The following is a 57,206-nucleotide window of genomic DNA, read 5'->3' as shown; positions in this document are numbered from 1 at the left end:
GACGACGTCGTAGAAGTCGCCGCCCAGCAGCGTCTGCTCGGTGCCGGGCTCGTAGCGGGCGAGGACCCGCACCTCCGGGTCCCCGATCAGCGGGGTGGGGAGCAGGCCGCGCTCCAGGCGGGCGTTCTCGTCGGCGCGCAGCCGGGCGTCGCGCAGCGCCCGGCGCACCCGGTCGGAGCGGCGGCGCTCGACGGCGTAGCGCACGGCCCGGGCCAGCGAGGGGCCGTCGACGAGGTCCTTGACCAGGTAGTCCTGCGCTCCGACCCCCACGGCGTCGGCGCCGAGCTGCTCGTCGCGCAGGCCCGTGAGCACGAGCACGGCCGGGCCGTCGGTGTAGAGCAGGCGGCGCAGGCCCTCGAAGCCGTGGGCGTCGGGCAGGGCCAGGTCGAGCAGCACGCAGTCGACGGCCTCCGGGTCGTGCAGCGCGGCCTCGGCGTCGGCGAGCGACTCGGCGCGCTGGAGGTCGACGGCGAGGTCGGCGTCGGTGAAGTGCTCGGTGACCAGGACGGCGTCGGCGTCATCGTCCTCGACGAGCAGCACCCGCAACGGGGCGGACACGTCCGGCTCCACCGGCTCCATGAGCCCCTCCTCCCCGGTCACGGCTCAGCGGGAACGGTAGCCGTTGGTGACACCGGGCCGACCGCGGGCGCGGTCCGTGCGCCGACAGGGGCCGTAGGCTCGGCCAGGTGAGTGCACCGATGGTCCCGAACGTGCTCGCCGGGCGGTACGCCTCTCCCGCGCTGACGGCGCTGTGGTCGCCCGAGCGCAAGGTCACCCTCGAGCGCGAGCTGTGGATCGCGGTGCTCGCCGCGCAGGCCGAGCTCGGGGTCGACGTCCCCGACGGTGTCCTCGACGACTACCGCGCCGTGGTCGACCACGTCGACCTCGACTCCATCGCCACCCGCGAGCGGGTCACGCGTCACGACGTCAAGGCGCGCATCGAGGAGTTCGACGCGCTCGCCGGGCACCAGCACGCGCACAAGGGCATGACCAGCCGCGACCTCACCGAGAACGTCGAGCAGCTGCAGGTCCGGGACTCGCTGCGCCTCGTCGCCGAGAAGACCGTCGCGGTCCTCGCCCGCCTCGCGCGCCGGGCCGGCGAGTACTCCGAGCTGGTCATGGCCGGGCGCAGCCACAACGTCGCCGCGCAGGCCACGACGCTCGGCAAGCGCTTCGCCTCGGCCGCCGACGAGACGCTGGTGGCGCACCGCCGGGTCACCGAGCTGATCGCCCGCTACCCGCTGCGCGGGATCAAGGGGCCGGTCGGCACCGCCCAGGACATGCTCGGGCTGCTCGGCGGGGACGCCGGGAAGCTCGCCGAGCTCGAGCGCCGGGTCGCCGAGCACCTGGGCTTCTCCGAGGTCCTCACGAGCGTCGGGCAGATCTACCCGCGCTCGCTGGACCAGGACGTGCTCACCGCGCTGGTGCAGCTCGCGGCGGGCCCGTCGTCGCTGGCCACCACGATTCGCCTCATGGCCGGGCAGGAGCTCGTGACCGAGGGGTTCCAGGCGGGCCAGGTTGGCTCGAGCGCCATGCCGCACAAGATGAACACCCGCTCCTGCGAGCGCGTCAACGGCCTGGCCGTGGTGCTGCGCGGCAACGCGGCGATGGTCTCCGAGCTGGCCGGCGGCCAGTGGAACGAGGGCGACGTCTCCGACTCCGTGGTGCGCCGCGTCGCGCTGCCCGACGCGTTCTTCGCGATCGACGGCCTGCTCGAGACGATCCTGACCGTCCTCGACGAGTTCGGCGCCTACCCCGCGGTGATCGCCCGCGAGCTCGACCGGTTCCTGCCGTTCCTCGCGACCACGGCCGTGCTGATGGGCGCGGTGCGCGCCGGGGTGGGCCGCGAGACCGGCCACGAGATCATCTCCGAGCACGCCCGCGCCGTGGCGCTGGACATGCGCGAGAAGGGCGCCGACGGCAACGACCTGCTCGCCCGGCTCGGCGGCGACGCCCGCCTCGGCCTCTCCGCCGGCGACCTCGACGCCGCCGTGGGTGACCCGCGGGCCTTCGTCGGGGCCGCGGGCGCGCAGGTCGCGGAGATCACCCGACGGGTGGACGCGCTCGTGGCGCAGCATCCCGACGCCGCGGGCTACACGCCGTCACCGATTCTCTAGGCCGATCCTCTAGCCTCCCGGCCCGTGGTCTCCCTCGCCGACTATCGGCACGTCGCCTCCGGCAAGGTCCGTGACCTCTACGAGGTCGACGACGAGACGCTGCTGCTCGTCGCGTCGGACCGGATCTCGGCGTTCGACCACGTCCTGCCGACGCCCATCCCGGACAAGGGGCGGGTGCTGACGGCGATGAGCGTGTTCTGGTTCGAGCTGCTCAGCGGCCCGGACGTCGCCGCGCCGCCGGTGGGCCACCACCTGATCGCCGCCCGCGACGACCGCATCCCCGACGAGGTCCGCGGCCGCGCGCTGCTCGTGCGCCGGCTGGAGATGATCCCGGTCGAGTGCGTCGCCCGCGGCTACCTGGCGGGCTCGGGCACGGCCGACTACCGCCGCGACGGGGCCATCTGCGGTGTCGCGCTGCCCGCGGGGCTGGAGGAGGCGAGCATGCTGCCGGCGCCGATCTTCACACCGGCGACGAAGGCCGCGCAGGGCGAGCACGACGAGAACGTCAGCTTCGAGGCCGTCGCCGCGCAGGTGGGGGCGGAACTCGCCGGCGCGCTGCGCGACCAGACCCTCGCCATCTACGCGCGCGGCTCGGCCTACGCCGCCTCGCGCGGGCTGATCCTCGCCGACACGAAGCTCGAGTTCGGCCTCTCGCCCGACGGCGCGCTGGTCCTCGGCGACGAGGTGCTCACCCCGGACTCGTCGCGCTTCTGGCCCGCCGAGGGCTACGCGCCGGGGTCGGTGCCGCCCTCGTTCGACAAGCAGTACGTCCGCGAGTGGCTGACCTCACCCGCCTCGGGCTGGGACCGCGACTCGGGCGAGGCCCCGCCGCCCCTGCCGGACGAGGTGATCGAAGCCACGCGGGCGCGCTACGTCGAGGCCTACACCCGGTTGACGGGGCGGGAGTGGCCCCCCCGCCATGTGATCGTCGCCGTGTGACTGACCTGCGTCGATGCCGGCGTGAGGCCGTCGTCCACCCGAGCCGCGGTGTTCACCCCCCGGACGCACGGGCGGCACCTCCGACTGGCCTCATGGGGGCGTGACTCCCCGCCTGATCGTCTCCGTCTCCGGCCTCGGGCCCGGTGCGCCGCTGACGGCTGCCGTCGCGCTCGCCGACGCCCTCGACGCCCGTCGCGTGCCAGCGACCTGGCTGATCGGCCCGCAGCCCCACCCCGAGGTCGCTGCCTGGGCCACCGCCCGGCGCCGGGTGGGCGACGCGGTGCTGCTGCACGGCACACGGACCGACCTCGCGGCCGGGCGTCCCTACCGTCGCCTGCCCGCGCACGAGGCCGGCCTGCGCCTCGCGGCCGCGCTCCGGAGCCGCGACGCCCTCGGCCTGGCCGTCGACGGGTTCGCCGCCCCGGGGTGGTCGACCTCGGACGGCACCCGGACCGCTCTCGCCGCCGCCGGCGTGGGCCTGGTGCTCGACGACGTCGGGGTGCACCGTCTCGCCGCCGCCGGCGCGGTCGCCACCTCGTGGCGGGGCCCCGTGACCGGCCCGGAAGCGGGCGCACCGCGTCGTGGCCGTCCGACCCGTCGGCGCACCGAGCCCGGGCTCGTCCACCTCGCGCTGCGCGCCGGCACGCCCGCGGCGACCGCCGGTGCGCTCGTCGACGACGCCCTGGCCGGGGGCGCGACGCCGCTGGGCGCGGGCGAGCTCGTCGGGCGCCGTTCACCGCGCCGCACCGGCGCCGCCGGCAACCCGGAGGACTGGTCGATCACGGCGTGAGGCGCCTCACGTGGCGAACGCCACCCCGCGCGGGGCGATCCGGACGTCGGTGCCCCGCGGTCCGAGGTTCGAGAACAGGTTGTAGTGCAGGTCCGGGTTCGCCAGCACGGCCTCGTGGATCGGCACGGCGAGCGGCGGGGCCACGGCGCGCAGGTAGTCGACGGCCTCGGAGGCCTTGAGCCACGGCGCGGCAGTGGGCAGCAGCAGGACGTCCGGGGTGCGCTCGGGGACGGTGAACACGTCGCCGGGGTGCAGCACGCTGCCGTCGATCAGGTAGCCGTTGTTGGCGATGGTCGGGATGTCGGGGTGGATCACCGCGTGCTCGCCACCGCCGACGACCTCGACCGTCGCGCCGCCCACCGTGAACGTCTCCCCGGGCTCGCGGACGGTGTGGGCGATCTCCCGCTCGCCCAGCTGCTCGGCGGTGCCGGTGTCGACGACCAGCTCCGCGCCGGGGTTCTGCGCCAGGAGGGCGGGCAGCTTGTCCAGGTCGAGGTGGTCGAAGTGCTGGTGGGTGATCAGGACGGCGTCGAGACCCTCGAGGGTCTCGTAGCCCGAGGAGAAGGCGCCCGGATCGAGCAGGATCCGGGCCGAGCCGGTGTCCGCCACGACGCAGGCGTGGCCGAGGTGCACGAGTTCCACGCCATCGCCGTTCCCCGCGCGGCGCACCGGTAACCTGGTCGGTGTGGCTCGCGTGATCGTCGACGTCCTTCCGAAGGCCGAGATCCTCGACCCCCAGGGTCAGGCGGTGGCCCGGGCGATGGGGCGTCTGGGGGTCGACGGCGTCGCCGACGTCCGCCAGGGCAAGCACTTCGAGCTGGAGGTCGACGACACCGTCGACGACGCCGCGCTCGAACGCATCGCCGGCTCGCTGCTGGCGAATCCGGTGATCGAGGAGTGGGTCGTGCGGAGGGTCCAGTGAGCCGTATCGGGGTCATCACGTTCCCGGGGACGCTCGACGACGTCGACGCCGCCCGCGCCGTGCGCTACGCGGGCGGCGAGCCCGTCGCGCTCTGGCACGACGACGCCGATCTCAAGGGTGTCGACGCCGTGGTGGTGCCGGGTGGCTTCTCCTACGGCGACTACCTGCGGGCCGGCGCCATCGCCGCGCGCTCGCCGGTGATGGGCCCCGTCGTCGAGGCGGGCCGGGCCGGGATGCCGGTGCTCGGCATCTGCAACGGGTTCCAGATCCTCTGCGAGGCGGGCCTGCTGCCGGGCGCGCTCGTGCGCAACCACGGCCTGCGGTTCGTGTGCCGCGAGGTGGGGCTGCGCGTGGAGGCCGACACCGCGTGGACATCGTCGTTCGCGGTCGGCCAGGACATCCGCGTGCCGCTGAAGTCGGGCGAGGGGCGCTACGTCGCCGACGCCGCGACCCTCGACGCCCTCGAGGGCGAGGGCCGCGTGGTGTTCCGCTACACCGAGCCCGCGCCCAACGGCGCGCTGCGCGACATCGCGGGCATCAGCTCGGCCGACGGGCGCGTGGTCGGCCTCATGCCGCACCCCGAGCACGCCATCGACGCGCTCACCGGCCCCGGCACCGACGGCCTGGGCCTGTTCACCTCCGTCTTGACGAGGCTCACGGCAGCAGCGTGACCCGGAGCTCCCAGAGGTCGGCGTAGACCATCAGCATCTGGCCGCCGAGGTGCAGCACGAGTCCGCGCATCTCGTCGGGGTGCTCGACGTGGGTGAGCAGGCGCGACACGTCCTCGATCGCCTCGCCGACCACCCCGTGGAACGGGGCCGCCGCGCTGACGTCGTGCCCCCCCGGCTCGGTGGGCTGCACGGCGGGGAGCAGCGGCACCACCGTGTCGCCGCGGGCCCCCGGGGCGAGGGCGAGGACGACGACACCCCCGGAGCCGTCGTCGACGAGGAACTCGAGCATGCCGGCGGAGGCGTCGACGTGCGGGCGGACGCTCTCGGGGACGCGCCCGGCGAGCTCGAGGTCGTGACGGCGGACCCCGATCAGCTCGCGGTCGAGCACCAGGCCGAGCCGGGCGAGCGGATCGGCGGTCGACGCGGGCGCGTCGTCCGACGTCGCACCGGCGGCCGGGGAGACGGAGGCGGTGGTCATGGCTCCATGATGTATCGAGGGTCCGACACCCCCGGGTATTGCACGACACGCCCGCACCGTGTCGCGGCGAAACGACCGTGTTGGCCCATGAACGGCCATCCGATCGAGCTAACGGCCCAGCCAACTCCACCTAGTGGCGGTGCGCACGGTGGGCGTGTGGTGGACAGCGCCGTGTGGAGTCGGTGACATCGGCGGATCACCGTTTGTCGACCGCACGTCGTGGGTAGCGGCACGCTCACCGCGGCTGGGGTCCTCGGGAGCCCTTGGTGAGGCCCTGCGCACGGGCCCGGGAGCCGGTCCGCGCGGGCGCCTACCCTCGGAGGGGTGCCCGTTCCCGCCGGTCCGGCCCCTGTGAACCCCGTCCCCGAGGCGCCCCCGGCCCTCCCGCCCGTCGACGACGTCGCGCACGCCGAGGCGACGCCCGACGAGCCCCAGCCGCACGCCGCCCTCGGCCTGCGTGACGAGGAGTACGCCCGCATCCGGGAGATCCTCGGTCGTCGGCCCACCGAGGCCGAGCTCGCCATGTACTCGGTGATGTGGTCGGAGCACTGCTCCTACAAGTCCTCGAAGGTCCACCTGCGCCGCTTCGGCGAGACGACCACCGAGGCGATGCGCGCACGCCTGCTCGCCGGCATCGGCGAGAACGCGGGCGTCGTCGACGTCGGCGACGGCTGGGCCGTCACCTTCAAGATCGAGTCGCACAACCACCCCTCGTACGTCGAGCCGCACCAGGGCGCGGCCACCGGGGTCGGCGGCATCGTGCGCGACATCATGGCGATGGGCGCGCGTCCGGTCGCCGTCATGGACGGCCTGCGCGTCGGCCCGCTCGACGCCCCCGACACCGCCCGGGTGCTGCCCGGCGTCGTCTCCGGCGTCGGCTTCTACGGCAACTGCCTCGGCCTGCCCAACATCGGCGGCGAGGTCGTCTTCGACCCGAGCTACTCGGGCAACCCGCTGGTCAACGCCCTGTGCGTCGGCGTGCTGCGCCACGAGGACCTGCACCTGGCGTTCGCCTCCGGCGCCGGCAACAAGATCGTGCTCTTCGGGGCCCGCACGGGCCTCGACGGCATCGGCGGGGTCTCGGTGCTCGCCTCGGAGACCTTCGTGGAGGGCACCGGGCGCAAGAAGCTGCCCAGCGTCCAGGTCGGCGACCCGTTCGCCGAGAAGGTCCTCATCGAGTGCTGCCTCGAGCTCTTCGGCGGCGGGCTGGTCGTCGGCATCCAGGACCTCGGCGGCGCCGGGCTGTCCTGCGCGACGAGCGAGCTCGCGAGCGCGGGCGACGGCGGCATGCACGTCGACCTCGACACCGTCCCGCTGCGCGCGGAGAACATGACCGCCGCCGAGATCCTCTCCAGCGAGTCGCAGGAGCGGATGTGTGCGGTGGTCACGCCCGAGAACGTCGACGCCTTCATGGCCGTCTGCCGGCGCTGGGACGTCACGGCGACCGTGATCGGCGAGGTCACCGACGGCGACCGCCTGCGGATCACCCACCGGGGCGAGACGGTGGTCGACGTCCCGCCGCGCACCGTCGCCCACGACGGACCGGTCTACGAGCGGCCCTACGTCCGCCCGGCCTGGCAGGACGCGCTGCAGGCGGACGGCGTCGGGGAGCGTGCCCGTCCGTCGGCGCCCGCGGAGCTGGCCGCCCAGGTCCGTGACCTCGTGGCGTCGCCTGCGCTCGCCGCGCGGACGTGGGTCACCGAGCAGTACGACCGCTACGTCCGCGGCAACACGACCTCCGCGACGCCCGCCGACGCCGGTGTGGTCCGGGTGGACGAGGCCAGCGGGCGCGGGGTCGCGGTGTCGATCGACGCCAACGCCCGCTTCTGCCAGCTCGACCCGCGCGCCGGGGCCCAGCTCGCCCTTGCGGAGTCGATGCGCAACGTCGCGTCCTCGGGCGCGGTCCCGGTCGCGGTCACCGACTGCCTGAACTTCGGCTCGCCGGAGGACCCGGCCGTCATGTGGCAGTTCGCGGAGGCCGTCGGGGGGCTCGCGGACGCCTGCGCGGCGCTGGGCCTGCCCGTCACCGGCGGGAACGTCAGCTTCTACAACCAGACCGGGAGCGCGGCGATCCTGCCGACTCCGGTGGTCGGGGTGCTCGGCATCCTCACCGACGTCACGCGGGCGGTGCGCCACGGCCTCGGCCCGGAGGGCCACGCCGTCTGGCTGCTCGGCGAGACCCGCGACGAGCTCGACGGGTCGGCGTGGGCCGGTGTCGTGCACGACCACCTCGGCGGGCGGCCCCCGCAGGTCGACCTCGCCGCCGAGTCGCGCCTCGCCGCGCTCATGGCGTCGGCGGGCGCCGACGGCCTGCTCTCGGGCGCCCACGACCTCTCCGACGGCGGGCTGGCGCAGGCCCTCGTCGAGGCGTCGCTCGCCACCGGGCGCGGTGCGCGGGTCACCCTGCCCCCGGCGCCGGGCCTGGACCCCGCCGCGGTCCTGTTCTCCGAGACCGGGGCACGGATGCTCGTCACCGTCGCCCCCGGCGACGAGGCCGAGCTCGCCCGGCGCTGCGCCGACGCCGGCCAGGCGGCCGCGCGCCTCGGCGAGGTCGGCGGCGAGGTGCTCGAGATCGAGGGCGTCGACCCGCTCCCGGTCGCCGAGCTCCGCGCGCTCTCCGAGGCGACCCTCCCGGCGGCGCTCGACTGACCCGGTGGTGCAGCGAACGCGCGGTTCGCTGCTTCTACGCGCGCGAACTCCCCGTTCGCTCGCCCAGCGCCTCGACGAACGCGCGTCCGTAGCGCCGGTAGCCGCGGCCGTTGGGGTGGGCGAGGTCGGGCCCCGCCTCCCAGACCCGGATCCGGTGCGTCGCGGCCTCGAGCGCCACGGGTCGCAGCCCGGGGTGGGCGGCGACGACCTCGCGGGCGACGGCGGACAGGCGCATCCCGCGCTCCTGCACGACGCCCCGCTGCAGGTCCGGGACGTCGGCCACGAGCGCGCCGGCGGGCAGCGCGGCGCAGAGCGCGTCGAGGTCGCGCCGGTACTCCGGCACCGGGACGTCCTGCGCGGCGTCGTTGGTGCCGACGGCGAGGGCGACGATCGCCGCGGGGTTGGTGAACGCCTCGGGCGGCACGGCCGGGAGCTGGTCGGCGAGGACATCGGCCGCCGTCGCCCCGACGACGCCCAGGTTCACCACCCGGACGCGGGCCCCGTCGCGCGCCTCGATCGCGTCGGCCAGCCGGCCCGCCCAGGACCGCTCGGGGTGCGCGGCGCCGAGCCCCTGGGCCAGCGAGTCGCCGAGCGCCACGAGCAGGAGGTCCCCGGGGCTGCGTCCGCGCCGGCGCCAGTAGGCGGCGTGATCGCGCTCCATGGTCGTGGCGAGCCACAGGCGGCGGGCCTGCACCGCGGCGAACCCGAGGAACCCGGCGAGGACGAGGGAGCGGACGCGCGGCACGGATCGGCACCGTAGCCGCGCGGGGTGCGGGCGCCGTCCCGTGGTCGACGAGCCCACACGGTCACCTCGGAGATCGACATCGACCACCTGGGCTGGTCGACCGGCAAGCCACCACAGCCGCCGCGCCGGTGCCCCCGCCGTCGCTACCCTGGACGACCGTGCCCCGACGAGCCCCCGACCCCGCGCAAGTGCGGGCCGAGCTGCTGGCCGTCGCCGGCTGGGTCCGCGACCCCGAGGGCGTCGAGCGCCCGCCACGTCCCGCGCTCGCCGCCGCGGTGCGCTCCTCGCTGCGCACGCTGGAGCACCACGCCCCCGGCCACTCGGTGGAGGTCCGCGTGCCGCCGTTCGGCGCGGTGCAGTGCGTCGAGGGCCCGCGCCACACCCGGGGCACGCCGCCCAACGTCGTCGAGACCGACCCGGCGACGTGGCTCGCCCTCGCGCTCGGGCTGACGACGTGGGACGCCGCGGCCGACCGCGTGACGGCGTCGGGGCACCGCGCGGCGGAGATCGCCCGATGGCTCCCGGTGGTGGACGTTCATCGAACGTGTGAGAACGACTGAGCCGACCCGGTAGCACCCGTACCATGCCGATGACCGGAACGTGACCGACACCGGCGGTGGCGGTCGACGGAGAGGGGACCGGGTGCAGCGGCCGAGCTGGGCTCCCGAGGAGATCGACGTCGACCGACCGAGTGCGGCCCGGGTGTACGACTTCTACCTCGGTGGCCTGCACAACTTCTCGGCCGACCGCGAGATGGCGGCCCGGGCCGTCGCCGACTGGCCCGAGCTGCCGCGCATCATGCAGGCCAACCGGGCGTTCCTGCGGCGGGCCGTGCGCCACCTCGCCGCGCAGGGCATCGACCAGTTCCTCGACATCGGGTCCGGGATCCCCACGGCCGGCAACGTCCACGAGGTCGCCCAGGCGGCGCTGGGCGAGGCCCGCGTCGTCTACGTCGACATCGACCCGATCGCCGTCGCGCACGCCCGGGCCCTGCTCGCCGACGACCCCACCACGGGCGTCGTCGAGGCCGACTTCACCGACCCCGCGTCCGTGCTCGACGACCCGGTGACGCGCTCGCTGATCGACTTCTCCCGGCCGGTCGGGGTGCTCGTCGTCGCGCTGCTGCACTTCGTCGGCGACGACCAGCGTCCGGGCGAGGTGCTGGCCCGGTACCGCGAGGTCATGGCCCCGGGCAGCTACCTGGTCCTGAGCCACGCCAGCGCCGACGGCGCCCCGGAGCGCGCGGACGAGCACCGGGCGCTCTACCGCCGCACCGCCACCCCGATGACCATGCGCTCCCGCGACGAGGTCGCCGGGCTCCTCGAGGGGTTCACCCTCGTCGAGCCGGGGATCGTGTACCTCCCGCAGTGGCGTCCCGACGACCCGTCGGCGCCGCTGGAGAACCCGGAACGGTTCACCGGCCACGCCGCCGTGGGTCGTCGTGACTGAGCGACGGGCGGCGGGGCCCGCGCCCCCGGACCGCGACACGCTCGACGTGCTCGCCGCCCGGTGGGCCGAGGAGGTCGAGGGCACGAGCTACGTGCCGATGGCCGCCGACGAGCTGCAGGAGCACCTGCTCGAGCTCGCCGGCCTCGTCGTCGAGGCCGTCCGCGCCGAGCCGCCCCGCCCCGAGGTGGGGGCCGAGGTCGGCCGGCGCCTCGTCGCGGCGCACTTCACGGGCCCCTCGACGCTGGAGCGCACGGTGGTGCTGCTCGCGGAGCGGCTGCCCCTGCTCTACGGCCCCGAGGTGCGCCCGGCCGTGCACGCGCTCACCGGGGCGCTGGCCGCCGGCTACGCCGCCACGCTGCGCGACCGCACCCTCGACGAGCAGGAGGCGATCCGGCGGGCCGTGCTCGTCGCGCGCCAGCACACCGAGCAGGCCCTGCACGCCAGCGAGGCCCGGTTCCGCGCGATGTTCCACGAGGCCGCGATCGGGATCGGCCTCGGCGACATGAAGGGGCGGATCCTCGAGGTCAACCCGGCCATGACGCGGATGTTCGGGCACACCGCCGACGAGTTCCGGGAGCTCACCGTCGGCGAGCTGGCCCACCCCGACGACGCCCCCGCCGTGTGGCGGCTCTACGAGCGCCTGCTGCGCGGCGAGCTGGACAACTTCCGCATCGAGAAGCGCTTCTTCCGCCGCGACGGCGAGGTGATCGTCGGGCACCTGACGCTCTCGCTGGTGCGCGACGAGGAGGGCAAGCCGTCCTACCAGCTGGCGATGCTCGAGGACGTCTCCGAGCGGCACCGCCTGCAGCAGCACCTGACCTACCAGGCCTACCACGACCCGCTGACCACGCTGGCCAACCGCGCGCGCTTCACCGAGCGCCTCGAGAGGGTCTTCGCCGACGCCGGGCCGCACTCCACGCGGCGGGTCGGGGTCTGCTACCTCGACCTCGACGGCTTCAAGACCATCAACGACAGCCTCGGCCACCACATCGGCGACCTCATGCTCCAGGAGGTGGCCCGCCGGCTCGGCGCCTGCGCCGGCGAGGGCGAGCTCGTGGCCCGCACCGGGGGCGACGAGTTCGTCGTGCTGGTCGAGGACTCCCAGGGTGTCGACCGCCTGGTGGGCCTCGCCGACCGCGTGCTCGCGGCCCTCGCCCCGCCGCTGCGCCTGGCCGGCCAGGAGCTCGCCGTCGGCGCGAGCATCGGCGTCGTCGAGCAGGCCGTCACCGACACCACCGCCAGCGAGCTCATGCGCGCGGCGGACATCACGCTCTACACGGCCAAGGCGGAGGGGCGCGGTCGCTGGGCGGTGCACGACCCGGACCGTGACGAGGCCGAGACCGCGCGGTTCACGCTGTCCGCGGCCCTGCCCATGGCGGTCGCCCACGACGAGTTCTTCGTGCTCTACCAGCCGCTGGTCTCGCTGTCCGACCACCGCGTCCGCGGCGTCGAGGCGCTGGTGCGCTGGCAGCACCCCCGCCTCGGGGTGCTCTCGCCCGCGCTGTTCATCGGGCCCGCCGAGGAGACCGGGGTCATCGTGCCGCTGGGGCGCTCCGTGCTCGAGACCGCCTGCCGTGACGCCCGCGACTGGCACGCCGAGTTCGGGTCGGCCGCCCCGTTCGTCAGCGTCAACGTCGCCCCGCGCCAGCTCCACGAGCCGGGCCTGGTCGCGGAGGTGGCCGCCCTGCTCGACCGCACCGGCCTGCCGCCCGACCGCCTGCAGGTGGAGCTCACCGAGCGGGCGCTCACCACCGACGAGGGCGCCCCGCTCAAGGCCCTCGACGGGCTGCGCGCGATGGGCGTCCGGATCGCCGTCGACGACTTCGGCACCGGCTACTCGAACCTCTCCTACCTGCGCAAACTGCCCGTCGACGTGATCAAGCTCGACGGGTCGTTCGGCGAGGGGCTGCGGGAGGAGGAGCTCTACGACGAGGTCGACGAGCGGATCGTGGGGACGCTGGTCGACCTCGGCCACGCGCTGGACCTGACGGTCACCGCCGAGGGTGTCGAGACCGCGGCGCAGGCCGCGCGCCTGCGCGAGCTCGGGTGCGACGAGGGCCAGGGCTGGCTGTTCGCGCCCGCGCTGCCCGCCGGGGACGTCGCCACGATGCTGCGGCGCGGGGAGCCGCTGGGCGAACTGACCACCGCCTCACCGTCGAGGCCGGCCGCGCTGAGAGCGGGATCGCGTCCCCGACGCCGCGCGGGGCCCCGCCGGGACGGTCGGGGCGCGTAGGGTTGGCAGCGGCACGACTCGTGGCATCACCGTCGACAAGGAGCCGTCCCGGTGGACCCAGCCGGACCTGATTCACGGCCCACGTCATCCACCTCGACACCTCCCGAGGCCCCCGCGTACGACGAGGGGCCCAAGGAGGAGTGCGGCGTCTTCGGCGTCTGGGCGCCCGGCGAGGAGGTCTCGAAGCTCACCTACTTCGGGCTCTTCGCCCTGCAGCACCGCGGCCAGGAGGCCGCGGGCATGGCCGTCAGCGACGGTCGCCAGATCGTCGTCTTCAAGGACCTCGGGCTGGTCAGCCAGGTCTTCGACGAGCAGACGCTCTCGTCCCTGCGCGGTCACCTCGCCGTGGGTCACACCCGGTACTCGACGACGGGCTCCCCCACCTGGGAGAACGCCCAGCCGACGTTCCGCACCACCGCGGCCGGCACCGGCCTCGCGCTGGGGCACAACGGCAACCTCGTCAACACCGCCGAGCTGGTGCGGCGTCGCGACGCCGCCCTCGCGGTGAACGGCGGCCCGCGCAACGGCCAGGGCGGCGGCAACCGGCGCTCGTCGGCCCTCGTCGGCGCCACCACCGACTCCGACGTCGTGACGGGCCTGCTCGCCGATGCGGCGGCCGACCTGGGGGTCGAGGAGGCGGCGCTGCGCCTGCTGCCCGATCTCCAGGGCGCCTTCAGCATCGCCTTCTGCGACGAGACCACGCTCTACGCCGCCCGGGACCGCCACGGCGTGCGCCCGCTCGTGCTTGGGCGTCTCGACCGCGGCTGGGTCGTCGCCTCCGAGACCGCCGCCCTCGACATCGTCGGGGCATCGTTCGTCCGCGAGGTCGAGCCCGGCGAGCTCATCGCCATCGACGCCGAGGGGCTGCGCAGCTCGCGGTTCGCCGCGCCGGAGCCCAAGGGCTGCATCTTCGAGTACGTCTACCTCGCCCGCCCGGACACCTCGATCTCCGGCCGTGGCGTGCACTCGGCGCGCGTCGAGATCGGGCGCCGCCTCGCCGCCGAGCACCCGGCAGAGGCGGACCTCGTGATCCCCGTCCCCGAGTCCGGGACGCCGGCCGCCGTCGGCTACGCCGAGGCCTCGGGCATCCCGTACGGCATGGGCCTGGTCAAGAACGCGTACGTGGGCCGCACGTTCATCCAGCCCTCGCAGACCATCCGCCAGCTGGGCATCCGGCTCAAGCTCAACCCGCTTCGCGAGGTCATCCGGGGCAAGCGTCTCGTCGTCGTCGACGACTCGATCGTTCGCGGCAACACCCAGCGCTCGCTCGTGCGGATGCTGCGCGAGGCCGGCGCGCTCGAGGTGCACGTCCGCATCGCGAGCCCGCCCGTGCGCTGGCCCTGCTTCTACGGCATCGACTTCGCGTCGCGGGCCGAGCTCATCGCCAACGGCCTCGACGACGAGGGCGTGCGCCGCTCCGTGGGCGCCGACAGCCTGGGCTACATCTCCCAGGACGGCCTCATCGCGGCCACCGACCAGCCGCGCTCGCGGCTGTGCACGGCGTGCTTCTCCGGCGAGTACCCGATCCCGCTGCCCGACGAGGCGATGGTCGGCAAGCACCTGCTCGAGGACGTCACCGGCGCGAGCTGCGGCGACGGCGGCTCGGGCGGACCCGTCGTGTTCGAGCACGGGCGCTCGAACGGCACCGGGATGCCGCTCGGGACACCGGGATACGGTGCCGAGGACGCGCTCAGCCGTCCCTGACGGCTCTCACCCCCGCCTACTCCCGGCCCTGCGAGGAACTCCACCGATGACCCACGCCCCCGACGACACGGCACCCGAGCTCGCGGGCCAGCAGGCCAGTTACGCGGCCGCCGGGGTCGACGTCGAGGCGGGGGAGCGCGCCGTCGACCGCCTCAAGCCGCTCGCGAAGTCGACCTCGCGCCCCGAGGTCCTCGGCGGCATCGGCGGCTTCGCGGGCCTGTTCGCGCTGCGCACCGGCAAGTACCGCGAGCCCGTGCTCGCCGCGTCGACCGACGGCGTCGGCACCAAGCTCGCCGTCGCCCAGGCCGCCGACCGCCACGACACCGTGGGTCGCGACCTCGTGGCCATGGTCGTCGACGACCTCGTCGTCTGCGGCGCCGAGCCGCTGTTCCTGCAGGACTACCTGGCCATCGGGAAGCTCGTCCCGGAGAAGGTCGAGAAGATCGTCTCGGGCATCGCCGAGGGGTGCCGGCTCGCCGGCTGCGCCCTGCTCGGAGGCGAGACCGCCGAGCACCCCGGCGTCATGGAGCCCCACCACTACGACCTCTCGGCCACGGGCGTCGGGATCGTCGAGGCGGACGGGATGCTCGGGCCCGACCGCGTGCGCCCCGGCGACACCGTCGTGGCCATGGGCTCGTCCGGCCTGCACTCCAACGGCTACTCGCTGGCCCGCCAGGTGCTGCTGGAGATCGGCCGGATGTCGCTCGACGGGCACGTCGAGGAGTTCGGCCGCACGCTCGGCGACGAGCTGCTCGAGCCCACCCGCATCTACGCGCGCGACTGCCTCGCCGTCGCCGCCGAGACCGACGTGCGCACGTTCGCCCACGTCACCGGCGGCGGCCTCACTGCCAACCTGGCCCGCGTGCTGCCGGCCGGCCTCACCGCCGAGCTCGACCGCTCGAGCTGGACCCCGGCCCCGGTGTTCAAGCTCATCGCCTCGCGGGGCCGCGTCTCCCGCGACGAGATGGAGCGGACCTTCAACATGGGCGTCGGCATGATCGCCGTGCTGCCGCCCGACGACGTCGACCGCGCCATGGCCGTCCTCACGGCCAAGCACGTGCCGTCGTGGGTGATCGGCGAGGTGCGGGCCACCACCGAGGCCGACGGCGCGGCCCCGGATGCCGGACATGCCCTCCTCCGGGGCGACCACCCCCGCTTCTAGCCTTCCGCGCCAAGGAGGTGCGGCAGTCAGCGCTCCCTATCGGCGTGCTGAATCGGATGTCGCGCAGTACCTACCGACCTCCGGCGCGCTCCGCCGGTCGTCCCGGTCAGTCGGGGATCAGCTCGGAGTGGAGCTTGAGGACCGTCTGGCCGTTCGACTGCTCCAGCACGTAGGCCGGGTTGTCGTCCGTGCCGTTGCGGGTCTTCTTCTTGCCGTCGATGGTGCGCTCGACGCGCTCGGTGTGGACCTCCGAGACCTTCGCCTCGGCCTGGCCCTGACCCCAGTTCCACTTGACGTCGTCGCCCTTGCTGAACGCCTTCGTCACTCCCCGCTCCTCGCACGCCGGGCCGCTCGTGGTCGAGCGGTCGATGCGCGCGGTTACCCGCCCGGGCGGCGGTGAAGCGTGCCGTCCGGAGCGGGTCGAACCGTGGTGTGGCCGTGTGTTCGGCCGACGACGATCGACGGTCCTACGGAGCCGTCAACGCTCGTCGTAGCTGTACTCGCCCCAGCGTGCGTCGACCTGCTCGTCGTCGTCGGAGCGTCGGGCGGCGAACCGGTCGTCGCCGCTGCCCAGTTCCTGCTGCAGCGCGTCGAAGTCCGTGTTCGGGGAGCTGTACTTGAGCTCTCGGGCCACCTTCGTCTGCTTGGCCTTCGCTCGTCCGCGTCCCATGTCTGGACCCCCTCGCACAGGGCGGGGGCGGCCGGAGCATCTCCGGCGGCCCCCTGAAATCTGAGGTAACTCTCGTACTCACGACAATACCGTGTGTCCGATCGGGGTCGCGACGTGACATGGCACGATCGGCGGCCGTGCCCGCCCCCTTCGTCTGCTACCTGCGCGTCTACGAGCCGTTGGGGGCGCTGAAGGCCCCGTTGGCCGCGCGGGTGCGGGCCGGACTGGCCCGCGGGGCGGTACCGGTGGTCGACGCGGGCCGCCGCGATCGCGAAGTGTGTCTCCGCGCACAGTTGGCCGTGCCGTCGCGGCTGCTGCCGGGTGAGCGTGCCGACGGCACACCCCTCGACGGCCCGGCCGACGTGCTCCTCGCCGAGGGACCGGGCGGCACGGGGGGCGAGCCGGTCGGGCCGAAGACGCTGGTCTGTCCGCTCGAGACGCGCCCGCGGGCCGCGGCGGCGCTCGTCGGGTTCCTCACCACCGAGGCGCCGATCCTGCGCTCGGCGGCGCTCGCCACCGAGGAGTCGGCGGTGCGCTCGCGCGCCGAGGCCGCCGTCGCGGAGCTCGGGGAGTCCGCGACGCACATCGTGTCGGCCAACTGGACGGTGCCGCTGCCGTGGTTCGCGCTGGTGGACCCCGCCGAGCGGATCCTCGTCCTGCCCAGCGACGACGCCGTCACCGCGCCCGAGGCGCCGGCCCGCCGCTGCTACTGGCGTGTGCCGGTCGGTGACGCCCTCACGCGGGCGGACGCGGCCGCCGACCTGCTCACCGAGACACTCGGCGACGACGGCCCCGCCGAGGTCCTGCGCGACACCGCGCGGTGGCTGCGGCACTTCGACCCGGGTTCGCTGGTCGAGCTCGACTACGGCGGCCTCGTGACGCTCATGGACGACCAGACCCTCGCCGCGGACACCTCGGCCGAGGACGTCACCGAGGCCCTCGAGGCGCTGCGGGGCGGCGACGCCGAGCGTGCGATGGCGAGCTACCGGCGCCTGCGGGACTTCTGGGCGAGCCGGGCGGCCCACCAGCGCGCCAATTAGCTACTGCATCTCCTTGCGCAACAGGTCGTCCACCGACGCCGAGCCGTCGCGGTAGCGCCGGCCCAGCTCGTCGTTGCAGGCGTCCATGACCTGCTGGACCATGCTGCGGTGCTCGGAGACCGAACGCTCCTCCTCCGCGTACGCGGTGGCGGCGGCCGTGAGGTCGTCGTCGGAGAGGGTCGCGACGTCGGACAGGCCGGTGTCGGCGAGCAGCGCCTCGACGTGCCGGCGGTGCGACTCGGCGCGCGAGGGCTGCACCGTGTGGTGGCGCCCGCGGCCCGCGGACGGGCCGAGCGCGTTGTCGGCGAGGATCCGCGGGAGCTCGTCGACGAGCGACGATCCCTCCTCGCCCTCGGCGGCGGCCGCCCGGCGTCGCTGCTCGAACCGGACGATGTCCATGCGTGCGTGCAGGAGCCGGCGCAGGTAGGACAGGTCCGTCTCCTCCTGCGCCGCGTCGTCGCGCTTGGCCCGGGCGTCGTCCATCGGGCACGTCGCCAGGTCGGCGAGGAAGGCGGGGTCGAGCACGCGGTCGAGGCGTCGGCGACCGCCCTGCCGGAACTCGATCATGGCTTCACATCGTGCGCGACCAGGGGGGCCGATGTCACGCGGCAGCCGGGTCGGCGCGTCGAGAGGTGCGTGCGGCGCGTGCGCCGGTCGGCGACGGGCACGGACCTCACCCGAACGTCGGCACCGGCGCCCGGTCGGCGAGGACCCCGGCCAGCCAGGCGGGGTCGACGTTGCCGCCGCTGACCACCGCGACCGTGCTCCGGGCGCGGGCATCGGGAGGCAGGGCGAGCCATCCCGCGGTCGCGACGGCCCCGCTCGCCTCGCAGGGCACGCCCACGGCGTGCAGCCCGCGGGTGGCGTCGGCGATGGCGTCCTCGTCGACGGTGACGACGTCGGCGACCAGGTCGCGCACGTGCGGCCAGGTCAGGTCGCCCAGCGCGGTGGAGCGCAGGCCGTCGGCGGCCGTGCGGGCCACCTGCTCGCGCGGCCAGCGCTGCCGCTCGCCGGCGTGCCAGCTGGCCGCGGCGTCGCCCGCGAGGGACGGCTCGGCGCCGATCACCCGCACCCCGGAACCGCGGAGTGCGGCGGCGATCCCGCTGATCAGCCCACCGCCGCCGATCGGCACCACGACCTGCTCCACCCCCGCGCGGTCGGCGAGGATCTCGGCGCCCGCGGTGCCCTGGCCGGCGATGATGTCGGGGTGGTCGTAGGGCGGGATCAGCGTCCCACCGGTCTCCGCGGCCGCGGCCTCGGCGGCCGACTCGCGCTCGTCGGCGGGGACGCGCACCAGCCGGGCGCCCAGCGCGGCCATCGCCTCGACCTTGGCCTCGACGGCGTCGTCCGGCACGACCACGGTGCACGGGACGCCGAGGCGCCGCGCGACCCAGGCCAGCGCGCGGCCGTGGTTGCCCGAGGAGTGGGTGACCAGGCCGGCCGCCCGGCGCTCGGGCGCGAGGCGGCTCGCGGCGTGGAAGGCGCCGCGCAGCTTGAACGCGCCGATCGGCTGGAGGTCCTCGCGCTTCACCGCGAACCCGGGCGCGAGATCCTGGACCGGCGTCCGCACCGCGACGCCCTCGAGCACCGCGGCGGCCGCGGCGACGTCGGACGGACCGAGCAGGGTCACCCCTGCAGGCGGCGCATCGCCGCGCGGCCGGGAGGCTCGCCGGTGTCCGGCGGGATCGAGTCCGGGTCGACGGCGGCGGGGCCGGGCACCTGCTGCTCGCCCTCGGCCGCGACCCACAGTGGCGTCTCGGCCGACGCGGCGGCGACCGCCGAGCGCTTGAGCAGGGCCAGCGCGACCGTGCCGAGCTCGTGGTGGCGCACGGCGGTGCCGATGCGCCCCACCGACCGGCCGCCCTCGGCGGCGAGCACGGGCGTGCCGGGCGGGGGCAGCGGGTCGTCCCCGGCCTGCAGGTGCAGCAGCACCAGCTGACGGGGCGGGCGGCCCAGGTTCGCGACGCGCGAGACCGTCTCCTGGCCCCGGTAGCAGCCCTTGTGCAGGTGGACCGCGCCGCCGATCCACCCCATCTCGTGGGGGATGGCGCGCTCGTCGGTGTCGAAGCCGAGGCGGGGCCGGACGGCGCCGACCCGGAGGGCCTCGAAGGCGTCGTGCCCGGCAGGGCGGGCGCCCGCGCCACGCAGCCGCGACCACCAGGAGCGGAGCTCGGCGCGCGGGACGATGAGGTCGACGGCCGCCTCGGGGCCCGGCCCGGGCCACGGCATCCGCCGCACGACGCCGCCGTCGGGCAGGGCCGCGGACGCGTGGTCGCCGTGCGGGGCCACGACGCCCGCGGCGGTGAGCACCTCGTCGATCTCGGGGCCGACCAGCGTCAGGACCGCCCAGTCGTCCGACTCGTCGGCCACGGTGACCTGCGACCAGAAGCGCATCCGGTCCAGGTACTCCGCCAGCGGCGCGGCGCGGCCGGGCTCGACGTCGAACCACACCGTGTCGTCGACGTGGGCCAGCACCGCGTGGTGCTCGACGCGGCCCTGCGCGTCGAGGACCAGCGCCTCGGTGCCGGCGCCCTCGCCGAGGTCGGCGACCTGCTGGGTCAGCAGCAGGTGCAGCCAGCTCAGCCGCTCGGGACCGGAGACGCGCACGACGCCGCGGTGGGAGCGGTCGACGACGCCGGCGCGCCGGATCAGCGCGCGCTGCTCGCCGAACGGGTCGCCGTAGTGGGCGGGGACGGCGGCGTCGGGGCCGGCGTCGGTGCCACCGTCGGGGCCCTCGTCGCCGTCGGGACCCATCGGCGGCTGCGGAGCGACCGCGCCCGGCTCGTCGAAGGTCGGGGACGGGGTCAGGGGAGAGGTCACTACGCGTCCTCCGCGAGCTCGGCGTCGGCGCGGTCGGCGCACGCCCGGCAGGTGCCGGAGAGCGCGACGTGGGTGGCGTCCAGGCGGAAGCCGTGCGACGCGCGCAGCGACTCCGCCAGGGCCTCCAGCGCGTCGACATCGATCTCGTCGACCGCGCCGCAGTGATGACAGACCAGGTGGACGTGCTCGTGCTCGGACGTCGCATACGTCGGCGCGCCGTGCCCGAGGTGGGTGTGCTTCACGACGCCGAGCTGCTCCAGCAGGTCCAGCGTGCGGTACACCGTGGTGATGTTCACCGCGGGCGCCGTCTCCTGCACCCGCGTGCAGACGGCTTCCGGCGTCGCGTGGCCCAGCTCGATGACCGCGTCGAGCACCAGCTGGCGTTGCGGGGTCATGCGCAGGCCACGGCGGTGCAGCGTCTGCCGCAGTTCGGTGTCCACCCGGTCGATGGTAGGCCTCGGACGCGCCGAGAACCCCCGGGTGGGCGGGGGGCGGCTCCGTGCGTCGGCGGGCGGCGGTCCCTACGATCGGGAGGGTTCTGCGCCCGACACCCGGCGCGCACCGTGGACCCCGGCTGCAGGCAGGTGACGATGACGACCGGTGAGCAGGGACGCACACCGCCCGACGCCGAGCACTATCTGGACTTGTCCGGCATCGAGGAGGACAGTCCCGGCCCGCACTTCGACGTCGTGCTGCGGGGATACGACCGACGGCAGGTCGACGAGCACGTCGCCGGCCTCCGCCGGATGAACGCCCAGCTCCGCGCCCAGCTCGCCGTGCGCGAGCGGCGGCGCAGCGCCGCCCCCGAGGCACCGGCGTCCTCGGCGTCCTCGGGGTCCTCGGGGTCCTCGGGGCTGGAGGGACGGGTCTCGGACACCATCCCCGAGGCACGCCGCGCGCCCGGTGGGGACCAGCACGAGTCCGGCGACGGGGCGCCCGGCAGCCCCGACATGGTCGGCGCCTTCAACGACCGGCTGCGCGGCATCCTGCAGGCCGCGGAGCAGGAGGCGCAGCTCGTGCGCAGCAAGGCCGCCGAGTCGCTGCTCGCCGAGCACGCCGAGTCGCGCGCCGCCCTCGCGGAGCTGCGGGCGCAGCGTGACGCGGTGGTCGACGAGCTCGTCCGCCTGCGCGGGCGGCTCGACGACATCGTCTCCGGCCCGACGCGCCCCTCCGCGGCACCGCCGGCGCCGCCCCGCCCCGGGCCCGGGGGGGCGTGGCGCGGTCCCGCCCGGCCGCCCGGTCCGCCGCACCCGGGGCACCGGCCGCCCGGGCCGTACGGCGGGCCGCCGACCTTCGCGCCCGGGTCGCTGGACCAGCCGACCATGCATCCCGTCGCCCACCCGGTCGATGCCGACGCGACTGCCGCGGACACCGTGTCGGTCGACGCCGCGGCCGAGCCCGACGACACCGACGGCCCTCACGCCACCGACGCCACCGACGAGCCGGGGACGCCCGAGTCCTCCGAGTCCCAGGTCGACGTCACGGAGGGCACCCAGCCCGCCGCGAACGCGGCTCGCCCTGTGCCGTCCTCGCCGGAGCGTGCGGCAGACGGGTGACGAGCGCGGGGTCTCGTGAGACCGTCGGTGACCGGATGACGCCACGTCTCGCGGCCGGACGGCGTACCGTCGCCGCTCATGCGCGTGCTCGAGTCCCCGATCACGTGGATCGTGGTCGCGGCCGTCCTGCTGGTCGTGGCGATCGTGCTGATCGCGGTGTCGTCGGTCCGGCGCCGGCGTGCCCGTCGGGCGGCCGCCACCGCGGCGTGGCCGCCCCCGACGCTCGAATCGGGCCGCCCGGACCCCGGGGCGGCGTGGAGCGACCCGGCCACGGCGCGCCGCCGCCCGTCGTCGGATTCCCGGACGGCGGGCTCGCCGGTGTCGAACCTGGACGACGCCTCGGACGCGACGGTCCCGGCGACGTACTCGGATCCGCCCACCGATCCCCTCGACGTCGACGCGGTGCGTGCGGGTCTCGCCGAGCCGACGACTGAGGAGGCTCCGCCCGAGGAACCGCACCGCCCCCGGCACGCGGCCTCGGCGGACGGCGAGGCCGGCCCCGAGACCGGGCAGGAGACCGGCCCCGACACCGAGTCGGCCAAGGACCGGCTGCTCGCGGTGCTCCTCGGGGACCCCGAGGCCGCGGTGGCGGCCCTCGCCGCCGCGGACAGCGACGGCGGCACGACGGCTTCCGACGGCGACGTCACGGCCCTGTTGCGGGCCGGGCTGAGCCCGAGCCAGGTCGCCCGCCTGGTCGGGGTGGACGAGTCCCGTCTCGCGGCGCTCGTGGCCCGGCGTCTGGGGCTGCTCCCCGACGATCAGCCCCCGAGCGGCACGAACCGCACCGACGAGCCGGGCCGGAGCTGGGCGAACGCCGGCAGCTCGGCCGGGTCCACGACGCCGACCACGGGGTAGCCGCCGGTCGTCGGGTGGTCGGCGAGGAAGACCACCGGCTGCCCGTCCGGCGGCACCTGCACCGCGCCGCCCACCAGGCCCTCGCTGCGCAGCTCCACGCCCCGGAACGCCTCCGCCCGCTCGAGTGCGGGGCCCTCGAGGCGCACCCCGACCCGGTCGCTCGTCGAGCCCACCGTCCACGTGCCGGTGCGCAGGCGGCCCGCGGCGTCGTCGACCCACTCCGCGCGCGGCCCCAGGTGCAGCCGGATCACGACGGCGTCCGGCGCGGCGGAGACGCCGATCGCCCCGGTCCCGACGGGCGGGGTGGACGAGGACGGGCCCAGCGGCAGCCGTGTGCCGACCTCCAGCGGCGCCGGCCCGAGCCCGGAGAGCGTGTCCGCGCTGCGGCTCCCGAGGACGGGGTCGACCGCCACCCCGCCGCCCACGGCGAGGTAGCCGCGCAGCCCGCTGGTCGGCGCGGGCACGACGAGGACGTCGCCGGCGTGCACGTGGACGGGCTGGTGCGACGCCGCCACGCGCTCGCGGGCCGCGGTCCGCACGACCAGCCCGCCGGGCGGGCCGGTGAGCGCCACGGTCGTCGCTGTGGAGGCCCGTAGTGCGAGCCCGCCGAGCAGGATCTCCAGCCCGGCGGCCTCCGGTGGGTTGCCGACGAGCCGCTGCGCGAGCGCGTGCGCGGGTCCGTCCAGGGCGCCGGCCGGGGGGACGCCGATGTGGGCCCACCCGGGCCGCCCGCGGTCCACCACGAGGGCGCGGGGACCGACCTCGGTGACGACGAGTTCCCGGCTCCTGGACTCCTCGTTCATCGCCGCCCCGCGTCCCGGAAGCGCACCGTCGTCCCCGGCACCAGCAGCGCGGGCGGGTCGCGGTCGGGATCGAACAGGGTCGGCGCGTCGTCGGTCAGCCGCCCCAGCAGCCGCCAGCCACCCGGTGAGGTGCGGGGGTAGACGCCGCCGAACTCGCCGGCCACCCCCACCGAGCCGGACGGGATCCGCGGACGCGGGGTGTCCAGGCGCGGCTGCTGGAGGGCCTCGGGGAGCCCGGCGAGGTAGGCGAAGCCGGGCGCGAAGCCGCCGAAGGCCACCGTGAGCGTGGCGCCGGTGTGCAGGTCGACCACCTCGTCCACCGAGCAGCCGGCGTCCCGGGCGACCAGCTCGAGGTCCTCGCCGTCGTAGTGCACCGGCAGCTCGACGCTGCCCGCGTCGCGGTCGCCGCGCGGCGCCGAGGTGTCGACCCCCTCGAGCAGCGCCCGGACCGCGGCCAGGGCGTCGGGCGCGCCCGGGGCCGTCACCAGCACCGTCCGGGCCGCGGGGACGACGTCCACGACGCCGGGCAGCTCGCCGCGCCCCAGGGCCTCGCGCAGGGCCGCGCCGACCGCGTCCACCGCGGCGAGCCCGTCGAGATCGACGAGCAGCGCCTCGGGACCGACGGGCCGGACGTCCACGGGCGGGGTGGAGCTCAGCCGACGACGCGCTGCAGCCGCGCGGACGTGTGCGGCTGCATCGGCTGGCCCTCCATGGCACGCTCCTCGACGTAGGCGAGGTCGCCGTCGTCGACGATGCCGTAGAGCCGGGTCGCGCCGTTGACCTCCTTCGCCGTGGAGGTCCGGGCGATCGCGTCGGTCTGCAGCTCCCAGGACGTCTGTGTGCGGCTCTCGCCGTAGTAGAGCTCGATGATCCCGGTGTGGTGGGCGAGCAGGAGCTCGAGCATGCCGTCCTCCTGCGCGCGCCACCAGCCGACCTCGCGGGCGGCGGGCCGCACCACGGCCCCGCCCGGCCCGTCGAGGATCCAGGAGCGGGCCTCCCAGGACAGGAACGGCCTGCCGTCGTGCGCGACGGTGATCTGCTGCCCGAAGTGGAAGGGGCCGTCGATCGTCGGGTAGACGACCTCGCCCTCACCGCGCCAGACCCCGACGAGCGGCAGCAGACCCAGGAGCGCGTCGTTCAGCTCCGGGCCGAGCCGCAGGTTCGCGGTGTCGTTCGGGATCGGGAGGTCGTCCCACCCGGGGACGTTGGCGCCCCGGGTGCGCTCGGCGCGCTCCGCGGCCGCCCGGATCGCCTCGTTGCCGCTGCTGCCCTCGGGCAGGTCGGCCTCGTCGGGGTTGATGGACGAACTCATCGCTCCTCCTCGCCGGTGAGTGCCTCGTCGCGGAAGAGCCGCCGCGTCAGCACGACGCCGGCGCCGAGGATTCCGGCGCTGCACGCAGCGAGCAGGACGGTGTAGAACCACGCCACCGGCCCACCCTAACGACCACCGCCCGCCCGCCCCGCCGCGGTGGGCGGGACGAGCGGGCGGATCGTCTTCTGTCGCGGCCTCGGAACTATGCCGCGACGGACACCTCGGTCGTGAACAGGCCCGGGCCACCGACGGTGACCTCGGACTGGCCGTTGCCCGAGCGCGAGAGCGCGCGGACGGTCCAGGTGCCCGGGGCCGCGAAGAACCGGTAGTCGCCGGAGGCCGAGGACACGACCTCGGCGGTGAACTCACCGGTGCCGTCGAGGAGCCGGACGTAGGCGCCCCCGACGGGCGACCCGCCCGCGAGGACCTTCCCGACCAGCACCGACTCCTTCGAGAGGTCGGTACCGGCGGGCAGCTCGGCGGTCTGCTCGGGCGCTCCGCACATCAGGATCCACTCCCACTCTGTCCGGGCCCGGTCTCGATCGGCACGCCGATCAGCGAGCCGTACTCGGTCCAGCTGCCGTCGTAGTTCTTGACGTCGGACTCGCCGAGGAGCTCGTGCAGCGCGAACCACGTGTGCGAGCTGCGCTCGCCGATGCGGCAGTACGCGATGGTCGAGCGCGAGGAGTCGAGCCCCTGCTCCTCGTAGAGCTTGCGCAGCTCGTCGTCCGACTTGAAGGTGCCGTCCTCGTTGGCGGCCTTCGACCACGGCACGTTGAGCGCCGAGGGGATGTGGCCACCGCGCTGCGCCTGCTCCTGCGGGAGGTGCGCCGGGGCGAGCAGCTTCCCGGAGAACTCGTCGGGCGAGCGGACGTCGACGAGGTTCTTGGTGCCGATCGCGTTGACGACCTCGTCGCGGAAGGCGCGGATCGAGGTGTCCTGCTCCTTCGCGGTGTAGGAGGTCTGCGAGCGCTGCGGGACCTCGGTGTCGAGCTTGCGCCCGTCGAGCTCCCACTTCTTGCGGCCGCCGTCGAGCAGCTTGACGGCCTGGTGGCCGTAGAGCTTGAAGTACCAGTACGCGTAGGCCGCGAACCAGTTGTTGTTGCCGCCGTAGAGGATGACGGTGTCGTCGTTGCCGATGCCCTTGGCGGACAGCAGCTTCTCGAAGCCGGCCTTGTCGACGAAGTCGCGGCGGACCTGGTCCTGCAGCTCGGTCTTCCAGTCGAGCTTGACGGCGCCGGGGATGTGCCCGCCGTCGTAGGCGGTGGTGTCCTCGTCGACCTCCACGAAGACCGTGTTGGGGGCGTCGAGGTTCTGCTCGGCCCAGTCGGCACTGACCAGGGCGTCCTGGCGGCTCATGTGTGTTGCTCCTCGGGTGCTTGCGGATTCCTGGTGGGACGGGATCCCCGCCGGCGACCCCCGTACAGCCGAGGACCCGCGATCACACTGCGAAGGACGTCAGGTGGGCGGTCCGGGCGCGGAGTCGTCCGGGGGCCGGGTCAGCAACAGAGGCTGGAGTCCACACGGCACAGGTCCACCACGCGTCGCTGGGTGAGCCCGCCGTCCACGCGCGCCACGCTACCGAAGAATCGGGCGTCGACCGAGGGTGACGTCACACGCTCGTGGAGCGCGCTCACCCGGTGCGACGCCACGGGGCGAGCGAGCCCAGCAGATCGGCCCGGCGGGGCACCCCCACGTGGCGCGCCAGCTCGACCCCCGCGGGGTCGACGACCAGCGTCGTCGGGGTGCGGCGGATGCCCAGCAGGCGCACCAGCTCGGGGCGCATCGCGACGTCGACCTCGCGCACCATGAGCCCGGGGTGCTCGCCGGCGACGTCGGTGAGCACGGCCCGGGACGCGCGGCAGTCGGCGCAGAACTGGGACGACAGCTGCAGCAGCGCGAGCCCGCCGGGTGGGCCGGCGAGGTCGCGCGGGAGGACGCCGCTCACGGCGTCGCCCGGTCGCTGCGGGCCCACCGGACGGAGGTCGCGGCGCGTGCCCTCGGGACCCGGGTCGGGGGCCGACGGGACGGGCGTGGGTCCGCCGGCCGCCGCACCGCGGGAGCGCCGGAGCCGGACGATCGCGAGGACGAGCCCCGCGACGAGCACCACCGCCAGGGCCGCGGCGGCGGCCACCAGCACCCAGCCCGACACCCGGAATCCTCCCCCGCCCCGCACGACCCGTCCTGCTCACGCAGCGTAGCCCGGGGTCCGGCTCACCGGATCGGCGGGGATGTGCCCCCTGACCGGCACTTTTCCGGGCGGACGGGCTTGCGGGCCCGACGTGACATGAAACGCTCGGGAGGGTGACGGCGCGGTGAACTGGTCTAGGGTCCACCCCACGATCGCGGAGGGAGATTCGCGTGGAGCTGCTGCTGCTCACCGCCGACCCCGAGCCGACGTCAGTGTTGCCGTCGCTGACCCTGCTACCCCATGGACTCCGGACCGCAGCCCCCGAGGTGGCGGCCCTGCTCGATGCCGGCCCGCACGACGCCGTGCTGGTCGACGCCCGGCACGACCTCGCCGCCGCCCGCAGCCTCTGTCGCCTGCTGGGCTCCACCGGCCTGGACGTCCCGGTGATCGCCATCCTCACCGAGGGCGGCCTCGTCGCGGTGTCCCTCGAGTGGGGCGTCGACGAGGTGCTGCTGCCCGGCGCCGGCCCGGCCGAGGTGGACGCCCGGCTGCGCCTGCTGCGGGCCCGGCGCGCCTCCGACGGCGCCGGTGCCGAGGGTGCGCTGGTGCTCGGTGAGCTCGTGATCGACGAGGCGACCTACACCGCCCGCCTGCGCGGGCGGCCGCTCGACCTCACGTACAAGGAGTTCGAGCTCCTCAAGTACCTCGCCCAGCACGCCGGCCGGGTCTTCACCCGCGCGCAGCTGCTGCAGGAGGTCTGGGGCTACGACTTCTTCGGCGGCACCCGCACCGTCGACGTCCACGTGCGGCGGCTGCGGGCGAAGCTGGGCCCGGAGCACGAGCAGCTCATCGGCACCGTGCGCAACGTCGGCTACAAGTTCGTCCGCCCGATGCGCGGCGTGCTCGGGACGGCGCAGACCGCGTCCGACGAGTCCGACGACGCCGAGGAGGACGCACCGGCCACGAGCCCCCGGAGCACCCCCGCCACGCCGGTCCCGCGGTCGACCGGGTCCTGGGACGACGCCCGCGTCGTGCGGCCCGCCGCGTGGGCCCGGGGCGTCTGAGGCGAGGAGCGCTACGGTCACCGCCGTGCTGGAGACCCGGTGGGTGGCGACGGTGACGCCGCAGGAGGCGCAGGACGTCCACGCCCTGGTCGCCGCGGTCGCGGCGGCCGACGGGGTGGACGCCTACGCCGAGCCCGCGCGTCGCGACCTCGACGCGATCGTCGACGGCGGGCGCCCCACCACGCGGCACCTGCTCGTGCGCGACGGCGGCGACCTCGTCGGGCACGCGCTGCTCGACGGCGAGAACCTCGGCGACCCGGTGGCCGAGCTCTCCGTGCACCCCGCCCACCGTCGCCGCGGGGTCGGCGCCGCGGTGGTCGACGCGGTGCTCGAGGAGTCGCCCGTGGCGCGGTTCTGGGCCCACGGCGACCACCCGGGCGCCGCGCGCCTGGCCGAGCGGGCCGGCCGCCGCCGCGCCCGCGAGCTGTGGCGCATGCGTCGGCCCGCCCCCGGGCACGAGGCCCCGCCGCTGCCCGCGCTGGTCGTCCCCGACGGCGTCACGATCCGCCCGCTGCGGGTGGGGCGGGACGAGGACGCCGTGGTGGCCGTCAACAACCGCGCGTTCTCCTGGCACCCGGAGCAGAGCGGCTGGACGACCGACGACGTCGCCGCGATCGAGGCGGAGTCCTGGTTCGACGCCGACGGGGTGCTGCTGGCGTGGGACACCGCGACCGACGACCTGCTCGGCTTCCACTTCACGAAGGTGCACGCCGTCTCCGAGACGGTGCCCGAGCCGCTGGGCGAGGTGTACGTCGTGGGCGTCGACCCCGGCGCGCAGGGGCGCGGTCTGGGTCGGGCCCTCACCCTCGCGGGGCTCCACCATCTCGGCGATCGCGGTCTGCGCACGACCATCCTGTACGTGGAGGGCGACAACGCCCCGGCGATCGCGACCTACCGCCGCCTGGGCTTCGAGCGCGACGCGGTGGACGTCTCCTACCAGCGTTGATCGCCGAGAGTGACCGACGTCGCAGTCGTTCAGCCCTCCGGGCGACGTTCCCGGGACGCGTTCATCCCTCGTTCATCCCGAGCGCTCCGAGCGTCCATCCGGCCTGCTTAGCCTCCGTTGGCGTGGTGCGACCCCGCGCTGCGACGTGCCCACGCGGAGGTGGGCGGAACGGACACGGAGGAATCTTCTGTGAGGTATCAGCGACGCGTCGCAGCGATCGGCCTGATCGCCGCATCGGCGCTCGTGCTCAGCGCGTGCGGCAGTGACGAGAACGCCGGTGGCGGCGGGGTGTCCGCGGCACCGGGCGTCACCTGTGGCGGCAAGCCCGACCTGCGGTCCAGCGGGTCGTCGGCGCAGAACAACGCCATGACGCGCTTCGTCGCGACCTACCAGCAGACCTGTCAGGGGCAGACCCTGAACTACACGCCGAGCGGCTCGGGCGCGGGGCGCAACGAGTTCCTCGGCGGGCAGACCGACTTCGCCGGTTCGGACTCCGCGCTCAAGGACGGCGACGAGACCACCCGCGCCCAGCAGCGCTGCGCGTCGCCGGCCTGGAACCTGCCGCTCGTCTTCGGGCCCGTCGCGATCGCCTACAACGTCCCCGGCGTGACCGACCTCGTGCTCGACGGCCCCACCGCCGGGCGCGTCTTCAACGGCCAGGTCGCCACCTGGAACGACCCGGCGATCGCCGCCCTCAACCCGGGCAAGCAGCTGCCGGCCGCCCCGATCATCGTGAACTTCCGTTCCGACGAGTCGGGCACCACCGAGAACTTCCAGAAGTACCTGGTCGCCGCCTCCAACGGTGCGTACGGCAAGGAGGCCGCCCAGACGTTCAACGGCGGTGTCGGCGCCGGTGCCCGCGGCAGCCAGGGCGTCGCCGACGCCACCAAGAACACCCCGAACTCGGTGACCTACGTCGAGTCGTCGTTCGCCCAGCGCGGCGGGCTCGGCATGGCGCAGGTCATCAACTCCGGTGGCGGCCAGGCCGTCCCGCTGACCACGGAGTCCGTGGCCACGGCGGTCAACAACGTGCAGGTCACCGGCCAGGGCAACGACCTGAAGCTGGACCTGGACAGCCTCTACCAGGCCAGCGCGCCCGGTGCGTACCCGATCGCGCTCGCGACCTACGAGATCGTCTGCTCGAACTACGCCGACGACCAGACCGCCGGTGCGGTCCGCGGCTTCCTGCAGACCGCGCTCTCCCCGAACGCGCAGCAGGCCCTGCCGGACGCGGGCTACGTCCCGCTGCCCGAGCAGTTCAAGCAGCGTCTGACCACCGCGGTCAACGCCATCCAGTAACGGACCGGCGACACGATTGCCCGGCGACGACGAGGCGGACGGAACCCCGGCTGTGACCGAACGCACCACGGCGGCTCGACCGCGGGACCCTCAGGACGAGGGTTCCGCGGCCGGGTCGGCCACCCTGGACACCGTGACCGACACCGACCCCGGTAGGGGAGGGACGGATCGGGGGAAGGCCACCCCGGGACGCGGCGAACGCATCTTCCGGGGGCTGACCTCGGGTTCCGGCCTCCTCGTCGTCGCGGCCATCGCCGCGATCGGGCTCTTCCTGCTCGTGCAGGCGGTGCCCTCCCTGCTGGCCGACAACGCCAACTTCCTGACCTCGCCGGTGTTCGACACCCGCGACCCGGCGAACCTGAACTTCGGTATCCGTGACCTGCTCGTGGTGACGCTGCTGTCGTCGCTGTTCGCCCTGGTCCTCGCGATGCCGATCGCCCTGGGCATCGCGCTGTTCCTGACGCAGTACGCGCCCAAGCGGGTCGCGCGCCCCTTCGCCTACGTGATCGACCTGCTGGCCGCCGTGCCGTCGATCATCTACGGCCTCTGGGGCATCGCGGTCCTGGCACCGGCCCTGCTGCCGATCGCGACGTTCCTGCGCGACGACCTGGGCTGGTTCTTCCTGTTCGCGCCGGGCAACCTGCCCGTCCTCACCGGCACGATCTTCACCGGCGGCGTCGTGCTCGCGGTGATGATCCTGCCGATCATCACCGCGGTCACCCGCGAGGTGTTCTCCCAGGCCCCGCGCTTCCACATCGAGGCGGCGCAGGCGCTGGGGGCCACCCGCTGGGAGGTCATCCGCATGGCCGTCCTGCCCTACGGGCGCAGCGGCTACATCGCCGGCTCGATGCTCGGCCTCGGCCGGGCGCTCGGCGAGACGATCGCGGTCCTCATCGTCATCCGCGCGGCCACCACGCCGTCGGGCTTCAGCCTCTTCGACGGCGGCTACACGTTCGCCTCGCTGATCGCGTCGGCGGCCTCGGAGTTCAGCCAGCCGCTGCCCACCGGCGCCTACATCGCGGCCGGCCTGGTCCTGTTCGTCCTGACCTTCGTGGTCAACGCGATCGCCCGCGTGGTCGCCGGCGGGAAGGTGAACGGCTGATGAGCACCGCGACCGGCCTGAGCTCTCCGGAGCGTCCCGCCACCACGCCGACCTTCCAGGCCCCGAGCACCGGCCGGAAGATCAAGAACAACCTCGCGACGTTCCTCGTCGGGCTCGCGTTCGTCATCGCGCTGGTGCCCCTGGTGTGGGTGCTCGCGACGGTCGTCGTCCGCGGCATCGGCGCGATCCTGTCCTCCGACTGGTGGGGCAGGTCGCTGTCGGGCGTGCTGCCGGAGTCGTACGCCGGCGGCGTCTACCACGCGATCTACGGCACGCTGATCCAGGCGGCGCTGGCGGCCGTCATCGCCGTGCCGATCGGCATCCTGGCCGCGATCTACCTCGTCGAGTACGGCCGTGGGCGCCTGGCGAAGACCACCAGCTTCATGGTCGACATCCTCGCCGGCGTGCCCTCGATCGTCGCCGCGCTGTTCATCTTCGCGGCGTTCATCTCGATCCTCGGCGCCGAGCAGAGCGCCTTCATGGTGTCGCTGGCGCTGGTGCTGCTCATGCTCCCGGTGGTCATCCGCAACACCGAGGAGATGCTGCGGCTGGTGCCCGACGAGCTCCGCGAGGCGGCCTACGCCCTCGGCATCCCGAAGTGGAAGACGATCCTGCGGATCGTCCTGCCCACCGCCCTGTCGGGCACCGTGACCGGCGTGATGCTCGCGCTCGCCCGCGTCATGGGCGAGACCGCGCCGGTGCTGGTGCTCGTCGGCTACTCGCAGTCCATCAACTTCGACCCGTTCTCCGGGAACATGGCCTCGCTGCCGCTGTTGATGTTCTCGGAGCTGTCGAACCCGGAGCCGTCCGGCCAGTTCCGCATCTGGGGCGCCGCGCTGACGCTCATCCTCATCATCATGATCCTGCAGCTCGGGGCGAGCGTCGTGTCGCGCTTCTCCGCCATCTCGAAGTAGAGGAACACCGTGGCCAAGCGACTGGACCTGAAGGCCGTCGACATCTTCTACGGCGACTTCCACGCCGTGTCGGACGTCAACCTCTCGGTGTCGCCGCGCAGCGTCACCTCGTTCATCGGCCCGTCGGGCTGTGGCAAGTCGACCGTGCTCCGGACGCTGAACCGGATGCACGAGGAGATCCCCGGCGCCCGCGTCGACGGCGAGGTGCTGCTCGACGGCGAGGACATCTACGCCCGCAGCGCCGACGCGGTGGCCGTGCGCCGCACCATCGGCATGGTCTTCCAGCGCCCGAACCCGTTCCCGACGATGTCGATCCGCGACAACGTCGTGGCCGGCCTGAAGCTCCAGGGCGTGCGCGACAAGAAGAAGCTCGACGAGGTCGCCGAGGCCTCGCTGCGCGGCGCGAACCTCTGGAAGGAGGTCAAGGACCGCCTCGACAAGCCCGGCGGCGGCCTCTCCGGCGGTCAGCAGCAGCGTCTGTGCATCGCCCGCGCGATCGCCGTCCAGCCCGACGTGCTGCTCATGGACGAGCCGTGCTCGGCGCTCGACCCGATCTCGACGCTGGCGATCGAGGACCTCATCGGGGACCTCAAGAAGGAGTACACGATCGTCATCGTCACCCACAACATGCAGCAGGCGGCGCGGGTGAGCGACCAGACGGCGTTCTTCAACCTCGAGGCCACCGGCAAGCCCGGCAAGCTGGTCGAGATCGACGACACCGAGAAGATCTTCTCGAACCCGCACGAGCAGGCGACCGAGGACTACATCTCCGGCCGCTTCGGCTGAGTCCTCCCCGAACGCGACAGAGCCCCTCCCGCCACCGGCGGGAGGGGCTCTCCGTGTGTGCGCGGCCGGTCGGTCAGGCCTCGGGCGTGTTGGGCATCTTGCCGGTGACCATGAAGACCACGCGGCGGGCGACGGCCACGGCGTGGTCGGCGAAGCGCTCGTAGAAGCGGCCCAGGAGGGTCACGTCGATGGCGGGCGCGACACCGCTCGGCCAGTCCTTGCTCAGCAGCAGGGTGAACAGGTGGCGGTGCAGGTCGTCCATCGCGTCGTCGTCGGACTCCATGGTGAAGGCGAGCTCGATGTCGCGCGTGAGGATGACCTGGCGGGCGTCCTGGGCCAGGTCGAGCGCCACGCGGCCCATCTCGGCGAAGTAGGGGGCGACGTCCTCGGGCAGCACCTTGGCCGGGTGGCGACGCCGCGCCGCCTTGGCGACGTGCAGGGCGAGGTCACCCATGCGCTCGAGGTCGCCCGCGGAGTGGATCGCCGCGATGACCGAGCGCAGGTCGCCGGCCACCGGCGCCTGGAGGGCGAGCAGGCCGAACGCCTGCTCCTCGGCCTGGCTGCGCAGGGCGTCGATCTTCGTGTCGGAGGAGATGACCTCCTCGGCCAGGTCGAGGTCGCCCTCGAGCAGGGCGGTCGTCGCCTTCTTCATGGCCTCGCCGGCCATCTGGGACATCTCGGCGAGCTCTTCGGAGAGGGCGGCGAGCTTCTCGTTGTAGGCCGTGCGCATGTCGCGCAACGTACGCGGACGGCCGGTCGTCCGTCCGACGACGGTGTGAACCAGGGATGAACGGCGCCGGCTCAGGCGCAGGTGGCGTCGGCGGCCGTGATCGTCGGGTTGACCGGCGCGGACGGCGTCGTCCCGTCCGGGGCGGCGTCCGAGCGGACCTCGCCGTCGAAGTCGTCGCCGAGGGTCAGGGTCAGCGTGCTGCGCCCCGCTCCGCCGGGCTCGAGCCGGGCACCCGGCACCGCGGCGCCCAGCGCCGACGCGGCGGCGGCCTGGTCGGGCGAGTAGCGGATCGTCGTCCCGCCCCCGCCCGACGACGAGCCGGCGTCGTCGCTGGTGACGACGAAGCCGGCGGAGCGCAGACGGTCCGCCACGCGCTCGGCCGACGGTCCGTCCGACGTGGAGCCCCCGTCGCCGCCGTCCTCGCCGTCGTCGTCACCCTCGGCGGGTGAGCGGGCGTCCACGAGCCGGATGTCGGCGGGCGCCGGGGCGGGCACGGGCGCGGCCGGCAGGCCGGGCGCCGGCGCGCCGCTGCCGGGCAGCGGGTCGTTGCGGATGATCGCGTCGAACATGGCCCGCTCGTCGCCGCGGCGGAGCACCTCGTTGCCGCGGTCGTTGGCGAGCCCCGTCGTCGGGACCGTCACGAAGCTGACCGTGCGCGGGTCCAGGCTGCCCAGCGACTGCGAGAGCGCGAGCAGCTGGTCCGAGCCGATGTTCTCGCCGAAGGTGGAGCGCGAGACGGCCTCCACGAGCCCCTCGAGACGGCTGGGGTCGAGCAGCGTGCCGGCCGAGAGCACCGAGCGCAGCAGCGCGCCGAGGAACCGCTGCTGGCGCTGGATGCGGCCGTAGTCGCTCGACGGGTCGCCCTCGACGTGGCGGGCGCGGACGTAGTCGAGCGCCTGCTGCCCGCTCAGGACGGTGGGCCCGGCCTGGGGGATGACGGTGCCGAGCACGGAGTCGCGCACCGGGCGCTCCACACAGATCGGCACGCCGCGCACGGCGTCGACCATGCCCTGGAAGCCCTGGAAGTCGATGCCGAGGAAGCGGTTGATCGCGAGGCCCGAGAGCTCCTGGATCGCGCGGGTCACGCAGCGCGGCCCGCCCGCGGCGTAGGCCGAGTTGAGCTTCACGCGCGGGGTCGGCGGCAGCATCTGGGGCGAGTAGGCGCCGGAGATGGGGTCCCAGCGCTCGCAGGCCGGTCGGGTGATCTCGAGGTCGCGGGGGAACGACACCACCGTGACCGTCGACCGGTCCTCCGGGACGTGCACGACCATGATCGTGTCGGTGCGGGCCCCGGGCACGCCGGCGGTGTCGCCGGCGTCCTCCGACGGGGGCGCGCCGGCCCGGCTGTCCGAGCCGACGACGAGGAAGTTCTGGTCGCCGGCCTGTGCGGCGGCGTTCTGGATGGCCGACGAGTTCGGGTCCAGCGCGCCGATCTGGCGCACCGCGGCCTCGACCCAGGACGCCGCGCCCCACCCGAGCCCGCACACGACCACGACGAGGACCGCGCAGGTCGCGGTGAGCAGCCGCGCCGTCCGGCGCCAGGTCCACCGCCGCCGCCACGTCGTGAAGCGACTGCCCACCGACGCGAGCACCGCCGACGTGGCCGCGTACTCGGTCTCGCCCGCGCGGGCCTCGGTGGCGGCCGGGCGGCGCGGCGCGGGCTCGCTCGTCGCCGCCGCGGCACGGACGTGACGGACGGCGGGCGACTCCGCGGGGTCGGGCTCGGGCTCGGGCGCCCGGGGTTCGTCCGCCTCCGGCTCGTCCGGCTCCTCGGGGGGAGGCGGATCGGCCGGTCGCGCGGTGTCGGGCCGGCCCGGGGGGACCGTCGCGGCGGTGGGAGCGGCCGCCGGACCGGCGGGGGTGGACGGGCGCCGGGGCGCGGGGGCCACCGGGGGACCGGGCGGGGGCCCCGTCGGCGGAGGCGGTGTCGCGCGCGCCGGGATGCGTCCCGCGGGCAGCGTCACCGCGTCCACCGGACCCCGCGTGGACGGTGCCTTCGCCGCAGCCGGCGAAGGGATGCCCGCCGACGGGGTGCCGGGCGAGGTGGGGAGCGCGGACGGCGCGGTCACGAGCCCGGCGCCGGGCGGGCGGAGACCGAGACGCGGCCCGCGCTTGCGGGTCAGCGGCACCATCGTCGGGCGACGCCCGGCCTGGGCCGTCGGCGTCGCGACGGGGATGCGGAACGGCGCCGACGCCGGGCCCGAGCGCGCCACGGGAGAGCGGACCGCGTCGGACCCGGGAGCCCCGGGGCGGGAGCCCCGGGCCGGGTCGCCGGCGCGGTCGTCGGTCACGCATCTCCTCGTGGCTGATGATCTCGGGCGGGCAGCCCGGACACGTGCTGGTCAGCAGCGGGATACTACGGCCGGGTCGGACCCCGACGGTCTCGGGGCCGTTACGCGATGCGGTGACCGGAGCACAACGGTCGCCACACGACCGGGCGACACGGGGCACCCGTTCGGGCAACCGCCGTGCTCAGGTCCGTCTCAGCGACGCGGCGGATGGGCGATCCGGTCGCCCCCCGGACGCCGAGGTGCCCGGTGAGCGGTCGGGGGCCGTCAGGAGGTCGGGAACGCCCCGCGGGCAGCGGCGGCGATCCCGCGACGGGCGGCAGCCGCTCCGGCCAGCCGCACGGCGCCGTCGTCGGCGTCGCGGTAGGCCACGGCGTTGCGACCGGCGCGCTTGGCGACGTAGAGCAGCGCGTCGGCGGCGTCCAGGCCGGGCGCGCCGGGGTGCGCGCCGGCCTCGAGGCACGCGACGCCCACGCTGACCGTGACGCGCAGGTCGTCGACGAGCTCGTGCCACGGGTACGCGTCGACCCGCGCCCGGGCCTCCTCGCACACCCGGACCGCCTCGGCGGGCGCCAGGCCGGGCAGGACGAGCGCGAACTCCTCGCCGCCGTAGCGCGCGCAGAAGCCCTCGGCGGGCAGCCCCTCGTTCATGAGGTCGACGAGGCGGCGCAGCACCTGGTCGCCCACGGCGTGGCCGTGCGTGTCGTTGACGCCCTTGAAGTGGTCGACGTCGGCCAGCGCGACGCAGGCGGGGGAGTCCGCGCCGTCACCACGCAGCGTGCTCAGCCGCTCGTCGAGGTAGCGGCGGTTCCAGGTGGCGGTGAGGCTGTCCCGACGGCTCTGCTCGCGGGCCTCGGCGCGCTCGCGCCGGAGACGATCGACCTCGATGCGTAACTGATCGGGCACTTCGTCCGGCGTCGTCCGCTCGTCCCGCACGAGCGAGACCGCGGCCTTGAGGTGCTGGTACGCGCGGCGCCAGTCGCCGCGGTCGGCGAGGACCTCGGCGGCCGCCTCGTGGGCCCGCGCCTGGTCGGACCGGCCGGCGACGGCCGGCGCCCCGGACGGGGTGGTCGAGGGCACCGCGTCGAGCCCGACGATCGGGGAGGTGGGGAAACCGCAGGTGACGGTGCCCTGCTCCGGGGTGGGGTGCGCGGCGGGGGTCGCGACCCCGGCGTCGAGCACCGGCTCCGCGGTCGTCGTCGCCACGGTCCCGCGTCGCGGCAGCAGCCCGGCCAAGCGCACACACATCACCTCCGTCCCTGCCTCTAGTGTCGCCCTCGATCATGGTCCTGTAACGGTCCTTCGCCGCGTCGCCGACAACTTCGCTCGGTCGGCGCACGTGACGCTGCGTAGACGGATCCCGTGCCGACACGTTCGGCCCACCTTGAGTCGCCCGCGACGGTGGTCGTGGCGGACACGCGCATGCCGGCCGTGACGTGTGATCGACGTGATGCCGGACGTCGATACGGGCAGTAGCGCCCGGTGAGGGGTCAGCCGCCGGAGTGCATGACGTCGGCGCCCGCCGGGACGGTGTCGTCCTCGGGGTCGTCGAGCCATCCCTCGGGCAGGGTCACGTGCCCGGGCGAGCCCTGCCGGCCGCGCGGACCGTCGGCGTCGGGCGGGAACGGCAGGTCGGGGTCGAGCTGCGCGAGCAGCTCGTCGAGACGCTCCAGCCCGTCGATCATCCCGAGCTCGCGGCGCAGTTCGGAGCCGACGGCGAAGCCGTGCAGGTACCAGGACATGTGCTTGCGGGAGTCGCGCACGCCCTTGCGCTCGCCGTGGTGGGCGATGAGCAGCTCCACGTGGCGTCGCATCACCGCCGCGACCTCGCCGAGGCGCGGGGGCGTGGGGATCGGGCGGCCGGCCAGCGCGGCCTCGAGCTCCCCGAAGAGCCACGGGCGCCCGAGGCAGCCACGTCCGACGACGACGCCGTCGCAGCCGGTCTTCTCCATCATGGCCACGGCGTCGGTCGCGGCGAAGATGTCTCCGTTGCCGAGCACCGGCACGTCCGTGGGCACCGCCTCGCGCAGCTCGGCGACGCGGTCCCAGTCGGCGTGGCCCGAGTAGCGCTGCGCCGCGGTGCGCGCGTGCAGGGCGACGGCCGCGGCACCCTCGGCGGCGGCGATGCGCCCGGCGTCGAGGAACGTCACGTGGTCGTCGTCGATGCCGACGCGCATCTTCACCGTCAGCGGCAGCCCGCCGCGGGACGCCGAGGCGACGGCCGCGCGCACGATCGACTCGAACAGCCGCCGCTTGTAGGGCAGCGCCGCCCCACCACCGCGACGCGTCACCTTGGGCACCGGGCAGCCGAAGTTGAGGTCGACGTGGTCGGCGAGGTCCTCGTCGACGATCCGGTCGATCGCGCGGCCGATCGTCACGGGGTCGACGCCGTAGAGCTGCATCGAGCGCGGGGTCTCGTCGGGGTCGAACGCGATCATCTCGGCGGTGCCGGGGTGCTTCTCCACCAGCGCCCGCGCGGTGATCATCTCGCAGACGTAGAGCCCCGCGCCCTGCTCGCGGCACAGGCGGCGGAACGCCACGTTGGTGATGCCGGCCATCGGCGCGAGCACGACGGGCGTCGGCAGCTCGAGGGGGCCGATGCGGAGCACGCCCTCAGTCTCCCAGCTTGTGCGCCCGGATCTCGTGCCCCGCGGACGTCAGGCACCGACCGGTCCGGAGGTTGAACTTCCAGTTGTGCAGCGTGCAGGTGAGCACCTCGCCGTCGACGGCGCCGAACTTCGACAGGTCCGCGGACAGGTGCGGGCAGCGCGCCTGCACCGCCCAGCCGTCGAGCTCGATGTCGCGTCCGTCGTCGTTCTGCGCGTCGTACCAGTTCTCGACGTAGTCCATCCGCTCCTCGGACAGACACTTGAAGAACGTGTAGAGGTACTCGTTGTACTGACCCACGCGCGTCGCGGTGAAGCGCACCGACAGGAACAGCGAGTTCGACCAGTCGACCTCGCCGGTGGCGATGTTGGTCTGCACGAGCGTCGCCGGCACGCCCCAGCGGTAGCGGGCCTGCTCCCCGTTGTAGACGCGGATCTCGCGGGCGGTGAAGTCGAACGCCAGCGACAGGGTGCCGTCCTCGTCGACCCCGGGGGTGTCGTCGGGCATGCCGTGCAGGTCCATCCGGACCGGGCCGCCGATGCCGTCGCACATGTGGTCGGCCCGCTTCATCAGCGGCTCGATCCACTCCTTGAGCTGGCGCAGGATGTCCGGCTGCGGCGCCGCCCACTGCGCCTTCTGGGCCTCGATCGCGGGACGGGCGCGCTCGGCGAAGTCGCGCAGGTACCGCTCCTTGTCGAGGAAGATCGTCTCGATGTCGGCGTCCGACATCGGGTGCACGAGGTCGTCCACGGTGCCGTGGCCGATCTCGGCGGTCGTGCCGGGCAGGAGCAGGTGGCCCTGCTGGTCGCTCCCGGTGTCGTGGCCGATCTCCCGCATCCGGCCGAGGAACTCCCACTGGTCGGTGAAGATCGACTCGTCCTCGACGCCCTCGTAGCCCAGGCCGTTCCACTGGAAGAGCTCGTCGTCGAGGAAGCAGGGCGGGCCGGCCGTCGGGAAGATGTGCGGCGCGCCGACCTCGCGGATGTAGCGCATCGCCCGGTCCTCCTGGCCGATGCGCTTGCGGCGGGCGAACTCGCGCTTCGCGGCCTTGGGCAGGTCGTAGACCATCGGCCACCAGATGGCGCCGGAGAACTGCGTGAAGTGCGCGTCGTAGGCGCCGAACTCCAGCAGCTTCGGGATGTCCAGCGGGTGCGCGTCGTTCTGGTTGACGATCCGCGCGGTGCCGTCGTCGAGGGAGAGCGCGGAGTCGCCGATCGGGCCGTCGCCCGGCCCCTTCAGCGACGTGATCATGAACCGGAGGCCGCCGTCGAGCTCCTGCGGGACACCGCTCTCGGTGCGCACGAAGTGCCGGAAGCCCAGCTCGCGCAGCTCGTTCTCGAGCTCGTCGGTGGGGTAGTCCGGCAGCAGGACGCGGGCGTCCTTCGAGACGTGGTCGCGCAGGTTGACCGCGTCGAAGTGGTCGCGGTGCAGGTGCGAGACGTAGAGGTAGTCGCAGGCCCCCAGGGCGTCCCAGTCCAGCTGCGTGTTGTCCGGGAACGGCACCCACGACGCGAAGAACGTCGGGTTCACCCACGGGTCGCACAGCACGCTGCCGCCCGTCGTCTCGAAACGCATCCCCGCGTGCCCGACTCCGGTCACCCGCACGAGCAGACCACCTCCATCACAGTGCTCACCACCGATTGTGCGTGGTGGCGCGGCCCACGACCGCCTCGGGTGGGGTATCCCTGACCACGTGACCGCCCTTCCCGTCGACGGTGACCCGATCGCCGCACTGCGCGCCGTGGCCTTCTATCTCGAGCGTGAGCGGGCCGAGACCTACCGGGTGAAGGCCTACCGCTCCGCGGCGGAACGGCTCGCCGAGCTGGACCCCGACGACGTCGCGGCCCGTGCCCGGGCCGGCACGCTGACCGACCTCAAGGGGGTCGGGAAGAAGACGGCGGCCGTGGTGACCGAGGTCCTCGACGGCGGGACGTCGGCGACCCTGTCCGACCTGGAGAGCCGGCACACCGAGCCCGTCGCGGGCGGGACGGGCATCCGCGCCGCGCTGCGCGGCGACTGCCACACGCACTCGACGTGGTCCGACGGCGGCAGCGACATCCTCGAGATGGCCCGCACCGCCCGCGACCTGGGCCACGAGTGGATGGTGCTCACCGACCACTCCGAGAACCTCACCGTCGCCAACGGCCTGACGCCCGAGCGCCGGCGCCGTCAGTTCGACGTCATCGCCCGGGTGAACGAGGAGCTCGCGCCCTTCCGCCTGCTGCGCGGCATCGAGGTGGACATCCTCGAGGACGGCGACATCGACGCCCCCGACGACCTGCTCGAGGAGCTCGACCTCGTGGTCGCCAGCGTGCACTCGAAGCTGCGGGCGCCGAGCGACGTGATGACCGCCCGGATGGTCGCCGGCGTGTCGCACCCGCTGGTCGACGTGCTCGGCCACTGCACCGGGCGCCTGGTCACCGGGGGCCGCGGCACCCGCCCGCCCTCGACGTTCGACGCCGAGGCGGTGTTCGACGCCTGCGTGGAGAACGGCGTCGCCGTCGAGATCAACTCGCGCCCGGAGCGCCTCGACCCGCCGCGCCCCCTGCTGCGCCAGGCCCTCGCGGCGGGCTGCGAGTTCGTCGTCGACACCGACGCCCACGCCCCCGGTCAGCTCGACTGGCAGCCCTTCGGCTGCGAGCGCGCGGAGGAGTGCGAGGTGCCGGTGGAGCGGATCGTCAACACCCGCTCCGTCGACGACCTCGCCGCCTGGCGTTCTCGGGGCTAGTCAGCACTCTCCGAGTGCAAGCCCTGCGTCCTCGCTGGCACTCAACGCCAGGAAATCCGCTTCCTCGACGCGGCGCTCAGTCGGTCACCACGGCCTCGCCGGTCTCCAGCACCGACTTCAGGTTCGACAGGATCGCCGGCCAGCCGCCCGAGACCCCCTTGAGCATCTCGCTGTCGGGCACGAAGTCGTCGTGGGTGACCGTCAGCTTCACGGCCTGCCCCGCCGGCTCGATGTCGAAGGTGACCTTCGAGCGCTTCTCCTGCTGCAGCTCGGCCAGGCGCTCGTCGCTCCAGCCGAACATCTCCTGCATCTCGGGCTGGTAGTTGTGCCAGGTGAAGGACAGCCGCCGGGGCGGGTCGGCCTCGAGGACGTGCTGGTCCCAGTCGTGGGGCTCCTCGCCGCCCATCGACCAGAGGACCTTCGAGCCCACCGCCCATTCCGACGTCGGACCGCCGCCGTCGTAGTACTTCGCGATGAACGCGGGGTCGGTGAGCGCCTGCCAGAGCTTCTCGGGCGTCGTGCGGATGTAGGTGACGTAGACGAAGTCGTCGGACATCTCGGTCTCCTCGGAGTTCTCCTGCAGTGCCTGCTTGAGGTCGGCGAGGGTCTGCGCCCGCGCCCGGTCGTACCGCCGGATCCACCGGTCGGCGACGTCGTTGATCGGCGCGGCGTTGAGGTGGTGGTGCTTCTCCCGCCCCTGCCACGAGGTGACGACGAGACCCGCGGTCTCGAGCACCCCCAGGTGCTTGGCGACGGCCTGGCGGGACATGTCCAGTCCCTCGCCGAGCTCCCGCAGCGACTGGCCGCCGCGGGCGTGCAGCGCGTCGAGCAGGGCCCGCCGACTGGGGTCGGCGAGTGCGCGGAACACCTCGTCCATCACGCCTCCGATCACGCAACCCTACGGTTGCCTGTTCGACGATAGGCAACCTCACGGTTGCTCGTCAAGGAGCGAGTCGGAAGCCGTTTGCGAGGTGATCGAAGCGCGCCTAGCGTGGTCGGTACACGGGAGAGGAGGTGGTCCAGCGTTGAAGAACGACAGGACTCGTGAGGTGTCCGTCAGCTAGCTGCTCGAAGGCCGTGGAGTGGCCGGTCCGCAGGCGATGATCCTGCGGCAGGGCGGCCAGCGAATCCAGGCAGGACACCAGCCCCCGGAGTTTCCCGACCCTCGTCCAGTCGGGGCCCGACCGCCCGGCATCGCCGGTGCGGGAGGGAGCGCTCCGGGGGCCTTCCTGTGTCCGGGGCCCGTAACGCGTTGTCTAGTGCGCGTTGTCTAGTGCGCGTTGTCTAGTGCGCGGCGTCTAGTGCGCGGCGTCTAGTGCGCGGCGCGGGGCCGGTCGTCGATGCCGAACGAGGCGCCGTAGGGCGCGTCGAACGTCGAGCCGTAGGGGCGCTCCCCGGTGGCGTCGTCCCGTGCGGCCGGCATCGGTCCGGAGGCCAGCGGGTCGCCCGCGAACGGACGGTGGTCGTCCGGGGTGCTCTCGCCGGTCAGCCAGGGCAGCGGCGAGGAGCCGGTCGACGGCGAGCGCCAGCCCCCGGTCGCGGGGAACGGGGAGGAATTGGGGGTCGAGCTCGGTGCGTCGACGCTCCCGAGGGGGTCCTCGAGCGGGTCATCCCGGCGCGCGGCCTGGGGCTCCGGAGGGCTGAGCCGCGTGCGGCTCGGGCCGGGGCCGTGCGGCCCGGTGCCGGGCAGACCGCCCTCGGCGACCCACTTCGCCTCCTCGGCGATGCGGTAGGTCTGGCACGGCCAGCTGGCACGACCGCCGGCGTGGAAGCACTCGCGACAGTTCCCCTGGGGGTCCGGCACGTGCTCGGCGAGCACCTTGCGCCAGAGGTCGGGCATCTCGGACATGACCACGGCCATCGACACGTCGTGGCCTCCTCTCCGTGCGGTCGGGAGGCCTGGGTGGCGTCCCGTCGGGGCCCACGGGGAACCGTGCGGCACGCGGCGGGATCGAGCCGTGGATCAGGGAGCGCTCGGTCCCACCGCACCGGTCGTGCACACCGGGAGTAGGTACTCCGGTGCTGCGAGTGTTTGGTACCCGTTTCCTCGCCGCCGCACGATGGTCAGCGGACGGTGACGCCCTGCTACACAACGTCATACGGGTGATCGGCGCGTCGCTCCGGCGTGTTGGGTCGTCGCGACGGCCCACGGTCGCGTGCGGCTCGTTGAACAGGGGAGACGCTGTTCTTGAACTCTCGCGCGGTGACCGGCCCTCACTCGTCCAGGTCGGCCGGAACGGCCGCATGGCTCTCGGGTGGGTGGTGCCCGCCACGACTCCTCGGGCGCAGCGACGTCGCCGAGTGGAGCAACACTTGCGCTGAACGGCCCAGCGATCCGGTGGCCTCGGTCATCGAGTCCAGGGTCGGGGCAGCGCCGCGGTTACGCTTCCCCCGCGGCCGCACCCCGGCCCGGGCCTCTAGCTCAATGGGCAGAGCTACGGACTTTTAATCCGTTGGTTGTGGGTTCGAGTCCCACGGGGCCCACCACGTTCGACCAACACGAACAGGAACTCCGGGGGCTCTCGGCGGCTCGAGGGCTCCTCGTGGAGCAGATCGTGGAGCAGGTGGCGCTGTACGGTCCTCGTCGTGGCTCCCGAGCGAGGCCGTCGAGGTGCACAGCGGGGCACGGTCGAGAAGTTTGCCGAGGGGATCACTGCGGGTCTCGCTCTTCCCGGGCGACTCCGTGCGAGCTCCCAGCACCCCAGCGCCGTCGCACTTCGCGCAGCCATCGCCACCGCCCACGGCCTGTTCGAGGCGAGCGAGATGCATCGGCGCGAATGATCCGACGGCTGCTGGAGTCCGCGGCGTCGGTGTTGCTGAGTAGCTAACAGAATTCTCGGTAGCCCGAGAGGTGGCAGACAGCCCATCGCTGGGCGGCGGTGACGGGGTTGGGGCGGTCGCCCTGATCCTCGTAGCGCCACTGACACGGGTTCTCGGCGGAGATGGCGTCGAAGTTGCATCCGTAGGGGTTGGCGCTGCTGGTGACGCCTTCCCGGTAGCCGGTGGGGCAGGTCTCGAGGTCGGCCGAGCAGTGGCTGGGCCTCGCGTCGTTGTCCTGCCCGTCGCACGCTGGGGTTTGAAGCCCATCGCCGACGAAGGAGTCCTCGCATTCGAAGGGCACGGTGCGGGAGCCCGGGGAAGGAGCGCGCTCGGTGGGTGTTGCGGTGGCCGCCGCCCGTTGGCCCGTGCCGACGAACGCGACGCGGCCGGTATCGGTGAGGCCGACGCCATAGTCGCCGGACGCGTAGAGATAGTCGACCTCGGGTCGCGGCTGGGGCGGGTGACGCAAGGCCTCGAGCAACCCGTCGCGAACCGCCTCGGGTGAGAGGCGTGTCCGCAACGTGGACCACGAGGCAGCGGTGTCGTCGGGGGCGTACACCGCTCGCACGGCAGACATGTCGTTGGCTTCGAGGGCCGAGTACAGGCGCCGCGCTCCGTCGCTCGCGGCCGGCGGCATCGGACGCCCTTCGCTGTCGACGGTCGCCGGACCGACCTGTTGCAGCGGAGCTGCTGGCCCGGTGGAAGCCGTTGCCGAGGAGGCGACCGGAGCCGGCGTAGACGTCGACGCGGTCGCCATCCACCACACCGCGCCGATGGCGACCACCAGTGTCGCCACCGCCAGTATCCCGATCAGCCTTGCCCGCGCCAGCCGGCGCGGAGTGGTGCTCGGTGCGGCGTCAGCCGGCGGAACTCCCGCCGCGCCCATTCCTGGTGGTCGGAGCAGCGGCTCCGTGGGCGGGTCGCCGGCGCGAGGCCCTCGAGCCCCTTGATGTAGCTCCCGCAACGGTTCCCCCCCAGATGAATGCCTTGCTCGTCGTCGCGTTCGCGTGGCGCGTTACTCGCGCGATCGCATGGCTGGTTGGCGTCGCCCGGGATCAGGGACGCTGCCGTGCCCTTCGCGCCGCCGGAACGAGAGCGGCTCGGTACGGAGGCTCGTCTCCCCTGGCAGGTGCGACGCCTGTGGGCAGAGAGTGCGGGCGCTGGAGGCCCGGTCGGCAGCTCTCGGACGGCTGTCAGCCACCGAACAGCCCACCTCCGCTGTCACCGCCCCCCGCGACACCTGCCCCCCGCGGCTCTGGCCCGGCGCCCCTCCGGGAGCGCCGGGCCAGAGGTGGGGCGGGTCACGGCGCGCTGCGGCGGCGGTACCAGACGTAGCCGCCGGCACCCAGCGCGGTGACCCCGAGCGCTCCAGCGGCGATCGGCACGATCGGCATGGCCGCTCCGGAGCCGTCACCGGCGGCCACCCCTCCCTCCGGGTAGGCGGCGTCCTGCACGTCCTCGGTCGACGGCTCGCCCTGCTCCTGGCCCGCCTCCACGACCTCGACACGCTCGATGTCCCGGCCCTCTGAACCGCAGCGGACCGCGGTGCCGTCGCTGTAGACCACCCACCGGCCGCCGTTCCACAGGTACACCGACCTCGGGTACACGTTCGTCTGCTGATTGATGATCACCGGCCGGTTCACCACCGTCGGCGCGGGCGGTGTCGACGGACCGGGGTTGGGGTCGTCCCCGGGCGTGGGGTCGTCGCCGGGCGTGGGGTCGTCGCCGGGCGTGGGGTCGTCGCCCGGGGTGGGGTCGTCGCCGTGGGTGCCGCGGCGGTCGCACTGTTCGCGGGCCTCACGGAGCTCGCGGACGGCCTCCTGGAGAGCGTTGCCGGCCGCGGTCTGCGCGTCGAACAGCCGCGTCTGCTTCTCGACGGCGCGCTGCGCGGTGAGTCGGGCGGCCTCGATCTCGGCGGCCGTGGCGTTGTCGTCGGCCTGGACCCGCCGGTACTCGGACTGAGCGGTGGCCACGACGAGCTTCTGACGCTTGTACGCGGCGACCGCGTCGTCGAGGGCGGACTGGCGCTGGTCGACCACGCGCTGGGCCTGCACGACGTCCGGGCACTGCGCTGTGATGGGCGACGACGCGGGTGATTCGGCGGAGGCGACGCCGGCGCCGAGGGGCAGCAGTGCGCCGGCGGCCAGGGCCCCACCGAGCAGGACGCGGTAGCGGAACGGCAGGTAACGCTGGGACATCAGCTCTCCTCGTGCCTCGTCCGCAGCCGTGCTCGGCGGCGGTCACGGGGGTAGGAGCAGCGGGCCCGGGTGACTCGCACACTTTCCCGAGAACTTCTTCCAAGATTTCCTGCGAATGCCGGCCGGGCCGTGGACCCGGGGGCGTGACGATCCGATCGCCGGGCCGCGATTGGCCGTCGGCCGCGGTCGGAGCCACGCCTCGACCGAGGCGGGCACCGGGTCGATGCCCACCGGAGATCCCGCGTCGTGGTCGGACGACTCTTCGTCGACCGTGGGGAGCAACGTCGGTTCCGGCCAACGGCGGTCCCAAAGCCGTTTGGCCCGCGTGGGGTGCCGCCGGGCGAGCGGGGGGAAACGATCGTGGCAGGCGCGCCGATGGGTGGATCACTACTCCGGGGGGAGCGAGGGTGACCGTCGGTCGGCGAGATCGCGGTCTGCTCGCGGGAAGCAAGGTGGGACATGCTGGTTCGTTTCGATGCCCGGCACCATGCGGACACCACGCCGTGACGGCCCGGGACGGAGCGAGGCGCCCTGAGCTTCCTCGCTCCGACTCCTCTGGGGCACCCGCCGGCCGACAGAGGCTCGGTACTGCTGGCGACATGTCGTCGCTGGCCCGAGCGGGCGAGGCGTCTGGAGCCCCTGAGACCGGACCGGTGGCCACCGCCCGTCCGTTCGTCGCGGGATCGGGGCCGCGCCTGGTCCGCACCTCGGTGCGGGTGCCGCAGCAGCGGAAGAGTTCGCCTCCGATGCCCGCCACCGGGCCGCTCCTCGTCGACGACGCTGCCCTCGCGGTGGCCGCGCGGAACAATCCGACGGCGTTCGCGGCGATCTATCGTCGGTACGGCGACGCCTTGCACGACTTCTGCCTCGGCATGTTGCGTGACTCCGACGCGGCGGCCGACTGTGTCCAGGACGTGTTCTGCACGGCGGCGTCACGGCTGGGGCAGCTGCGCGAGCCCGACAAGCTCCGGCCGTGGCTCTACGCAATCGCGCGGCACGAGGCCCTGGCCCGGCTTCGTCGGCGGCGTCGGGAAGAGCCCACCGACGACCTGCCCGACTCCGCCAGCACCGCCGAGGGCCCCGAGACGTTGGCCGCGCGGACAGAACTCGTCTCCCTCGTTGCGAAGGCCGTGGGTGGGCTCGCCGACCGTGATCGCGCGGTTCTCGAGCTGCACTACCAGCACGGTCTGGACGGGCCAGCACTCGCCGAGGCCCTGGGCGTCAGCGCCACCAACGCCAACACGCTGGTCTCGCGGCTGCGGACCACCATCGAACGCTGCCTGGGCGCGACGCTGGTCGCCCGCCACCACCGCGATCACTGCCCCGAGCTCGCCGCGCTGCTCGCGGACTGGGACGGTGCGATGACCGTCCTGCTGCGCAAGCGGCTCAACCGCCACATCGAACGCTGTGGATCCTGCAGCCGTGCCCGCCGTGAGCTCGTCACGCCCCAGGCGCTGCTGGCCTCGGCCCCGGTGATCATCCCGGCACCGGCCTGGCTCGGGGATTCGGTCGTGCACCACGCCACCCCACTGCTCAAGACCAGCGGGCTGGCCCACCACGGTTGGTGGCCCGCAGGGGTGGGGTCGGGAACGCCCACGGCGCTCGCCGCGGTCGCGGCTCCTCTCGTCGCCGCGGCGACCGTGTCCCTCGTCGCGATCGCGCCCCTGACCGCCGGTCCCGGCCCAGAGGCGACGGCGGACCACCCAGCGCACGAGATCAGCGCCAGCGCGGTCCCTCGCACCGCCCCCGCTCTGCCCGCACGAGCCACCATCCTGACGACGACGACCCCGGCTCGCGTGGCGCCGCCGGCCGTGCGTCGGACCACCGTGAGCGGATCCACCACCCCACCGAGCGCCGTCGACAGCGGCGGCGACGGGGGACAGGGCGGCGAGCAGGGTCAGGGCGGTGACGGGGGCGCCGGCCAAGGCGGCGACGGGGACGGCGGCGGGCTGATCGACGACGGCGGTGGCCAAGACGGGGGCGGCGGCGGTGATGCCGGCAACGGCGATGGCGGTGCTGGCGGGCTGTTCGGCGACGGATAGCGAGCCGCTTTCGGTTCGACCAACCCGCGGCACCACCGCGATCTGGAGCCTCGCCGCGGAAGACGCCGAAGAAGTCCCGAGAAAAATGTGCGAGTCGTCGGGTCCCGCTGCTCCTACCCGTGTCACCGCCGCCGAGCACGGCTGCGGACGAGGCACGAGGAGAGCTGATGTCCCAGCGTTACCTGCCGTTCCGCTACCGCGTCCTGCTCGGTGGGGCCCTGGCCGCCGGCGCACTGCTGCCCCTCGGCGCCGGCGTCGCCTCCGCCGAATCACCCGCGTCGTCGCCCATCACAGCGCAGTGCCCGGACGTCGTGCAGGCCCAGCGCGTGGTCGACCAGCGCCAGTCCGCCCTCGACGACGCGGTCGCCGCGTACAAGCGTCAGAAGCTCGTCGTGTCCACCACCCGCGCCACCTACGAGCGGCTGCAGGGCGACGACAGCGCTACCGCTGCCGACATCGAGGACGCCCGCGTCACCGCCCAGCGGGCCGTAGAGCGCAACACCAGGCTCTTCGCCGCCCAGCAGGCCGCCGACCGGGCCCTCCAGGAAGCTGTGCGCGAACTCGCCGACGCCCACGAGGAGTGCGAGAACACGACCACCTCGACCGAGCCAACCACCCCGACCGAGCCGACCACCCCGACCACCCCGACCGTGCCGACCACCCCAACGACGCCCGCCAGCCCCGGCGGTCCGGTGACTCCTGTGCAGCCGCAGGTGACGGTGCACCAGCAGACGAACGTGTACCCGACGTCGGTGTACCTGTGGGGCGGGGGACGTTGGGTGGTCTACAGCGACGGCACCGCGGTGCGCTGCGGCTCCCACGGGCAGACCGTCGATCGTGTCGACGTGGTCGACGCCGGGATCGAGCAGGGCGCGCCGTCGAGCGAGGACGTGCAGGACGCCGCGTACCCGGAGGGAGGGGTGGCCGCCGGCGATGGTTCCGGGGCGACCGCGCCGATCGTGCCGATCGCGGCGGGCGCTCTCGGGCTGACCGCGCTGGGCGCCGGCGGCGTGGCCTGGCACCGTCGCCGCAGCGCGCCGTGACCGGTCAGATCCCGGCAGCACCGGCGGGACGAGAGTCGAGGCGCCCGGGGGTCGGTGTCCCGGTCGTCCTCGTGCTCCTCGCCGTGGCTGCCTTCGCGGTGGCCTTCTTCTCCAGCGTGAACGGGGGGCGGGTCGGGCCGGCCTCGGTGGGGCTGCCGCCCGGACGCATCGCGGTTGAGATGCCGCTTGGCCCGGCCGCGACGACCGCGCTGCGTGTCCCCTCGATCGGGCTGGACACTCGCGGGCTCGCGGAGCTCGGGCAAGATGCGGACCACCGCCTGGAGGTGCCGCGGGATGCGGCCACGGTGGGCCACTACGCGGAGGGCGCGTCGGCGGGTGAACCAGGCCCGGCCGTCTACGCCTCGCACGTCGTCTACCGAGGCGTTGAAGGAGGCTTCGCCCGGCTCGCCGAGGTCGAGGTCGGCGACCAGGTGCTCGTCGATCGCAGCGACGGAGTGACCGTGGTGTTCCGCGTCGACCGCGTCGCCCAGGTGGACAAGGACGCGTTCCCGACCCGGGCGGTGTACGGCCCCACCGCGAGCCCGGAGCTGCGACTCATCACGTGCGGCGGCACCTTCGACACCGACGCCGACAGCTACGAGGACAACGTCGTCGTGTACGGCACCGGCCTCGAGGCCTACCGACCCTGACGCTCATTTCCCTGTAGCAGGGATCGCTCGGGGCTTCGCCCAGAGAACGAACGCTTGGAAGGAGCTCAGCACTGCTGACGACGCCCGAAAGCTGACCCCCTGGCGACGCGTGGGTTCCAGGGCGGATTCTGGTGATCGTCGCAACGTTGCTGTTCAGGAGCCTGCCAGAGCGGCGGTGAAGGCGTCGGTGGGGCTGGCCCATTCGAGACGCTTGCGGGGCCTGCCGTTGAGGCGGTCGCCCACCCCGGCAGCCAGCAGCTCCCAGTACCGCGCTTCCACATCCAGCTGGCGCTTCGGCCCTCGCCGACCCATCGACACCCCAGTTGATCTATCAGGAGTGTTGCGACAAGCCCTGGAACCCACGCGTCGCCAGGGGGTCCAGATTCAGCCGCCGTTGACAAGCACTTCTCGAGACTCCCGCCTGCCGGCCAGCCGATGACCCGGTTCTACGTCAGTCTGCGCTCCGATCGTTTGGCTACTCCGGCGACCGGAGGAACCAAGGCACCACCGGTGCATCCAGCTCAGCTGATGCCGTCTCTTGCTTTCGAGCTGGCGCGCGGCTGTCGCTGGCTCCGCGGGCCCTTCGGCAGACTTGGCTAGCTCGCGCGTTGGTGCCGGCGACCCCGGCGTTAGCGGCGCCCCCAGCTGCTGTTCTGGCCGGTCCTTGGGCGGGAGCTTGGGGTAAGGCATCACTGTCGCTCGATCAGCTGGGCGCCTATGCCGTGAGGAGGCCCGTTGACAGTGCCGCGCTCCACGGCGTCAGCGGGGGGCGGCCGTCGAGGGGTGGATCGTGACGGGCCGCGCGGCGATCCGGGCCAGGGCCTCGACGAGCTGGATGCCGGCGTCCTTGCTGGGTTGGTCCTCGGTGAGGACGGCGAGGAGGACGGGACGCCCCGTCGTGGTGACGATGCCGACGGACCCGACGGCCCACCGCCCGTCCTCGGCGTCCGAGGGCGCCCACCCGTTCTTCAGGGCGGTCGTCGTCCCCGGGTCCGCGGCCGCGCTGACGCCCCACCGCTGCTCGTTCACGACGTTGCTCATCAGGTCGAGGGCGAAGGAGCGGAAGTCCGGGCCGAGAGGCCCGGGCGCGTGCAGGGCGGCGAGCAGCGCCAGCTGGTCGGATGCCGGGGTCGTGCTGCTGCCCCAGCGGTCGACGAGGCGGGTGGCGCGCACGCCGAGACGGCGGTTGGCGGCGTCGAGGGCCGGCACTCCGCCCAGGTCTTCCCAGAGGCGCGAGGCGGCGTCGTTGTCGCTCTCCCGGATCATCCGCGCGGCCAGCTCCCGACGAGCGGTGGAGGGCGCGCGACCGTCGTCCTGGCTCTGCAGCAGCAGGACCGCGAGGACGTCGAGCTTGACCACGCTCGCGGTCCGGATCGAGGTGTCGGCGGCGTACCCGAACGACTGCCCGGTCGTCACGTCGAGCGCGGCCACCGAGACGTGGCCGGCCGACGCGCCCTGGACGAGACGGTCGATCGCCGCGGTCGCCTCCCGTGCGGCGGCGCCCGGGTCGGTGAGCACGGCGGGCGGAGGGTTCGGGTTGCGGGCCGGGCTGCTGATCGGTGGAGGAGCAGGCGTCGGCGCGCGATGGACGTCGTCTGTGACCGTGGCGAAGAGCACGCTCAGCACCACCGCGAGCAGAGCCTGACGGCCCCGGCCGCCAGGTCGTCGGCCGGGCCTCCCGGACGCAGGCGGGTGGGGCGAGCCGGGGTCGGGGCGCTGGGCTGGCGGGACGACGGGCTGCGCCGACCGCGGTGCCGGGACCACCGGGACGGTCGGCGGATCGCTCGGCGGGGGCGTCGCGGTGAGTGGGACGAGGCGGACCTCGACCGACGGCGCACGCCTCCCGTGCTCAGACAAGGGCGGCGGTGGCCGACGACGGACGACGGCCCGGGCGCGCCGTAGCCACCAGGACGAGGTGCTGGACGCGGAACGTGGAGGAGGTCACCTCACCGGTTGCCGTTGTGGGGACCGCGGACCGGCGGGGCGGCCCGGTAGGCCGACAGGAACGCGACGAGCTCGGGGATGGCTTGCCCGACGGCGTGCGCCACCGGCACGTGAGCAGGCGTGTAGCCGTGACGTCCCAGGAGTGCACCGAGCTCGCCGAGGAACTGGATAGACGGGAACACCTCATCAGACGGGGGAGCCATGACACCAAGGTGGAGTGGTGCCCGCACGACGTCACGCCACCACGCCGAGGTACGGCCCCGCGAAAGGCAGCCGGCCACCGGCGACACCCCGCAGAGGGTGACCACCCGCAGGCTGCCTTTGGACGAGTCTTGGTTGCACGCCCTCCCTCGCTAGCTCGGTCCGATAACCCCCAGCATCGTCAGCTCCCACCGTCGTGTCCTTGCGGCGGCAATTAGGCCCCGGCGCTACGAGCCCGTATGCCTGCCCCCGCCGGAGGCAGACCAGACGCCCGCGCACATGCCTGCCGGACGGGGATCGTGCTTCGAAAGTCGACGATGTCGACGCCCGCCCCCACGGTTGACCGCCGGTGGCGTCGAGTTCCTCCTCGCGCCTCACCCCTCGCGCCTCGGCGGTGGTCGTGCGAAGCCGCGCCATCTGTCTGCCTCACGGACGATGGCTGACGATGGCTATCGTCGGCGCGAGCGCACACCTGGTTGGCAACGTCACCGACGCCCTGCGCCGGCACGGACCCGAGAACGGGCGGTGGCCGATCAATGCGGCATGCGAGCTCGGGTGTGAGGCGTTGGCGCGCGGGCATCGCCAACGAGGTGGAGCCGGGCTGGGTGCGGTCCTGTGGATCTGGGCGTGGCGGTGTGCTCCGTCAGACGACGTTCGGGAAGCGGTAGGGCTGAGTGCCGCCCGCGTCGACGACCTGGGTGGTGCCGGTGACGTAGCGCGCTTCGTCTGAGGCCAGCCAGAGCACTGCGTTCGAGATGTCGACCGGGTCCAGCCAGGGGATGGGTAGCGCGTTGACGTTCTTGTAGGCCTGCGTGGCCTGCTCGCGGGTCGCGCCCTCGACGCCGGTGAACAGGTCGTAGATCGCCTGGTTCTGCACCATGTCGGTGTTGACCACGGTCGGGTGGACGGAATTGACGCGGATGTGGTGCTGGGCGAGCTCCACCGCGAGCACACGCATAAGCCCGGTCACGCCGTGCTTGGCGGCTGTGTAGTGCGCAAGGTTGCCGTACGCCACGAGGCCGGCGGTCGAGCTGGTCAGGACGATCGATCCGCCGGTGCCCTGCTCGAGCATCTGCGGGATGACCGCCTTGCAGGTCTTCCAGACGCCGGTCAGGTTGACGTCGATCATCTCCTGCCAGGTCTCCTCGGACAGCTCCCAGGCCGGCGCGAACGACGCGATGCCAGCGTTGGCCGAGACGATGTCGAGGTGCCCGAATTCGCTCACCCCGTCCGCGACCGCGGACTGCAGGGCGCTGAGGTCGCGGACGTCAGCCACCCGGGCGAGGACGCGACGATCGAGCTCCTCGACAAGCCGGGTGGTCTCGTCGAGGTCCTCACGGGTCGCCTGAGGGTAGGGAGTGGTCTTCGCGTCCTCGCAGGAGTCGACGGCGATGATCTCCGCGCCCTCCTGCGCCAAGCGGATCGCGTGGCTGCGTCCCTGTCCCCGGGCGGCTCCCGTGATCAGCGCGACTTTCCCGTCCAGCCGGCCCATGACGCCCTCCATCTCCGCCGAGCACCGTCGCCCGGGCTCGTGGTCCACGGTGGGTCTGGGCGTGGTGGCGGGTCAATCGAGCGATCGGACGTGCTGACGCGTCCGTGCAGGCCGCCGGTTTGTGAGACGCCGGAACGGACTGGTAGTCATAGCTCGGCCGAGCTGCCTGACGAGCCGCCTTCGCGACGTCGGGTCGAGAGGGTGCGAGATGACACGAGCGGACGAGCCCGGGAGCCGCGAACCCGGCACGGCGCGGGCACGTCGCGACGCGATCCGTAGCGAGCTGGTCGGCCGGCGTCGGGAGCTGGATCTGGTGCTGGCCGCGGTGACCGCGGGACGGGACATCCTGCTCGAGGGGCCGCCCGGTACCGGGAAGTCGACGATGCTGCGCGCGATCACCGGAAACTGGGGGATCCCGTTCGTGCTGGTCGAGGGGAACGCCGAGCTGACGCCGGCCCGGTTGATCGGCCACCACAATCCGGCTCGGGTCCTGCGCGAGGACTACTCGGCCGACAACTTCGTGGCCGGCCCTCTCGTGGACGCGATGCGCTCGGGCGGTTTCCTCTACATCGAGGAGCTCAACCGGGCTCCGGAGGACACCCTCAACGTGCTGCTCGCCGCCATGGCCGAGCGGGAGGTCGCGGTGCCGCGGGTCGGCACGATTGCGGCCGAGCCCACGTTCCGGGTGCTGGCCTCGATGAACCCGTTCGACAACGTCGGCACGGCGAGGATCTCGGACTCGGTCTACGACCGGTGGTGTCGCCTCGCCGTCGGCTACCAGGACGCCGACGAGGAGACCGACATCGTCGCCGTGCGCACCGGCTCCGACGACCGCACGCTGATTGGGGACGCGGTGGCCATCACCCGCGCCACCCGACAGCACCCGGAGCTGCGCCGGGGCTCCAGCGTGCGGGGCGCGATCGACACCGTGGCGATCGCGACCGAGCTGGGGGCGCTCGGGAGCTACTCCGAGCGCGAGCGGATGGTGCTCGACGCCGCCCTGCTCGCGCTGACCGCCCGCGTCGGCGTCGACGAGGCCTCGGAGGCCAGCCCCGAAGAGGTGATCACCGAGATCTGGGAGAACCATTTTTTCTCCTCCCCCGGCGGGCGGCGCCGGGTCCGCACCGCCTGACCGTCGACAACGCCGTCGCGTTCCCGACCGCCGAGAGCCGAGACCGACGGACCCTCGACCCGCTGCGCCGCAGGCCCAAACAGCTCTCCGAGGCACCGTCGCTGTTCCGGGACGGGAACGCACCCCTCGTCGTCGACCTCGGCGACACGCGGGGCGCGGGCGACGTGGACGCCCAGCAGGCGGGCGGACAGGGCGTGCTGCTCACGTCCCAAACGGCGCGGCTGCGCAGCCTGGACGACCTGCTCGAGGACCGAGCCCCGGCCGGTGAGGTCGCGCAGATGGCGCAGCGGATCGCGCGCCGCCTCGCCGTCCGCCGGCGTCCCCGCGAGGTCGCGGCCGAACGCGGCGCGGGCCGGGTCGTGTCGGTGCCCTACCGGTACCGCAGCGACGACATCGACCTGGACCGCACCATCGAGGTGCTGGCCGAGCGGCCGGTCCCCGACGATACCGACATCGTCGTCCGCGAGCGGATGCGCTCCCCGCGCGCGGTGGTGCTCGTCGTCGACGTGTCCGGGTCGATGCGTGGGGAGAAGGTGCGGATCGCGGCGGCAACTGTGGCCGCCCTCTCGGCGGACCTGGTGCACGACGGGCTCGCGCTGGTGGCGTTCTGGTCCGACGCGGCGCTGCTCGCGCCGCTGGCCAAGCCCGTCCCGCCAGCGCGGCTGCTTGACCAGCTGATGCGGATTCCCGCCCGTGGGCTGACCAACGTCGGGTTCGGGCTCTCGGTCGCGCGCGCCGAGCTCGCGCGCTCGACCGCGCGCCACCGCACGGCGGTCCTGCTCACCGACGCGGTCCACAACGCCGGGCCCGACCCGCGCGAGACGGCGCGCCGGTTCGACGAGCTGCACGTTCTCTGCGAGACCGACGGCGAGCACGACGCGCCTCTAGCCCGCGACATGGCACGCCTCGGCCATGGCCGGTACGCCCCGATCGCCACACACCGCGACGTCGCCCCCGCCCTCAACCGACTGCTCGCCGGCTGACCAGATCTTCGAGCGCGGAGCCGAGGTGGACTCGGACCCGAGGAGGTGGATTGAGCCCAGCGATGCACGAGAAGCCCGATGGAGCTGTCCTCGCGTCTCCGCCCGATAACCCGGTGCTACGACACGGCCCAGGGGGTCCTCATCTGCGGAGCGGACCATCGATGAGGAGACGCGACGAGGGGCGCCCCCTGTGCCTGATGGGACGCCCCTCGTCGGCTGCCCCACCAACCCGAGAGCCCGAGAAGAGAGTGGGTGGGGTAAGCCGGACGAAACGCTAGAGGCTGCAATGAGCGTCCGGCGCTCGGTGTCGAGGAAGTACTTCGGGGGGACGGTGTTGACCTCGGTCACGAAGTTCGTGGCTCGATCCCGCTGTGCTCGGAGAGGGTCAGGGGGCCGTTCGCCCCGCCCTCGCCCAGTCGGCCGGATGCCCATCGCCCGGCCGGACCCTCTTCGCGGCCACAGGTAACGGCCGCATCGGTGACACCGACACCGGCGCGAACGAGCACCGACGACCCGGGACGGACGGTGACCGACGTGCTACTGGTAGCCGCGGGGACCCTCTCGCACATGATCTTGGGCGCGACGCTCTACTTCCTGGGTCGACGGCACGGCTGCCGTCGACGGCCGCCCCAACGCGTACGGGTCCAGCTGCCCCACCGAGAACTCACGACCGTCCCGACGACAGGACGGCATGAGCGGCGCCCTTGATCGCGGACATCGAGCTCGCGGTCCCTCCGGCTGGGCTTCAGTGCTCTCCGCGCGGAGAGCCGCGACGCCTTCGGCCACCGCAGCCAACCGAGCACCGAGGCCATGCGGCGAGATGTCATGGAGGCGAAACGGAGACTCGCACCCGCACTCGCACTCCGGCAACCACAAGGGCGACGGACTCCCAGGAGGAGGACACCGGAGCCGAGCATCGGCGCCGCCGCCCGCCACTCGAGCGCCGATAACCCGGTTCTCCGTCGGTTGCTGGCCAACGCGTCTGCGGCGCTCCCTCAGTGCCGGCGCGTCTGTGAGCTCGCGAACGGAGCCGGTCGCGGGGGTGCGGGCTCTGACTCGGCATAGCCGCGTGGTGTGGGGTGCGGGAGGAGGGCCCAGTCAGAGATGGACCTTTCCGGAGACCCCGGGCGTGGTGGCGCCGCCCACCCACAGGTCGTTCCCGACCTGCTCGACGTGCACGCGGCCGCGTCG

The 57,206-nt window shown here is 73.8% G+C and carries 54 protein-coding genes and 1 tRNA gene (1 of these 55 running past the window's edge); 27 read left to right on the top strand and 28 right to left on the bottom strand.

Annotated features, from left to right (window positions below):
• Positions 1-579 carry the start of a PP2C family protein-serine/threonine phosphatase gene (locus tag PH191_RS19255; protein ID WP_274196243.1) on the bottom strand. Its footprint begins 609 nt before the window's first position, so 579 of the gene's 1,188 nt are visible here — the first part of the coding sequence; it begins with the start codon at positions 577-579; its stop codon lies off the left edge, out of view.
• Between the two features lie 119 nt (positions 580-698).
• Here PH191_RS19255 and purB point away from each other — a divergent pair, with 119 nt between their 5' ends.
• From purB to PH191_RS19240, 3 genes are all read left to right on the top strand, one after another.
• Positions 699-2,117: an adenylosuccinate lyase gene (purB, locus tag PH191_RS19250; protein WP_274196477.1), complete on the top strand. Its 1,419-nt coding sequence runs from the start codon at positions 699-701 to the stop codon at positions 2,115-2,117.
• A 24-nt stretch (positions 2,118-2,141) separates the two neighbouring features.
• Entirely contained in the window at positions 2,142-3,056 is a 915-nt protein-coding gene (locus PH191_RS19245; RefSeq protein ID WP_274196242.1) for a phosphoribosylaminoimidazolesuccinocarboxamide synthase, read from the top strand.
• Positions 3,057-3,156: 100 nt separating this feature from the next.
• A complete protein-coding gene (locus PH191_RS19240; protein WP_274196241.1) occupies positions 3,157-3,846 on the top strand; it encodes a polysaccharide deacetylase family protein in 690 nt (229 codons plus the stop codon).
• Positions 3,847-3,852: 6 nt separating this feature from the next.
• Here the strand turns inward: PH191_RS19240 and PH191_RS19235 are convergent, their stop codons facing one another.
• Complete coding sequence (locus PH191_RS19235; RefSeq protein ID WP_274196240.1) at positions 3,853-4,488, bottom strand: MBL fold metallo-hydrolase; 636 nt, start codon at positions 4,486-4,488, stop codon at positions 3,853-3,855.
• Positions 4,489-4,531: 43 nt separating this feature from the next.
• Here PH191_RS19235 and purS point away from each other — a divergent pair, with 43 nt between their 5' ends.
• Both purS and purQ read left to right on the top strand, forming a co-directional pair.
• A complete protein-coding gene (gene purS / locus PH191_RS19230) occupies positions 4,532-4,768 on the top strand; it encodes a phosphoribosylformylglycinamidine synthase subunit PurS (protein ID WP_274188771.1) in 237 nt (78 codons plus the stop codon).
• Positions 4,765-5,439, top strand: a complete 675-nt coding sequence (purQ, locus tag PH191_RS19225; protein ID WP_274196239.1) for a phosphoribosylformylglycinamidine synthase subunit PurQ — start codon at positions 4,765-4,767, stop codon at positions 5,437-5,439. Before purS ends, purQ begins: the two co-directional genes overlap by 4 nt.
• Here the strand turns inward: purQ and PH191_RS19220 are convergent.
• A complete protein-coding gene (locus tag PH191_RS19220) occupies positions 5,423-5,917 on the bottom strand; it encodes a hypothetical protein (RefSeq protein WP_274196238.1) in 495 nt (164 codons plus the stop codon). The genes purQ and PH191_RS19220 overlap by 17 nt on opposite strands.
• 351 nt (positions 5,918-6,268) lie before the next feature.
• Here PH191_RS19220 and purL point away from each other — a divergent pair, with 351 nt between their 5' ends.
• A complete protein-coding gene (gene purL, locus PH191_RS19215; RefSeq protein WP_274196476.1) occupies positions 6,269-8,566 on the top strand; it encodes a phosphoribosylformylglycinamidine synthase subunit PurL in 2,298 nt (765 codons plus the stop codon).
• A 34-nt stretch (positions 8,567-8,600) separates the two neighbouring features.
• On the opposite strand, the gene PH191_RS19210 is transcribed toward purL, so the two are convergent.
• Entirely contained in the window at positions 8,601-9,311 is a 711-nt protein-coding gene (locus PH191_RS19210; RefSeq protein WP_274196237.1) for an SGNH/GDSL hydrolase family protein, read from the bottom strand.
• A gap of 158 nt (positions 9,312-9,469) precedes the next feature.
• Between PH191_RS19210 and PH191_RS19205 the strand changes: the two genes are divergently transcribed.
• The 5 genes from PH191_RS19205 (at position 9,470) to purM (ending at position 15,859) form a co-directional block, all read left to right on the top strand.
• On the top strand, positions 9,470-9,871 hold the full coding sequence (locus PH191_RS19205; protein ID WP_274196236.1) for a sterol carrier family protein: 402 nt from the start codon (positions 9,470-9,472) through the stop codon (positions 9,869-9,871).
• 82 nt (positions 9,872-9,953) lie between these two features.
• Positions 9,954-10,760: an SAM-dependent methyltransferase gene (locus PH191_RS19200; RefSeq protein WP_274196235.1), complete on the top strand. Its 807-nt coding sequence runs from the start codon at positions 9,954-9,956 to the stop codon at positions 10,758-10,760.
• Positions 10,753-12,993, top strand: a complete 2,241-nt coding sequence (locus PH191_RS19195; protein WP_274196234.1) for a putative bifunctional diguanylate cyclase/phosphodiesterase — start codon at positions 10,753-10,755, stop codon at positions 12,991-12,993. Before PH191_RS19200 ends, PH191_RS19195 begins: the two co-directional genes overlap by 8 nt.
• A gap of 51 nt (positions 12,994-13,044) precedes the next feature.
• Positions 13,045-14,697 carry an amidophosphoribosyltransferase gene (gene purF / locus PH191_RS19190; protein WP_274196233.1) on the top strand — a complete coding sequence of 551 codons (1,653 nt, stop codon included), beginning with the start codon at positions 13,045-13,047 and terminating at the stop codon, positions 14,695-14,697.
• 46 nt (positions 14,698-14,743) lie between these two features.
• The gene (gene purM, locus PH191_RS19185) at positions 14,744-15,859 is read left to right on the top strand and encodes a phosphoribosylformylglycinamidine cyclo-ligase (protein ID WP_274196232.1); all 1,116 of its coding nucleotides are present in this window, start codon (positions 14,744-14,746) and stop codon (positions 15,857-15,859) included.
• Positions 15,860-15,965: 106 nt separating this feature from the next.
• Here the strand turns inward: purM and PH191_RS19180 are convergent, their stop codons facing one another.
• On the bottom strand, positions 15,966-16,184 hold the full coding sequence (locus PH191_RS19180; protein ID WP_274196231.1) for a hypervirulence associated TUDOR domain-containing protein: 219 nt from the start codon (positions 16,182-16,184) through the stop codon (positions 15,966-15,968).
• Positions 16,185-16,337: 153 nt separating this feature from the next.
• Positions 16,338-16,529 (bottom strand): DUF3073 domain-containing protein, encoded by a 192-nt coding sequence (locus PH191_RS19175; RefSeq protein ID WP_274188761.1) that lies wholly within the window; start codon positions 16,527-16,529, stop codon positions 16,338-16,340.
• 137 nt (positions 16,530-16,666) lie between these two features.
• On the opposite strand from PH191_RS19175, the gene PH191_RS19170 reads away from it, so the two are divergent.
• Positions 16,667-17,569: a DUF8083 family protein gene (locus tag PH191_RS19170; RefSeq protein WP_274196230.1), complete on the top strand. Its 903-nt coding sequence runs from the start codon at positions 16,667-16,669 to the stop codon at positions 17,567-17,569.
• Here the strand turns inward: PH191_RS19170 and PH191_RS19165 are convergent, their stop codons facing one another.
• The 4 genes from PH191_RS19165 to PH191_RS19150 all read right to left on the bottom strand — a co-directional run bounded on the left by PH191_RS19165 (position 17,570) and on the right by PH191_RS19150 (position 20,829).
• A complete protein-coding gene (locus tag PH191_RS19165) occupies positions 17,570-18,136 on the bottom strand; it encodes an RsiG family protein (RefSeq protein ID WP_274196229.1) in 567 nt (188 codons plus the stop codon).
• 106 nt (positions 18,137-18,242) lie between these two features.
• Entirely contained in the window at positions 18,243-19,199 is a 957-nt protein-coding gene (locus tag PH191_RS19160; RefSeq protein ID WP_274196228.1) for a threonine ammonia-lyase, read from the bottom strand.
• Entirely contained in the window at positions 19,196-20,323 is a 1,128-nt protein-coding gene (ygfZ, locus tag PH191_RS19155; RefSeq protein WP_274196475.1) for a CAF17-like 4Fe-4S cluster assembly/insertion protein YgfZ, read from the bottom strand. Before ygfZ ends, PH191_RS19160 begins: the two co-directional genes overlap by 4 nt.
• Before the next feature lie 65 nt (positions 20,324-20,388).
• Positions 20,389-20,829 (bottom strand): Fur family transcriptional regulator, encoded by a 441-nt coding sequence (locus tag PH191_RS19150; RefSeq protein ID WP_274196227.1) that lies wholly within the window; start codon positions 20,827-20,829, stop codon positions 20,389-20,391.
• A gap of 150 nt (positions 20,830-20,979) precedes the next feature.
• On the opposite strand from PH191_RS19150, the gene PH191_RS19145 reads away from it, so the two are divergent.
• Positions 20,980-21,945: a hypothetical protein gene (locus tag PH191_RS19145; protein ID WP_274196226.1), complete on the top strand. Its 966-nt coding sequence runs from the start codon at positions 20,980-20,982 to the stop codon at positions 21,943-21,945.
• A 78-nt stretch (positions 21,946-22,023) separates the two neighbouring features.
• Positions 22,024-22,800 (top strand): hypothetical protein, encoded by a 777-nt coding sequence (locus PH191_RS19140; protein WP_274196225.1) that lies wholly within the window; start codon positions 22,024-22,026, stop codon positions 22,798-22,800.
• Here the strand turns inward: PH191_RS19140 and PH191_RS19135 are convergent.
• From PH191_RS19135 to PH191_RS19110, 6 genes are all read right to left on the bottom strand, one after another.
• Positions 22,704-23,603 carry a 5-oxoprolinase subunit C family protein gene (locus PH191_RS19135; protein WP_274196224.1) on the bottom strand — a complete coding sequence of 300 codons (900 nt, stop codon included), beginning with the start codon at positions 23,601-23,603 and terminating at the stop codon, positions 22,704-22,706. The genes PH191_RS19140 and PH191_RS19135 overlap by 97 nt on opposite strands.
• Positions 23,600-24,241: a 5-oxoprolinase subunit B family protein gene (locus PH191_RS19130; protein ID WP_274196223.1), complete on the bottom strand. Its 642-nt coding sequence runs from the start codon at positions 24,239-24,241 to the stop codon at positions 23,600-23,602. Before PH191_RS19130 ends, PH191_RS19135 begins: the two co-directional genes overlap by 4 nt.
• A gap of 14 nt (positions 24,242-24,255) precedes the next feature.
• The gene (locus tag PH191_RS19125) at positions 24,256-24,915 is read right to left on the bottom strand and encodes a heme-binding beta-barrel domain-containing protein (RefSeq protein ID WP_274196222.1); all 660 of its coding nucleotides are present in this window, start codon (positions 24,913-24,915) and stop codon (positions 24,256-24,258) included.
• A gap of 202 nt (positions 24,916-25,117) precedes the next feature.
• Complete coding sequence (locus PH191_RS19120) at positions 25,118-25,420, bottom strand: DUF1416 domain-containing protein (protein ID WP_274196221.1); 303 nt, start codon at positions 25,418-25,420, stop codon at positions 25,118-25,120.
• On the bottom strand, positions 25,420-26,274 hold the full coding sequence (locus PH191_RS19115) for a sulfurtransferase (protein ID WP_274196220.1): 855 nt from the start codon (positions 26,272-26,274) through the stop codon (positions 25,420-25,422). Before PH191_RS19115 ends, PH191_RS19120 begins: the two co-directional genes overlap by 1 nt.
• Positions 26,275-26,548: 274 nt before the next feature.
• Positions 26,549-27,067: a TlpA family protein disulfide reductase gene (locus tag PH191_RS19110; RefSeq protein ID WP_274196219.1), complete on the bottom strand. Its 519-nt coding sequence runs from the start codon at positions 27,065-27,067 to the stop codon at positions 26,549-26,551.
• Positions 27,068-27,270: 203 nt separating this feature from the next.
• Between PH191_RS19110 and PH191_RS19105 the strand changes: the two genes are divergently transcribed.
• The 6 genes from PH191_RS19105 (at position 27,271) to pstB (ending at position 33,157) form a co-directional block, all read left to right on the top strand.
• Positions 27,271-28,110 (top strand): winged helix-turn-helix transcriptional regulator, encoded by an 840-nt coding sequence (locus PH191_RS19105; protein ID WP_274196474.1) that lies wholly within the window; start codon positions 27,271-27,273, stop codon positions 28,108-28,110.
• Between the two features lie 25 nt (positions 28,111-28,135).
• Complete coding sequence (mshD, locus tag PH191_RS19100) at positions 28,136-29,056, top strand: mycothiol synthase (RefSeq protein WP_337994078.1); 921 nt, start codon at positions 28,136-28,138, stop codon at positions 29,054-29,056.
• Between the two features lie 189 nt (positions 29,057-29,245).
• Positions 29,246-30,355 carry a phosphate ABC transporter substrate-binding protein PstS gene (gene pstS, locus PH191_RS19095; protein ID WP_274196218.1) on the top strand — a complete coding sequence of 370 codons (1,110 nt, stop codon included), beginning with the start codon at positions 29,246-29,248 and terminating at the stop codon, positions 30,353-30,355.
• Between the two features lie 133 nt (positions 30,356-30,488).
• On the top strand, positions 30,489-31,457 hold the full coding sequence (gene pstC / locus PH191_RS19090) for a phosphate ABC transporter permease subunit PstC (RefSeq protein WP_274196217.1): 969 nt from the start codon (positions 30,489-30,491) through the stop codon (positions 31,455-31,457).
• A complete protein-coding gene (gene pstA / locus PH191_RS19085; protein WP_274196216.1) occupies positions 31,457-32,371 on the top strand; it encodes a phosphate ABC transporter permease PstA in 915 nt (304 codons plus the stop codon). The genes pstC and pstA overlap by 1 nt, the downstream gene beginning before the upstream one ends.
• 9 nt (positions 32,372-32,380) lie before the next feature.
• Complete coding sequence (gene pstB, locus PH191_RS19080) at positions 32,381-33,157, top strand: phosphate ABC transporter ATP-binding protein PstB (RefSeq protein WP_274196215.1); 777 nt, start codon at positions 32,381-32,383, stop codon at positions 33,155-33,157.
• Between the two features lie 73 nt (positions 33,158-33,230).
• Here pstB and phoU read toward each other — a convergent pair whose 3' ends face one another.
• The 5 genes from phoU to PH191_RS19055 form a co-directional block, all read right to left on the bottom strand.
• Positions 33,231-33,887 (bottom strand): phosphate signaling complex protein PhoU, encoded by a 657-nt coding sequence (phoU, locus tag PH191_RS19075; RefSeq protein ID WP_274196214.1) that lies wholly within the window; start codon positions 33,885-33,887, stop codon positions 33,231-33,233.
• A gap of 71 nt (positions 33,888-33,958) precedes the next feature.
• The gene (locus PH191_RS19070) at positions 33,959-36,178 is read right to left on the bottom strand and encodes an LCP family protein (RefSeq protein WP_274196213.1); all 2,220 of its coding nucleotides are present in this window, start codon (positions 36,176-36,178) and stop codon (positions 33,959-33,961) included.
• A gap of 264 nt (positions 36,179-36,442) precedes the next feature.
• Positions 36,443-37,417 (bottom strand): GGDEF domain-containing protein, encoded by a 975-nt coding sequence (locus PH191_RS19065; RefSeq protein WP_274196212.1) that lies wholly within the window; start codon positions 37,415-37,417, stop codon positions 36,443-36,445.
• Positions 37,418-37,665: 248 nt separating this feature from the next.
• Positions 37,666-38,784, bottom strand: coding sequence for a tRNA dihydrouridine synthase DusB (gene dusB, locus PH191_RS19060; protein WP_274196211.1), 1,119 nt, complete (start codon positions 38,782-38,784; stop codon positions 37,666-37,668).
• A gap of 4 nt (positions 38,785-38,788) precedes the next feature.
• Positions 38,789-40,387 carry a Rieske 2Fe-2S domain-containing protein gene (locus PH191_RS19055; RefSeq protein WP_274196210.1) on the bottom strand — a complete coding sequence of 533 codons (1,599 nt, stop codon included), beginning with the start codon at positions 40,385-40,387 and terminating at the stop codon, positions 38,789-38,791.
• An 88-nt stretch (positions 40,388-40,475) separates the two neighbouring features.
• Between PH191_RS19055 and PH191_RS19050 the strand changes: the two genes are divergently transcribed.
• The gene (locus PH191_RS19050; RefSeq protein ID WP_274196209.1) at positions 40,476-41,510 is read left to right on the top strand and encodes a PHP domain-containing protein; all 1,035 of its coding nucleotides are present in this window, start codon (positions 40,476-40,478) and stop codon (positions 41,508-41,510) included.
• A 76-nt stretch (positions 41,511-41,586) separates the two neighbouring features.
• On the opposite strand, the gene PH191_RS19045 is transcribed toward PH191_RS19050, so the two are convergent.
• Both PH191_RS19045 and PH191_RS19040 read right to left on the bottom strand, forming a co-directional pair.
• On the bottom strand, positions 41,587-42,387 hold the full coding sequence (locus tag PH191_RS19045; RefSeq protein WP_274196472.1) for an ArsR/SmtB family transcription factor: 801 nt from the start codon (positions 42,385-42,387) through the stop codon (positions 41,587-41,589).
• A 435-nt stretch (positions 42,388-42,822) separates the two neighbouring features.
• The gene (locus tag PH191_RS19040; RefSeq protein WP_274196208.1) at positions 42,823-43,377 is read right to left on the bottom strand and encodes a hypothetical protein; all 555 of its coding nucleotides are present in this window, start codon (positions 43,375-43,377) and stop codon (positions 42,823-42,825) included.
• 544 nt (positions 43,378-43,921) lie between these two features.
• Here PH191_RS19040 and PH191_RS19035 point away from each other — a divergent pair.
• Positions 43,922-43,997 (top strand) — tRNA-Lys (locus PH191_RS19035).
• Between the two features lie 337 nt (positions 43,998-44,334).
• Here the strand turns inward: PH191_RS19035 and PH191_RS19030 are convergent.
• The gene (locus PH191_RS19030; RefSeq protein ID WP_274196207.1) at positions 44,335-45,126 is read right to left on the bottom strand and encodes a nuclear transport factor 2 family protein; all 792 of its coding nucleotides are present in this window, start codon (positions 45,124-45,126) and stop codon (positions 44,335-44,337) included.
• Positions 45,127-45,631: 505 nt separating this feature from the next.
• On the bottom strand, positions 45,632-46,528 hold the full coding sequence (locus tag PH191_RS19025) for a hypothetical protein (RefSeq protein ID WP_274196206.1): 897 nt from the start codon (positions 46,526-46,528) through the stop codon (positions 45,632-45,634).
• A gap of 746 nt (positions 46,529-47,274) precedes the next feature.
• Here PH191_RS19025 and PH191_RS19020 point away from each other — a divergent pair.
• The 3 genes from PH191_RS19020 (at position 47,275) to PH191_RS19010 (ending at position 50,263) form a co-directional block, all read left to right on the top strand.
• A complete protein-coding gene (locus tag PH191_RS19020) occupies positions 47,275-48,570 on the top strand; it encodes an RNA polymerase sigma factor (protein WP_274196205.1) in 1,296 nt (431 codons plus the stop codon).
• A 167-nt stretch (positions 48,571-48,737) separates the two neighbouring features.
• Positions 48,738-49,613: a BAR domain-containing protein gene (locus PH191_RS19015; RefSeq protein ID WP_274196204.1), complete on the top strand. Its 876-nt coding sequence runs from the start codon at positions 48,738-48,740 to the stop codon at positions 49,611-49,613.
• An 83-nt stretch (positions 49,614-49,696) separates the two neighbouring features.
• A complete protein-coding gene (locus PH191_RS19010; protein WP_274196203.1) occupies positions 49,697-50,263 on the top strand; it encodes a sortase domain-containing protein in 567 nt (188 codons plus the stop codon).
• Between the two features lie 759 nt (positions 50,264-51,022).
• On the opposite strand, the gene PH191_RS19005 is transcribed toward PH191_RS19010, so the two are convergent.
• The 3 genes from PH191_RS19005 to PH191_RS18995 form a co-directional block, all read right to left on the bottom strand.
• Positions 51,023-51,781, bottom strand: a complete 759-nt coding sequence (locus PH191_RS19005; RefSeq protein WP_274196202.1) for a serine hydrolase — start codon at positions 51,779-51,781, stop codon at positions 51,023-51,025.
• A gap of 428 nt (positions 51,782-52,209) precedes the next feature.
• On the bottom strand, positions 52,210-52,410 hold the full coding sequence (locus PH191_RS19000) for a hypothetical protein (protein ID WP_274196201.1): 201 nt from the start codon (positions 52,408-52,410) through the stop codon (positions 52,210-52,212).
• A gap of 641 nt (positions 52,411-53,051) precedes the next feature.
• Positions 53,052-53,900, bottom strand: coding sequence for a mycofactocin-coupled SDR family oxidoreductase (locus PH191_RS18995; RefSeq protein WP_274196200.1), 849 nt, complete (start codon positions 53,898-53,900; stop codon positions 53,052-53,054).
• A 208-nt stretch (positions 53,901-54,108) separates the two neighbouring features.
• Here PH191_RS18995 and PH191_RS18990 point away from each other — a divergent pair, with 208 nt between their 5' ends.
• Positions 54,109-55,032 (top strand): AAA family ATPase, encoded by a 924-nt coding sequence (locus PH191_RS18990; protein WP_274196199.1) that lies wholly within the window; start codon positions 54,109-54,111, stop codon positions 55,030-55,032.
• Positions 55,033-55,196: 164 nt separating this feature from the next.
• On the top strand, positions 55,197-56,015 hold the full coding sequence (locus tag PH191_RS18985) for a vWA domain-containing protein (protein WP_274196198.1): 819 nt from the start codon (positions 55,197-55,199) through the stop codon (positions 56,013-56,015).
• Positions 56,016-57,206 lie beyond the last annotated feature (1,191 nt).

Source organism: Actinomycetospora callitridis (genome assembly GCF_028737265.1).
In the GTDB taxonomy this organism is placed as follows: domain Bacteria; phylum Actinomycetota; class Actinomycetes; order Mycobacteriales; family Pseudonocardiaceae; genus Actinomycetospora; species Actinomycetospora callitridis.
Note: the sequence above shows the minus strand (reverse complement) of the source record. Positions and strands in the feature narration are given on the sequence as shown.

What these genes read in the sequence shown, in the direction of transcription:
- purB (WP_274196477.1), top strand. Translation starts at nt 699, where the DNA reads ATGGTCCCGAACGTGCTCGCCGGGCGGTACGCCTCTCCCGCGCTGACG.
- PH191_RS19220 (WP_274196238.1), bottom strand. Translation starts at nt 5,917, where the DNA reads ATGACCACCGCCTCCGTCTCCCCGGCCGCCGGTGCGACGTCGGACGAC.
- purM (WP_274196232.1), top strand. Translation starts at nt 14,744, where the DNA reads ATGACCCACGCCCCCGACGACACGGCACCCGAGCTCGCGGGCCAGCAG.
- PH191_RS19175 (WP_274188761.1), bottom strand. Translation starts at nt 16,529, where the DNA reads ATGGGACGCGGACGAGCGAAGGCCAAGCAGACGAAGGTGGCCCGAGAG.
- PH191_RS19165 (WP_274196229.1), bottom strand. Translation starts at nt 18,136, where the DNA reads ATGATCGAGTTCCGGCAGGGCGGTCGCCGACGCCTCGACCGCGTGCTC.
- ygfZ (WP_274196475.1), bottom strand. Translation starts at nt 20,323, where the DNA reads ATGGGTCCCGACGGCGACGAGGGCCCCGACGGTGGCACCGACGCCGGC.
- PH191_RS19145 (WP_274196226.1), top strand. Translation starts at nt 20,980, where the DNA reads ATGACGACCGGTGAGCAGGGACGCACACCGCCCGACGCCGAGCACTAT.
- PH191_RS19140 (WP_274196225.1), top strand. Translation starts at nt 22,024, where the DNA reads ATGCGCGTGCTCGAGTCCCCGATCACGTGGATCGTGGTCGCGGCCGTC.
- PH191_RS19135 (WP_274196224.1), bottom strand. Translation starts at nt 23,603, where the DNA reads ATGAACGAGGAGTCCAGGAGCCGGGAACTCGTCGTCACCGAGGTCGGT.
- PH191_RS19125 (WP_274196222.1), bottom strand. Translation starts at nt 24,915, where the DNA reads ATGAGTTCGTCCATCAACCCCGACGAGGCCGACCTGCCCGAGGGCAGC.
- PH191_RS19120 (WP_274196221.1), bottom strand. Translation starts at nt 25,420, where the DNA reads ATGTGCGGAGCGCCCGAGCAGACCGCCGAGCTGCCCGCCGGTACCGAC.
- PH191_RS19115 (WP_274196220.1), bottom strand. Translation starts at nt 26,274, where the DNA reads ATGAGCCGCCAGGACGCCCTGGTCAGTGCCGACTGGGCCGAGCAGAAC.
- pstA (WP_274196216.1), top strand. Translation starts at nt 31,457, where the DNA reads ATGAGCACCGCGACCGGCCTGAGCTCTCCGGAGCGTCCCGCCACCACG.
- phoU (WP_274196214.1), bottom strand. Translation starts at nt 33,887, where the DNA reads ATGCGCACGGCCTACAACGAGAAGCTCGCCGCCCTCTCCGAAGAGCTC.
- PH191_RS19045 (WP_274196472.1), bottom strand. Translation starts at nt 42,387, where the DNA reads ATGGACGAGGTGTTCCGCGCACTCGCCGACCCCAGTCGGCGGGCCCTG.
- PH191_RS19025 (WP_274196206.1), bottom strand. Translation starts at nt 46,528, where the DNA reads ATGTCCCAGCGTTACCTGCCGTTCCGCTACCGCGTCCTGCTCGGTGGG.
- PH191_RS19020 (WP_274196205.1), top strand. Translation starts at nt 47,275, where the DNA reads ATGCCCGCCACCGGGCCGCTCCTCGTCGACGACGCTGCCCTCGCGGTG.
- PH191_RS19015 (WP_274196204.1), top strand. Translation starts at nt 48,738, where the DNA reads ATGTCCCAGCGTTACCTGCCGTTCCGCTACCGCGTCCTGCTCGGTGGG.
- PH191_RS19000 (WP_274196201.1), bottom strand. Translation starts at nt 52,410, where the DNA reads ATGGCTCCCCCGTCTGATGAGGTGTTCCCGTCTATCCAGTTCCTCGGC.
- PH191_RS18995 (WP_274196200.1), bottom strand. Translation starts at nt 53,900, where the DNA reads ATGGGCCGGCTGGACGGGAAAGTCGCGCTGATCACGGGAGCCGCCCGG.
- PH191_RS18990 (WP_274196199.1), top strand. Translation starts at nt 54,109, where the DNA reads ATGACACGAGCGGACGAGCCCGGGAGCCGCGAACCCGGCACGGCGCGG.